This window comes from Clostridium sp. BL-8 (assembly GCF_002006495.1).
Lineage (GTDB): Bacteria > Bacillota > Clostridia > Clostridiales > Clostridiaceae > Clostridium.
Genome location: NZ_LZZL01000032.1, coordinates 1 through 57671 on the forward strand (window position 1 = coordinate 1; position 57671 = coordinate 57671).

Below are 57671 nucleotides of genomic sequence, written 5' to 3' on the forward strand. Positions count from 1 at the left end.
AAATTTCATAAGTCCTGTGGAATAAAAATGTATGTGATTTCGGTAAGTTACCACACAAGTCTAAAACAAAAGTTGTTTGTACATAATTTTAGATTTGTTCTAGAGATAATTTCGTACGTTGAAGATTTTACCATCTTTTATGTAAACTCGAGGTATTCTGTATTTAAGCATACAAAGTATCTCATAATTAATTGTTCCCATAATTTCTGCAAAATCGTCAGCGTTGAATTTTAAATTTTCTTGTTCACCAAGAATTATTACTTCATCTCCAACTTTCACATTTCCTCCAATATCAGTAATATCTATCATACATTGGTCCATGCAGATTCTGCCGACAATAGGAGCAAATTTTCTATTGATAATAACTTTGGCTTTTTTAGCTAATAATCTAGAATATCCATCTGCATAGCCTATAGGCAGGGTAGCTATTAAACTCTTTCTTTCAGTTCTAAATGTATTGCCGTAGCTTACATACATTCCTTCATCCATTTCTTGAACACGAGTTATTGTTGCTTTTAGTGTTAAAGCTGGCTTTAAAGAAAGATTTTCTTTTTTTACTTCATTAGAGGGATAATAGCCATAAAGGATAATTCCAGCTCTTACTGCATCTAAGTAAGTTTCAGGCATATCCATTATTGCACCGCTATTTGAGACATGTTTTAAAGGAATATCTATTCCAGCTTCTGCAAGCCTATTATTAAAATTTATGAATTTATTAAATTGCCCATGTGTATAGTCTTTATTTTCTTCATCAGAAGTGGAAAAATGCGTGAATATTCCAAGAACATCTAAACCTTCAAGGGAGCATATTTCCACAACTGCAGCTATTGCTTTTTCAGTTGGGAGAAATCCAATTCGTCCCATACCAGTGTCTAGAGCAATATGAATTTTAGCTTTTTTATTAAGATTCAAAGCTTTTTTAGATAATTCCTTTGCATAATCTAAATCGTAAACTGTCTGTTCTAAATCATATTTTATTAATTCTTCCCCTAAATATAATGGTGTATAACCAAGTATCATAATAGGAGCTTTAATATTATGATTTCTAAGTTCAATTCCCTCAGTTAATACGGCAACAGCAAGTCTAGAGGCTCCATTCTCGAGTAAGGTTGGAACTACATCTAAACATCCATGTCCATAACAGTCAGCTTTAACAACTGCAATTACATCTTTATTTTTAACTAAATTCTTTATATTTTTCATATTATGAGCAATTGCATCTAAATTTATTTCTGCATACACAGGTCTAAGTATTTTTTCCATTTATCTAACCTCTCAATTATTTGCTTAAATTTCTATTTAATTAATTTCATGTATCTAAAATACATTAATGATAATAAATTTTACAATATATACATTGTAATAAAGTTAGAATGAAAAAAAAAGAACCACTAATATTAGAATTTGCATATGTGGTGGTTTTTGCTTTATTTGCAATATTATTAAGGCACATGAAGTAAAGCATATTGGCAGATAGATTTGTTATTTATTTGACTGCACCTGAAGGGATAAAATGATAACACAGAAGTTTAAGGAAGTTACATTTTCATAAAATAGGTGTAATATATTTTGGTTTTTTATGTAATAAATGTTAAAAAGTAAAGGAGAAAATGATTTCATGTAGAATATTAAATAAATGTGGTTAAATTATAAAACATTATTGGAATTAAAGGACAAGCATATGAAAATACAAAATGAATAACGTTTTAGATGATATAGATAGACGAGAACTTTGATGGAAATCATGACTTGTTAGAGTCTTGATATAAAAAAGGGGTATATGCCTAATTTTTCAGTATAGGAAGGTGAAAAATAATGCTAAATCAAGATGAAAAGAAAAAATTGGATGATATTTTAATTTCTAATGATTTTAACAAAGCATCAATTATTACTATTATGCAGGAAGTTCAAAAGGAATATCGATATCTTCCAGAGGAGGTGCTATGCTATGTTGCAGAAAAGCTTAAAATTAGCGAAGCTAAAGTATATAGTGTAGCAACTTTTTATGAAAACTTTTCGTTAGAACCAAAGGGGAAATATGTAGTAAAAATTTGCAATGGAACAGCATGTCATGTAAGAAAGTCAGTACCAATATTAAATGAATTTAGAAGTGAACTAGGGCTTTCTGAAAGTAAGGTTACAACAGACGATATGAATTTTACAGTAGAAACTGTATCTTGTCTTGGAGCATGCGGACTAGCTCCAGTTTGCACAGTGAATGACGTAGTATATCCATCAATGACACCAGAGAAGGCAAAGGATATAATCAAGCAATTAAAGGAGGAGATAGCTAATGAAAATTAAAACAAGAGAAGAATTAAATGCTGTAACATCAAAGTTTAAATTATCATTAGACAGCCAGTATAAGCAGATATTAGTATGTGCAGGAACTGGGTGTGTGGCAGGTGGTTCATTAGATATTTACAAAAGATTGCATGAAATAATAGAAGAAAAGGGCCTCAAGGTTACTTTGGAGTTACAAGAAGAACCACATGGTGACATGATAGGGTTAAAGAAAAGCGGATGTCATGGATTTTGTGAAATGGGACCATTACTAAGAATTGAACCAATGGGATGGCTATATATAAAGGTAAAAATAGACGATTGTGAAGAAATTATTGAAAAAAGTATTATTTCAGATGAAGTAGTAGAGAGGTTAACCTATAAAGAAGGTGATAAATGCTATAGTAAACAGGAAGAAATTCCATTTTATGAAAAGCAGACTCGTGTAGCTTTAGAAAATTGCGGGCATATTAATGCAGAGTCAATTGAGGAATATTTAGCTGTTGGTGGATATGGTGCTACGGCTAAAGCTCTTTTTGACATGACTTCCGAGGAAATAGTGAAGGAAATATCAGAATCTTACCTCAGAGGAAGAGGTGGAGGCGGATTTCCTACAGGCAAGAAGTGGGAACAGGTATTAAAGCAGACTGAGAGTGAAAAATATATAGTGTGTAATGGTGATGAAGGTGATCCAGGCGCATTTATGGATAGAAGCATGATGGAAGGTAATCCGCATGGAGTGATTGAAGGAATGATAATAGCAGGTATTGCGACTAAGGCACATCATGGATACATTTATGTTCGTGCAGAATATCCACTTGCAGTTAAGAGGTTACGAATAGCTATAAATCAAGCTATTGAAAAAGGGCTTTTAGGTGAAAATATTTTAAATTCTGGATTTGATTTTGATTTGCATATAAATCAAGGCGCAGGAGCATTTGTATGTGGTGAGGGTAGTGCGTTAACTGCTTCAATTGAAGGAAGTCGTGGTATGCCAAGGGTAAAACCACCAAGAACTGTAGAACAAGGTCTGTTTGGAAAGCCAACAGTACTTAACAATGTTGAAACCTTTTGTAATGTTCCACAGATAATTAATAAAGGTGCACAGTGGTATAAGACTATGGGTACCGAAAATAACTATGGAACTAAAGCTTTTGCCCTTACTGGAAATGTTAATAATACAGGTCTTATAGAAGTACCAATGGGAACGACTTTAAGAAAGGTAATCTTTGATATTGGAGGAGGAGTTAAGGATGGAGAATTCAAGGCAGTACAAATTGGTGGACCATCTGGCGGATGTCTTTGCCTTCATGCACAGCATCTTGACTTACCTTTAGATTTTGATTCTTTAAAGAAAGTTGGTGCTATGATTGGCAGCGGCGGCTTAGTTGTTATGAACGATAAGAATTGCATGGTAGAGATGGCGCGTTTCTTTATGAAATTTACTCAAAATGAATCTTGCGGTAAATGTATACCATGTAGAGAGGGTACAAAGAGAATGTTGGAATTACTCAATGAAATAGTAGAAGGCAGAGGAACATTAGAACACATTGATATGCTAGAGGAATTATGCGAGACAATTTCTGATACTGCACTTTGTGGACTTGGAAAGAGCGCAGCATTCCCTGTCAGGAGTACTTTAAAGTACTTTAGGGATGAATATATTGCTCACGTTGTAGATAAGAAATGCCCTGGCGGAGTGTGTAAAGCATTAATGTCCTATGAAATTGACAAAGAGAAATGTAGAGGATGTTCAAAATGTGCTAGGATGTGCCCAGTACAAGCTATTTCTGGAGAGATAAAGAGCCCTTATACCATTGATAAAACAAAATGTATTAAGTGCGGCAGTTGTATAGAGGGGTGTGCTTTTAAAGCAATTAAAATAGTTTAAGCATATCTTCTTATATTAATTTCCTTCACGCTTTTGCATTAGAGAGAAATATATAATAACAGAAAGGATGATAATAACTATGTCAAAATATATGATAATTGATGGTGAAAGGGTAGAGTTTGATAATGAAAAAAATATTTTGGATTTAGTCAAGAAAGCTGGTATTGATCTACCAACACTTTGTTACTATTCGGATTTGTCAATTTATGGTGCTTGCAGAATGTGTGTTGTTGAAGATGAAAGAGGCAGCATTATAGCATCGTGCTCAACTCCTCCAAAGGACAAGATGATAATTAAAACTAATACACCTAAGCTTCATAAGCATAGAAAGATGATTTTGGAATTATTGCTTGCTGCTCACTGTAGAGATTGTACTGTGTGCGAGAAGAATGGTAAATGTAAACTTCAAAAATTGGCATTACGTTTCGGTATTACAAACATTCGTTTCAAGAGTAGTGAGGTAAAAGCAGAAATTGATATGTCGTCAAAAGCGATTGTCCGTGATCCAGGCAAGTGTATCTTATGCGGTGATTGCGTTAGAATGTGCAATGAAATACAAAATGTAGGCGCAATTGATTTTGCACATAGAGGTTCTGATATGGTTGTAAGTCCGGCCTTCGGAAAGAAATTAAGTGAAACAAATTGTGTAAACTGTGGACAATGTGCCACTGTGTGTCCTACGGGTGCAATTATTATTAAGAGTGATGTTAAGAATGTTTGGAAAGCTATATTTAATCCTAAACAGAGAGTAGTCGCACAGGTTGCACCAGCAGTAAGAGTAGCCTTAGGTGAAGAATTTGGAATGAAATTCGGCAAAAATGTAATGGGGAAAATCGTTGCAGCTATGAGAAGGGTGGGCTTTGATGATATTTATGACACTTCTTTAAGTGCAGATCTTACTGTTATTGAAGAATCTAAGGAATTTTTAGAAAAGTTAGAAATAGGTGATAATAAACTTCCTTTATTTACTTCTTGCTGTCCAGCGTGGGTTAGATATGCGGAAACAAAGCATCCGGAGTTATTACCATACGTATCCAGTTGTAAATCTCCGATGCAGATGTTTGGTTCTGTTATTAAAGAATACTTTAAGGAGAAAGATGTAGAGGAAGGTAAAGAAACTATATCTGTAGCAGTCATGCCTTGTACTGCTAAGAAAGCAGAAGCGGCCAGAGATGAATTCATAAGAAATGGAATTCAAGATGTCGATTACGTAATAACTACAACAGAATTAAGTGCCATGATTAAAGAAATTGGTATTAAGTTTGATGAAATGGAAGCAGAATCTCTGGATGTACCCTTTTCTCTATATTCAGGTGCTGGTGCGATATTCGGTGTTACTGGCGGAGTAACAGAGGCAGTTATTCGTAATGTTGTTAGTGATAAAACTTCTAACGCTTTAAGCGAAATAGAATTTATAGGAGTCCGCGGTATGGAAGGAATAAAAGTTTGTGAACTTTCTGTAGGGGATAAGAATCTACGTATCGGAATTGCAAGTGGACTTAATAATGTAGAAACTTTGATTGAAAAAGTAGAAAGTGGAGAAGAGAAGTTTGATTTTATAGAAGTTATGGCATGCCCAGGTGGATGCATATGCGGAGCAGGACAACCATTCATTCTAGGTGAAGATAAGATTCAAAGAGCAAGAGGATTATATAAAGTAGATAAGGTGGCTCAAATTAAGAGAAGTGAAGAAAATCCTATAGTTAAATCTTTATATAAAGGGCTATTAAGAGAACGATCAAAAGAGCTATTACATGTTCATTATATGAATGGTAGGTAGTAGGTAAGAAAAAATTCTATGCAAATTAAGGATATCTGATTTTCTAGAAATTAAAAATGGCTAATGTAGTAATTTATTGTTTCATAAAGAAAAGTTATGCTTCAGTTTAGTAGCTAAAGAAGTATAACTTTTTTTTATTCATCTTTAATCACGTGTAAGTATTTTATTTATTGCTTATAAAAATTTTTGAAATACAAGTATATTTTGTTATTTAAGCCGAAATGTCACAAAAATTGACAGTGAGTAAAAAAAGAACTATACTTGTAATTATATAGGTATTTATGTAAAAGAATGTATCTTTAGCGATTATACTTATATATATACTGTTACAATATTATTAATATTAAAGAGTTATTTAGGGTAAAGGGGAGTAAAAATTATGAAGAGGGTATTAATTGTTGATGATGCTGGATTTATGCGCCTAGCATTAAAAGACATGCTAAAGAAAAATGGGTATGATGTATTAGGGGAAGCCGAAAATGGAGCTAGAGCTATTGAATTATATAAAGAATTGAAGCCTGATATAGTCACAATGGATATAACGATGCCAGTAATGGATGGAATACAAGCTTTAGCCAAAATAAAAGAATTAGATTCTAAGGCAATTGTAATTATGGTAAGTGCTATGGGACAAGAAGAGAAAATTAAAGAAGCAATTTTTGCAGGTGCGAAAGGATTTATAATAAAGCCTTTTGAAGAAGAGTATCTTCTAAAAACATTAAGTGAATTTTAATCGCGAAATCTAATAATATTAATCGTATTTTAAACTTATCAATTTTAATGTTGATGAGTTTTTTATATTAAAATTATTAGCTATAAGGAATAATTAAATGAAAAAAATTGTAGTTAGGAATGTGAGGGGAATATGATTTTATTTTGTGTGATTATAGGAATAATAGTGCTAATAACTTTGTATTTAGATGTTGCCAAAAGGATGAAAATGAATATAGCAGTTTTAAGTCTATTTTTAGGAGGTACTCCACATTTAGTTTTAGTTATAGATTTTCTTATACAATATTTAACTAAAAAACAAATATCACAAATGTATCAAGGAATATTTTTGCTGGAACTTATAATATTAATAGGCTATATATGGATAAGGATTAATGTTGCTCCATTTTATCATAATAAACAAACTGTAAGAAACAGATTGAGAATATTAATGGGTGGAAGACAACTTATTTTATATGGATTATATGCAACATTTATTCAAAGTATAATCTATAGTTTTTTTTATGAAAATGTATTAAATAAATTAAAGCTTTTAAATTATGAATATATATGGGATAGTATTATTTCAATAATACTTATATTAATATTAATAGTTAATGGGATTCTACGTATTATATGTACATCGAAGCGACTTAACATTATAAAGAGAATGATAGTCATTGGAGCTATATGGATTCCAATCATAAATATTTTTATTCTGATTTACTTATGCAATATTGCTAAACTTGAATATGAGCATGAATGTTATAAAGTTGATCTTGATAAAACACGGATTGATTCAGAAATATGTAAAACTAAATATCCACTTGTGTTAATTCATGGGGTAGGATTCAGAGATTTTAAATACATCAATTATTGGGGAAGAATACCAAAAGCACTTATAAGACAAGGGGCTATTATTTATTATGGAAATCAAGAAGCTTTTGGAACAGTTGAATATAATGCTAATGATATTAGAAATAAGATTTTTCAAATTATAGATGAAACAGGTAGTAAAAAGGTCAATATTATAGCTCACTCAAAAGGCGGACTAGATGCACGATATATGGCTAGTAAATTGGGAATGGGAAAATATATTGCTTCAATTACAATGATATCATCACCACATAGAGGAGTAAGGTTTGTTGATATTGCTTGTCATATGCCTGATGGTATATATAGATTTATTGCACGAGTATTTAATAAATATTTTAAACTAATTGGAGATAAAAATCCTGATTTTTATACAGCAACTAGGCAGTTCTCAACTTATAATAGTAGAAAATTCAACGAAGAAGTTATTGATGTAGAAGGGATATATTATCAAAGTTATGCATCTGTAATGAAAAACATGTTTAGTGATTACATATTAACTATTCCATACATTCTTGTAAATCTGACAGAAGGTAGGAATGATGGATTAGTTTCTATTACGTCTGCAAAATGGGGGGATTTTAAAGGAGTGCTTTCCAATAAGTATTATAGGGGAATTTCTCATGGAGATATAATAGATTTAAGGAGAGATGATTATAAAGGATTTGATGTAGTAGAAAAATATGTAGAGATAATATCAGCGCTTAAGAATAAGGGATATTAAAAATACATTTACAATAGAAAAATATTATTATATACTTTTCATAAGTGAAAATATTACTAGGGGTGCCTTTAGGCACGAGTAAAAACAATAGATCGATATAAATTGCCTATTATTTTTATTCATGTGGCTAAATGCTGAGAGAGTATATTATATGCTCAACCCTTTGAACCTGATTTGGTTAGAACCAACGCAGGGAAGTGAGTTTAATTATGCTATTATTATGCGTAAAGAGTAAGCTTTCTTCTTTTGTTGGAGAAAGCTTTTTTGTTTAGAAAAATATTTTTAAAATGTCTTGTAAATTAAACAAGGAGATGATAATATGCTTGAATTTAGAGACGTTACCTTCAAATATCCAGATGATGACTATAGGATTATAGAAGATCTATCATTTTCTTTAGAAAATGGAGAGTTTATTTCGATTATAGGTACCAGCGGTAGTGGTAAAAGTACTATTTTCAGATTGATAAATGGGTTAGAGAAATTTGAAAGTGGAGAAATTTTAATAAATGGGATTTCAATAAAAAATATAAAGAATTATAGTGCTTATATGCCTCAAAAAGACTTGCTTTTCCCATGGAGGACAATAGGTGAAAATCTTAGTCTGCCAATGGAATTACAAAAAATCAATAAAAGAGATAGAGAAAAAAAGGTAATTGAAATTCTTGAGGAGATTGGACTTTCAGAGTATAAAGACAAATTTCCAAAAGATCTATCAGGTGGGATGAGGCAAAGAATATCATTTGCGAGAACAATATTAACTGGTTCTAATTTATTACTTTTAGATGAACCTTTTAGTGCATTGGATTCTTTAACTAAAATTTCAATGCAGGAATGGCTTTTAGAGGAATGGGAACGACTTAATAAAACAATAGTGTTTATAACTCACGATGTTGAGGAAGCAATTTTTCTATCAAAGTCAATATTTGTAGTTAATGATAAACCGATAACTCAGCTAGAGAAAATAGAAATTCCTCTGGAATATCCACGGAATAGAAGTATGCTTCAGAGGACTGAAATAGTTAATTTAAAAGAAAGCCTTATAAGTAGACTTAGACAGAAGGTGAAATTATGAAAAAAAATTTGCCTGCAATTATATTAACAACAATACTTTTAGTACTTTGGCAAGTTATAGCAATGATAATAAATGCTCATTACATATTACCATCACCAACGCAAATTTTGGTGAAGTTATGGGAACTTAAGGAACCGTTATTTTTAGTACATCTGCCAGCAACTATGGGAGTAACTATATTAGGACTAGCTATTTCAATTATTTTAGGATTAGCACTTGCTATATTTATGGATATGAGTGAAAAAGTGGAGAATGCTTTATATCCAGTTGTAATAGCCTCTCAAACTATACCAACTACAGCTATTGCACCGCTTTTCGTACTTTGGTTTGGGTATAGTATATGGAGTAAGGTCTTGGTGACAATACTAATAACTTTTTTCCCAATAGCAATAGCTGTTCATGATGGGTTTAAAGCCACAAAAAGAGAAATGGAAGAACTTTTAATAACTTATGGTGCAAGTAGAAAAGACATTTTTATAAAACTTAAAATTCCAACTGCACTTCCATATTTCTTTTCAGCAATTAAAATGGCGGTGCCACTTAGTATAATAGGTGCAGCAATAGCCGAATGGCTTGGAGCACAAAGTGGACTTGGGTACTTTAGTAAAAGAATGATGACCCAGTTAGACGGTGCAGGAGTGTTTGCGCCAATTGTATTGCTATCACTTATTGCAATTATTATAGTTGCGATTGTAAATATAATAGAGAAAAAGGTAATCAAATGGAGGAAGGAGATTTAATTAATGAACAAAAGAATTTTAGCATTTGTAATGTCATGTTTAATGATTTTTGCAATGGTCGGCTGTAATAAAGCAACCAATCAATCAGAAGGAAGTAAAGGTAAAGACCTTGAAGAGGTAAACGTTGTTTTGGATTGGTATCCAAATGCGGTTCATGGATTTATTTATGAAGCTATTGAGAAGGGGTATTATGAACAAGAGGGATTAAAGGTAAATATAGAGTTCCCTTCAAATACCAATGATGCTATATCACTTACAGCAGCAGGAAAGGCTGACTTAGGAATTTATTATCTTCAAGATGTGGCAATGGCAAGAGGAAATGAAGATATTCCTGTAAAATCTGTAGGGGCAATTGTTCAATCACCATTAAGCAGAGTAATTTCATTAAAAGATAAGAATATAAAGAGCCCTAAAGATCTTGTAGGAAAAAAAGTAGGGTATGGTGGAACAGAACTTTCTGAATCTATTATTTCAACAATGCTTGAAAATGTTGGGGAGAAAAAGGATTCAGCACAAACTGTTGATGTAGGTTTTGATATAATGAGTTCTATGACAACAGGAAATGTGGATGCAACCATAGGCGGCTTTATAAATCATGAGGTTCCAGCGCTAGAAGAACAAGGATATGATCTTAACTATTTCTCCCCAACTGATTATGGAGTTCCTAATTACTATGAACTTGTTTTTGTTGCAGGAGAAGATAATCTAAATAAGAATTCAGATAAAATAGCAAGATTCTTAAGAGCTTCTAAAAAAGGTTTTGAAGATATGAAAGCTAATCCAGATGAAGCATTAAATATATTAATGAAAAATCAAAATGCAGAAAACTTCCCACTTAGTGAAAATGTTGAGAAGAAGAGTTTTAGCACTTTAATTCCAGTCATGGAAACTAAAGATGCAGAGTTTCTATCACAAGATCCAAAGGTATGGCAGGATAATATCGATTGGCTTGCGAAGAAAGGATTGCTTAAGAAATCCTTTGATGCTTCTGAGATTGTTGAAAATTTAAAATATTAGAGCAAATAAATGAAACACTAGTCATATAAAGATTAGTGTTTTTTTGTGCAAAAAGTTTTTATATCATAAGAAGAATTAAAATATTGACATCTAATTCTACAGAGTGTAGAATTAATTCTACGAGGTGTAGAATTGAATAATATGAATAGAAAAGAGGTTAAGCTGTGAAATTGATGAAGATTTCTGAATCAGAAATGGAGATTATGAAGATTATTTGGGAAAAGGAGGAACCTGTTGCTACAGCTACTATTTTAGAAGAATTGCCAAAGGAAAATTCATGGAAGACAACTACAGTAATGACGCTTTTAAGCAGGCTTGTTGAAAAAGGAATTCTAAAAGTCAAAAAAATAGGGAAGTTAAATCATTATATTCCTAAAGTTACAGAAGATAAATATAAAGCAGTTCAAACTAATCTGTTTTTAGAAGACATGTATAATGGATCAATCAAAAATTTTATGGCGACATTATATAATAATAAAGATATTAGTGAGAAAGATATTTCAGATTTAAAGAAGTGGATTGATGAGGTATAAATATGGATAACATAGCTTTTATCTTAAAGATGTCATTAAGCGGTAGTATTTTATTTTTGATTATTTTATTATTTAGACCGTTTACTAAAAAAGTATTTAGTTCTAGTTGGAATTATTATATTTTAGTTATCGTACTTTTTAGTTTTATTGTACCTATGGGAAGCTTTGTTAAATTACCTAAAGAATTGGATTACAAGTTACCAATAGTACAGATGGAAGCTTTTAATAATCAGAGTAGGGAATTAAATATGACAGAGCTAGACAGGAAGGATGTTGATGAGGGAAATAATGGTTCAAGCCTTCAAAGTAATAATAAATTAGAAATTACAAATCAAAGTAATATAAAAGAAAAACCAAAAGAAATTTATGAAATACTTCATAAAAATATAATGCTTTATATATGGCTCATAGGTGTATGTGCATTTTTAATAAAGGAAATTTTTATTTATAGATCGTTTTATAAAAAGCTAAAAAATTTAAGTATTGATATTACAAAAGAAAAGATGGGCGATGTATTAAGGAAGTGCAAGGCAGAATTAAAAGTAAATAAAAAAATAATAATAAAGAAATGTGATTATATAAAGAGCCCAATGATTACAGGAATAATTAATCCAGTTATTACCCTTCCTAAAATGGACAATAATGAGGAGAAGGTTGAAATAGTTTTAAAGCACGAATTAATTCATTATAAGCGTAAGGATTTATGGATAAAGATCATTGCACTTATTGTAAATATGTTAAATTGGTTTAATCCTCTAGCATATATGCTTAGAAGCAGTGTTAATATTGAGTGTGAGCTATCCTTAGATGAATGTTTAGTAAAAAATATGGATAAATCAAAAAGGAAATATTATGGACAAATAATATTAGAATTAATAGAAGAATCTGAAAGGAGATCATTAATTATGGGAACAGCCTTATTTAAAAGTAGAAAAGAAATTGAAAATCGTTTAAAAAAGATCATGTATTTTAAAAAATCTAAAAAGTCAATTGTATACCTTTCTCTTATTTCTGCGATAATTTTTACTTTTACTAGTGCATTCACTTCAACAGTGGTTTTTGCCTCAAATGGCTCAAAAGTAACGACTAGTTTGGTGTCAACTGAATTTGCAGTATTTGTTTCAGAAGATGGACTTTATATGTCCGACTTAAAAGAAAATAATCCTATTATTCTTGATAAAGGAGATAAAATTGCAGAGCCTTTGATATCAAGAGATGGAGAAAGTGTTGCATATATCAAAGATGGTTCTCTATATATCTGCAACGTTAATACAAAAGAAACTCGAGAGGTAGCTAAAGACATAGAATCATATGATTTTGATAGTGAAAATAATTTGATATATTCTACAAAAGAACCTGGAATTTCAATATATGAGACTGGAGCAAAAAAATCATCAAGTCTTATTAGTGATGAATATAAATATTATAATATTAAATGTGATAGTAAAAATAAAGTTTATGCAAGTAAAAGATATGATTATACAGAAGGAGGATACTTAAATTCAAAACATCTTGGAATAATAAGCTATGATTTAAGTAATAAAACAGAAAAAGTTATTTTAGAAGGTAAACCGCTAATTAATACTGAGATTGGAGAAAATCCTACAAATGCTCAAATACTTGAATCACTTGGATCAACTCCGAATATTGCAAAAATATCAACAGATGATAAATATCTTTATATCTGGAACAGTCCTAATTCTGGATCAGCCGCATCAGATATTAATCAATTTATTGTATATGATGTTATAAATAATAAGGTTATGAATTTTACCGAACATAATAATGGTGGAAATAGTGATGGAATATATGGACTACATTATGAGGATAATATTTCACAAAATCCATTAGATAGTGATATTGTTGCTATTAATGAAGGTGTTGATAGAGATATGTTTGAAAATAAAAATCTAGGTGTAGCAGATATTAAATCTAATAATTTTGTTAAGCTAATTCCAGAAGATAAGGTATCTATGACACCATGTTATTCAAGTGATGGCAAAAATATATTATATTCAGCAAGTAACAAGTTAGATAGTAATTCTACATCTTCAGTTTATAAAGATTGGGAAAATCAGCCCCATAATATTTATGAAATAAATACAGAATCTCAAAAGATAACACAAGTTACAAATGGAAAGTATTTTGATTTCATGCCTAAATACTTATTAAATAATGAGATATTATTTGTAAGAGATGATGGAGGTTCGTTTAGTTTATGGAAGATAAAGGATGGGGATGAAACTAAACTTGCCGCTTCTTTAAATTTTAAAGGTAAGTATATAAATAGCTGGTATTATGGACATTATGACACAGAAAAAGTTATAGATGTGTTTGTTAAAATGTCATCAATTTAGAGCAAACGAAATTAAGAATATATATGTATAGTTTATTTTACTCTTATTAGCAATGGAAAGTAATGAAAACAATTATAATTGGTGTAGGATGAGTATTAAGGTAAAATAAATTTAATTTATTAAAAATATATAATGTGGGAAAAGTTTGTAATGATATGATTTAATATTTACATTTGATGCAACTTTAAGTTGGTATGGGTATGATAAATTTGGATTATATGAATTTCTTAAAATTATAAAGGATGTTACAGAAGAAAAAAAGATTTTATTTGGTTATAGTATACTTTTTTGGAATATATTATGTCTATTAATTGGTACAATAAGAACTGATACAAAAGCCATAAGGTATTGATACCCTATGGCTTTGCGTCTCTGTCCTTAGATAGTTTTGTAATTTCATTTTTGAAAACTTTTATTTGCTGTAAGCCTCTCGCTCAAATCCCAGAGCTTTCTCCTAAACTCTATGTCATAAGTCTGACTTTCTGCACGGGATTCTTTCTTTTGATCAAAATACTTTCCGGTGACTCCTTCCAGTTCTGGGGAGAAGGCAAGATATTCAATTGCATCCGAGCCTGACTGAACACTGCCTAAGGGAGTTATCCCACTTTCGCACACCATCTTGGTATTGAGGTAAGAGCCAGGATGCAGACAGTTAAAAGTTGTACCTGTATTTCCATATCTTTCTGACAACTCGAAGGTAAAAGCAACTAGAGCTAATTTACTTTGCATATAAGCACGAGTTGGCGAATAATCCTTTTCAAGCATAATATTAGATAAATCAAAGGAACTCTGTCCAATGGAAGCCACATTAACTACTCTGGAGTGTTTTCTCATTAAAAGAGGGAGCAGTTTGCAGGTTAATAGAAATGGAGCCAGATAATTGACGGCCAGACGCAGTTCAAAACCATCCTCGCTTAATGCACGGGTTTTATCATTTAAATCTCCAAAACCAATTCCTGCATTATTAATGAGAACATCAAGTGCTGTGTAGTCTGCCAGTATTTCATCAGCTAGACACCTTACCTGCTCTAAGGAGGAAAAGTCCCCTAGATAAAACTGAATTTTATTATTTCCAGTTGAAGCAATGATTTCATCTTTTGTGGTCATGCATTTTTCCTTACTTCTTCCATGAATGAGCACTGTGGCTCCCAATTTTGCGATATCCATCGCTGCCAGCTTTCCCATACCGTCTGTTGCCCCTGTGATAAGAAAAACCTGTTCTTTAATATTCATTGTGCGCCCTCCATATGCTACGGCTGTAAAATTGTGTACTCAAGTCCTCTGCTTAATGGAGCATCGGCAATCGCTTCATTAACTTGATTCAAAGGGTATACTTTAGGATGAAACGCTTTTAAGTTCAACGCTCCCGATTGAATTAGTTTTATCACCTCTGCCGGCGCGGAATTAGGATACATAAATGACCCCTTAATATTCAGCTCCTTTATAAGTGTTGTCAAGTACGATAGATGAACATCGGTTGTGACCCCTCCGACAAATACGGCTGTTCCATGCTGACGAAGAATTGAGATACCAGCTTCACCAAGAGAAGCATTGTCCATTGCGCCTACTGTATCAATCAATATATCTGCCGCTCCGATTTCTGATGAATATACAGCTTTATAATCTTCTGCATTTTCTGGAAGCTGGATAGCACAGACGCGATGAGGATCTAATTGAGATAACGAATTTAATACAGACGTGTTTCTTCCTGTAGCAAATACTTTTGTTGCGCCCATAGCCAAAGCAATCAGTACGGAAGCGGCACCGAGATTTCCAGTTGCTCCATTGATAACAACGGATTGTCCTGGTTTAAATTCCCCGCGTAAAAACGCCCCATAAGAGATGCATAAATAATACAGGCAAGCCAAATGTGCATCATCATAATCACATGATAATTCAATTGGAGTGATGCATTCCACAGGGTAAACTGTTTGATGGGCAAAGGCTCCATCCTTCCATTGAGATAATAAATCCTGACAATTCTCAGTTATTCCAAACCATCCCTTTAATATACGTTCCGGTACCTGTGAATTATTACGTGCAGAGATTAATGGACTGCAAAATACTTTCTGCCCGATCTTTATGCCGGAGATATCATCGGATATTGCTTCTACAATCCCTATTGCACATAAACCTGGGATGTAAGGCGTCGGTATTGGAAAAAATTGTCCGCTAACAACCTGTTGAGTAAAAGACAACACATGGGTAGCTAAAACACGTACACGCACACTGGAAGCCTGTAATTTGGGAAGTACCACTTCTTTTACCTCTAAGGGTGTTCCGGCCTGATGTAAAACTGCTGCTTGCATAGTTATTATCCTCCTTGCAAAATTTAATCAATTTGGCCTCAAAAAAGCTCCAATTTTTTGAGCTATTCTGAAGTTACCTTTACTATAAATGTTATAGTGTACTATAAGTCAAGAGAAAATATTAAAAAAATATGCTAAACTATTTGCTTAGAGTAAACTATAAGTGTTACAATGATGGCATCCCTACATATAGCAGGGTATTACACATTTCACGGGAGGAAAATATCATGAGATATTCTATCAAAGAGGTCTCTGAACGTTTTAATTTATCCACATATACTTTACGTTATTATGAAAGTGAAGGGCTATTGCCTTCTATACAGCGTCTTGAAAATGGCATCCGCGTTTATAATGATATTGATCTTGAATGGCTTGAACTTATCCGTTGCATGAGAGCTACAGGCATGTCCATAGCACATATCAAAGATTTTGTTAAACTCTGCAATCTTGGCAAAAACACAGTACCTGAAAGACGGAGGGTGATACTAAAACAGAAGGATATTATAGAGCAGCAAATTCATGAGTATAAAGGATACTTAAAGGTAATTAATAAAAAACTAAAAATCCTTGATAGTCTTGAGGATTCAACTGATCAAATAATGAATCCGTCTAAAAAGTAACAATGCCCATGCTATGAAACCGAAATAGGTGTTTTTTTAGTATAATATGAGAGAGACCTTCAGTTGTTTGAAGGTCTTTTTTAGTTATTATAACTTAAGTTTAGCAATAACGGATTAGACACTAAAAAATGTGTATAATGAAAAGACATATATTTGGTGGGTATTTGCTACTTATAATATACTAGGTTATTAAAGATAAGCGGTGGTCTTTTATTATGGAATTAATAATATATTTAATTATGACTATTTATGTTTCAAAGGAGCTGAAGTTACTTGGCTACAGAAACTGATTTTATACAGCCAGATAACCCAACGGATGAAGAGAGATACGAAATGTTAAGAATGACCTTGCAAAAAGTAAAGCGAATGGAGGATTTCTACAATATAGTAGAATTACTTAGTCCACCAAAAGACATTACAACAATTGTTGAACCTGGAAGTTGTAAAGGAATTAAAGTTGGAATAATAGGTGGAGGAGTTGCAGGACTTGCATCAGCCTTTGAACTTAGAAAGGCAGGTTTTGATATTACAATTTTTGAAGCTGAAGAGAAACGTATTGGAGGAAGAATTTATACACATTATTTTGATGAAGATAAGAGACTTTATGGAGAGCTTGGAGCTATGCGCATACCTGTAGATCATGAAAGTACATGGCATTATATAAATACATTTAAATTGAAGACCAGGCCATTTATTCAAGATAATAAAAATGCATTTATTTATATAAGAAATAAACGGGCCAGAAATGATCCGGAAGGAAAAAGTGTAATGGAAAATATTTATCCGGAATTTAATTTGACCCCAAGAGAAAGAAATACACCATGGCAAAAACTTATTTCAGATGCATTAGCAAGCAATTTATATAAGATAAATCCAAGTATAAGAAAAGAATTGTTACAGGTGAAAAAAGAATATTCTTTAACTATTCAATATTTAGGCGATTTTAGAATACGAAAAGTCCTAGAAAAAATGGGATTAAGCGAAGGTGCTATAGAGTTAATTTCAGGATTAGCTCCTTTCCTTGGAGGTTTTTATTATAATAGTTATTCTGAAAACCTAATTGAAGAATATACTGTAGATTATGCTTATAGATATGAAATAGTTGGGGGAACGCTTAATTTACCACTTTCTTTTTATAACTCGTTAATGTCTAAATCACCCAAGGAATACAGTAGTATCCAGGAAAATGATTTGGGAACAGTGAATTGGAAGAATGGAAAAACAGTACTTGGTATTTATAAGAAAAATCCTAATCAAGTTATTCTGGAATTTAAGGATGAAAAGTCATCAGAAATATTAAGTGAAACTTTTGATTTTGTTATTTGTGCAATTCCATTTTCAAGTCTTAGAAACGTAGAAATATATCCTATGTTTAGTACAGGAAAAATGCAAGCAATAAAGGAAGTTTTTTATACATCATCACAAAAGACTATATTCTTATGTAACGAACGGTTTTGGGAAAAAGGTGATGAAAGAGAAAGAATAATTGGAGGAGGATCTAACACGGATTTGCCTATTGAAACTATATGGTATCCTAGCAATAATAATAATGGATATGAGCAGAAAGTTTCAACTGGAAGAAAATATGATTTTAGTAATGAACCTGGAGTTTTGTTAGCATCTTATAATTTGACTCAAGATGCTATACGAGTTGGAAATTTAGGTGAAAAAGCTCGCTTTGAGGAAATAAAGAGGCAAGTTGAAGCTGTACATGGCTTACCAAGAGGATACTTGGATTCAGTAGTAGAGGATTTTAAAACAGTTGATTGGAATAGAGAAAAAGGTTTTTATGGTGGATTTTGTTATTTTATGCCAGAGCAGCAAAGACTTTTTTCATATGCTATGGCTCAGCCAGAATATGACAATAAGGTCTATTTTGCAGGAGAGCATATTTCATTAACACATGGCTGGATAGAAGGATCTTTAAGCACAGGAATGCAGGCAGCCAATGATATAGCGGAGTATTGTAAAAGTAAGTGAAAAGGAGCTGCCTAAAAGTAGAAACATGATTTCTATTTCTGGTGGCTTTTTTTAGAAAAATTATATGTTATTAAATGAAGTTTTCTAGTATAATAGTACGGGAAGGGAGTAAGTACGATGAGAAAAAAAAGGCAAAATAAACGTAATAAACTCGTATCTGGAGTTATGATTTCTCTTTGTTGTTTAGCTGCTATGTATTTGGGAGTAGCACTTTATTCAGTTAATCACTTTAATTTAGGAACCAAAATTAATGGTGTTAATGTAGGGGGAAAAAGTGTTGATGAAGCCCAGAAAGAACTATCTTCTCAGATGCAGAGCTATAAACTCGAATTAGATGAACGAGGAGATACAAAAGAAGAAGTCAAAGGTACAGATATTGGGCTTAAATATGATCTAGATAAGATTAAGGACATAAAAAAAGATCAAAATCCTTTCACATGGATTTCTACGATTTTTAAGAAAAATGATTCTGCGACACCTGAAATAATTTCATATGATGAAGATTTATTAAATAAATCAATTAATAATTTATCTTGTGTTAATACTAAAAAGGTGACTAATCCTCAAAATGCAAGTTTTGAATATAAAGATGGAAGCTTTGAAATTGTAGATGAGGTTTTGGGGAATAAAATAAATAAAGATTCGTTACACGATAATATAGCAGATGCTGTACTTAGTGGAAAGACGTCCATAAATTTAGATACAGATAATAGTTACGAGAATCCTAAATATACTTCAAAATCGCAGAAAACTTTAGATACTAAAGATCTTCTTAATAAATATGCAGGATTAACTATTACTTATGATTCTAATGATAAGAAAGAGGTCGTAGATGGTTCTACAATACATAATTGGCTTAGCGTTAATGATGATTTAGATGTTACGTTTGACGAAAATAAGGTTAGGAGTTATGTAGACAAATTAGCTGGAATTTACAATACCTTTGGAAATACAAGAAATTTTGTGACATCTACACAAAAAACAGTACAGGTAAGTGGTGGAAATTATGGATGGATTGTAGATAAATCTAAAGAAGTTAAGGATTTAATAGAAGCCATAAAAGGCGGACAAGATGTAACAAAGGAACCAGCCTATGCACAAAAAGCATTTGTTAAAGGCAGTAATGATGTTGGAAATACATATGTAGAAGTAAATCTAACAAAGCAGCATGAATGGTTTTATAAAAATGGAGCTTTAGTTGTAGAAGGGGATGTTGTTACAGGTAATGTAAGCAATAATACAGGAACACCAGCAGGTACTTATGTTTTGAATTACAAAGAGAAAAATGCAACTTTAAAAGGTGAGGATTACGTCTCACCAGTAGATTATTGGATGCCTTTTAATGGAAATATTGGAATTCATGATGCAAGCTGGAGATCTACATTTGGTGGGAATATTTATATGTCAAGCGGTTCCCATGGTTGCGTAAATTCAATACCGAGTGTAGCTAAAACAATATTTGAAAATATTGAGCCAGGAACTCCAATTATAGTATATAATGAGTAAGGAATTATTTAATTTATATTTTATTAATAAAATTTTAATACTATTAAATGGTATAGATATGTAAAGTTATGTTAATATAAAAGCAGGTTTAGATGGAAAGTCTTAACCTGCTTTTATTATATAGTAAATTTAATATTGATTAATTATTAGAATTAATATAGGAGGTGCATTATGGATATAAGAATTCTTATAGCAGAAGATGATAGCATATTTCGAGAACTTGTATGTGATATAGTTAAAAAAGAAGGATATTTTCCAGTAGAAGCATGTGACGGAAAAGAAGCGATCGATATTTTTTTTGGTCCTAATGATATTGATTTAGTAATATTAGATGTAATGATGCCTATATATGATGGTTGGGAAGTTCTTAAAGAAATACGAACGCATTCTGATGTACCAGTAATTATGCTGACAGCATTAGGAGATGAAAGACATGAAGTAATGGGGTTAAAGAAAGGTGCAGATGATTATATTTCAAAACCATTTAGCTATGAAATTTTTATTGCCCGTCTTAATAATATTATAAAGAAATTAAAAAAAGAATATTCAAATAAAATAAAGGCAGGTGGAATAACCATAGACCCAGGAATTCATAAAGTTATAATAGATGATTTGGAAGTTAAATTGAATCATAAAGAATATAGTCTTCTTACTTATCTTATTAAAAATGCTAATACTATTTTAACAAGAGAACAGATATTAAATAAAGTGTGGGGATATGATTTTAATGGAGATGCGAGAACTATAGATACTCATATTAAAACCTTACGAGCAAAACTATTAAAGGAAGGAAATTGTATAAAAACAGTGAGAGGAAGCGGGTATATGTTCGAGGTAGAAGAATATGAAAACAATTAAAACAAAAATGTCTATAATTTTTTTGATACTTATGGTTTCTTTAATTTTAAGTGGTATACTTTTAAATTCGGTATTCTTACAATCATATTATATTTATAAAAATAGAGGAAATTTAGTATCAATAAGCCAAAAAATCAAAGAAGAATATGCTAGCAGTAAAGGTAATAACTATGAATATGCTGATAGTGTACAAAATGTAGATAATATAAATACCATAATTATTGATAAAAATTATAATATGAAATATAATTCGCTTTACTCAAAATCAGCTGATGAAGAAAAAGGATTAACTAAAGAAATAAAAAAAAGCATTTCAGATTATGAGAAAAAGATTTCAAAAAAGAAGTATGTTTATTATATTGATGAAAAGGATAATGAGCAAAGAACAAAATTGGTTTTTATTTCTCAAATAAATGATAATGACTTTATTATTTTAAAAAAATCTTTTAAAAGTATACATGAAAGTGTGGTAATAGCAAATGAGTTTTATATAATAGCAGGCTTTATAGTGATATTTATTGGTACGATATTTATACTTATTTTCTCTAATAAAATTACAAAACCAATTATAGAGATGAGTAAAGTTGCAGAAAATATATCTAATCTTAAGTTTGATAAGGTTGTAAAAGTAAATTCAGAAGATGAAATTGGAAGGTTAGGGGATAGTATAAATAAAATTTCTGAAAAGTTGAATAAAAGCATAGATGAGTTAAAGAAAGATGTGCAAAGGAAAAAAGAACTTATAAGAAATATGTCTCATGAATTAAAAACACCAATAGGAATAATTAAAGGATATTCAGAAGGCTTAAAATATGGAGTGGTTAATGATAAAGAAAAAATGGATAAATACTGTATAATATTAGCAGAAGAATGTGATAGAATGGATGCGCTAATTAAAGAACTTTTAGACTATTCTATGATTGAAGGTGGAATGACTGAGTTAAATCTAACGACTTTCGATATTTATGAATTTTTAACTAAAATTGAGGAACGCTTTAGAACGATATTTGATGAAAAAGATATTAATTTCAACTTAGATTGTATGAAAAATTACAAAGTTTGTGCAGACGAAGATATGCTTGAAAAAGCTATAAATAACTTTATTACAAATGCAATTAATCATGTATCAGGAAAAAGATTAATAAATGTAACTTGTGGAAAAAAAGAAGATAAAATAAGAATAAGTGTTTTTAATACGGGAGATAATATACCGGAAAAAGAGATGTGCAAAATCTGGGATGTGTGTTATAAGGTAGATAAAGCAAGGTCAAGAAAATATGGAGGACATGGAATTGGTTTATCATTAGTAAAATTAATAGTGCAGTTACATAGTGGAATGGTCTGGGTGGAAAATGTAACTGAAGGTGTCATTTTTTATATTGAATTACCTGTTTCTGATTTTTAATTATATTTCACATGAATTTCACAAAAGAACTTTATTATATATTTGTAATCAGCTAAGGCTGATTTATAAATATATAATAAAGTTAAAGGAGAGAATGAATATGAAAAAGAAAAAAATATTAGGGATAGCTGTTGCAGCAATAATTGGAATATCAAGTATTATTCCAGCATTTGCAGATACTATTACTTCTCAAAATCAAACAGCTAATGTAGCACAAAGCCAAACAAATCAAGTAAGTAAACAAGAAAAACTTGCAAAAAAAGCAGCAAAATTAGGAATAGATATTACAGGGATGACAAATGAGCAGGCAAGAGAAAAAATAAGAGAAGCAGAGGCAGCAAAGCTGGGGGTAGACATTTCAGGTTTATCAAAAGAAGATGCTAACGCAAAAATAAAAGCAGCTAAAGAAGCTAAAAAACAAGCAGTGACTGAAAAATTAACACAAAGAGCTGCTAAACTTGGTATAGATATTACAGGCTTAACAGGTGAGCAGGCAAGGGATAAAATAAGGGAAGCAGAAGCAGCAAAGTTAGGCGTAGATATTACTGGCTTATCAAAGGAAGATGCAATGGCAAAGATAAAAGCCGCTAGAGAAACTAAAAAACAAAGTGTAACTGATAAGCTTAAAGAAAAGGCAGAAAAGATTGGTATAGATGTTAATGGTCTAACTAACAAACAAATAAGAGAAAAAATTAAAGCGAGTAAGCAAATACCAAACACAACTAATGTAGCTGAGTAACTTAATAAAGAAATAATTAGTAAAATCATGTAGTTAAATGTATGGCTGCATGATTTTTTTATTGTTTTCATTAAAAAATATAATTAGACTTTATAATGATATCGTAAACATAATTTTTTGTAAATGTTATCAGAAGAAAGTAAATAAATTTGTATAAAAAAGTGGAACAATATGCTTGAATATAAAAACAAATCATTGTATAATACATACTGTTAGTACACGAACAATATGTACGGAAATAATTTACAAATGGAGGGGTAATATGAAAAAGACTATGTTAGTTTGTTTAGTTGCGGCAATGATACTTAGTGGATGCGGTCCGGCTGCAAGCACAGCAGGTACAAAAACTAGCTCACAAATTACTGCGCAAACAACAACAGATGCGCAAGTTAAGGTTAAATATATTATGGCTGGTAAAATTGACTCAAATGATCAAGTAAATATAGCTTCAAAAATTTCAGCAAGGGTTTCAGAGGTATTAGTTGATGTTGGTTCAAATGTAAATGCAGGAGATGTAATTGTTAAATTAGATACAACGGATTTACAAGCCCAAGTAGATCAAGCACAGGCAGCAGTAAATACTGCAAATGCAAGTTTGGCAAATGCAATGAATAGTACAAGACCAGAACAAATTGAACAAGCACAGGCAGCACTAGATAGTGCAAATAAAAGTTACGATGTTGCAAAAAAGAACTATGATCGTACGAAATCTTTAGTAGATGCAGGAGCAGCCACACAGCAGCAGCTTGAAACTGCTGATCAACAGCTTTCAGCGGCAGAAGCTCAACAAAAATCGTCTCAAGATCAATTGAAGATGCTGCAAGATGGTGCAACAGAAACTAGTATTGATGTTTTTAAAGCACAAGTAGAACAAGCACAAGCAGCTTTAAAAACTGCACAAACGGCTTTAGATAATGCAACTATCACATCACCAATTTCAGGGAAGGTTACTGCTAAAAGTATTAATGTAGGTGAGATGGCATCGCCAGGGGTAGCTCTTGCTTCAATATCTGATCCCAATGCACTAGTAGTAAATGCATATGTACCTTTAGAGATTTCAAATCAATTAAAAGAGGGAAGCGATGTGACTGTTAGAGTATCGGAAGTAGGAGATACTGAATTTGAAGGGAAAATAGCAGTTATAAATTCAAAATTAAATTCCCAAAGTAATAATGTTTTAGTCAAGGTAAGTTTATCAGATCCAAATTCATTATTAAAACCTGGTATGTTTGCAGAAATTGGATTAAAGGAATAAGGAAAGAGGTGACTTTGATATGAATGGAAAACGTAAAATGTTAATTATTGGAATTTTAATAGTAATTGTAGTAGCATTAGGTAGTATAGGTTTTTATTATTGGTATGAAAATACATATTATGTTTCTACAGAAGACGCAAAAATTGATGCAGATTTCGTAAGTGTAATTCCACAAATTTCAGGCAAGTTATTAGAACTTAACGTTGATGAAGGAGATGTAGTTACAAAAAATGAAATACTGGCTCGTCAAGACATGAATGGTCTTCCAGATACAAGTGTAGAACAGTCTTTAGTTAGAGCTCCTATTGATGGTATAGTAGTAAAAAAACAAGGCGAGGTAGGAGAAATTTTTTCAAATAGTCAAACGTTATTTACTCTAGTAGATCCTAAAGATATATATATAACTGCTAATATAGAAGAAACAAAACTTTCAGGAGTAAAAGTTGGACAACCAGTTGATATAAGTATAGACCAATTTGGATCAGAAAAGTTTAAAGGAAAAGTTAAAACTATAGGCGAAATATCCAATTCAGCTATATCGCTGTTACCATCATCAACAAGTGGTACCTTTACTAAGGTAGTACAAAAAGTACCAGTAAAAGTCTCGATTGATGATTCTGGTGAAAAGATTCTTCCAGGAACTAATGCAGTTATTAAAATTCATATTAAATAATGAGGTGATCTGTAATGGGAGAGAGTAATAATGAGTCATTAGCAAGTAGTTGGTTAGCATTAGGTGTAGTTATAATAGGTACTTTTATGTCTATACTTGATAGTAGTATAGTAAATATTGCTCTTCCTAAAATGATGGCTGTTTTTGGAGTATCTTTAGATGATATAAAGTGGGTATTGACGGCTTATACTTTAGCACTCGGTGCTATTATACCTCTTACAGGATATTTACAGGAAATTTTAGGAGCTAAGAGAATATATGTATTCGCTTTGGCTATGTTTACAGTTGGTTCTATGCTTTGTGGTATCTCTTGGAGCAATACTAGTATGATAGTATTTCGTATAATCCAAGCCATTGGTGGAGGAATGATAATGCCAGTAGGAATGTCCATAATATATCAAATATTCCCTAGAGAAAAAATAGGATTAGCTCTTGGATTCTGGGGGATAGCAGCTATGGCAGCTCCTGCTATAGGACCAACATTAGGTGGATATATTATTGAGAAGATGGACTGGAGACTTATTTTTAATGTTAATGTTCCAGTTGGAATAGTTGGAGTAATATTAGCTACGATTTTATTAAAAGGTTCAGAAAGGAAGCCGTTTAAGGCTTTTGATATAATTGGATTCTTATCGTCAACTATAGGTCTAGTAAGTGTATTATATGTTCTTGGTGAAGGATCATCAATTGACTGGTCAAAACTTGAGAATCCAATCTTGATGACTCTTGGATGTCTAAGTTTAGTACTATTTGTTGCAAATGAATTAACTCATCCAAGTCCACTTTTAGATTTAAGAGTATTTAAGCTGTTTGAATTCTCAATAAGTCAGATTATAACAAGTGTCTTAACATTGGCGATGATGGGAGGAGTCTATGTATTACCTCTATTCTTGCAAAATGTAAGAGGGTATACAGCTATGCAGTCTGGATTAATCATGTTACCTGGAGCTTTAGTAATGGGAGTAATGATGCCGGTAAGCGGTAATCTTATGAATAAAGTTGGAGTAAAGGCTCTGGTTGTACCTGGACTTATAATACTTGCTGGAGCTTCATATGAGCTTGCACTTGCTATAAATATGAATTCTAGTAAAGAAAGCATAGTTATCCTTAATTGTATAAGATCTGTTGGAATTGGATTAAGTATGATGCCAATAAGTACTAGTGGAATGAATGTAGTACCAAGTCATTTAATCAGCAGAGCATCAGCTCTTTCTAATACAATAAGGCAGATAGCAAGTTCAGTTAGTGTTACATTAATGTCTACTATTATACAAGGAAGAAATGATTATAATTATGCAAAACTAGCGGAACAAATTAATGTATATAATAAAACATCTAATGATACAATAAATACATTCGCAAGAGCATTTATGGGCACAGGAATGGATCCAAATACTGCTAAAGCGTCTGCATTATCATATATAGGAAAGATGATTCAAGGGCAGGCATATACAGATGCTATGGCTTATTCGGTTATGGTAACTGTTGTTATAATATTTTTAGCTATATTTTTAGCTTTATTTATGGGTTCAAAGAAAACACCTAAGAAGGAAAATAAGGAAGGTGAAAAAAATGAATCAACAGGAGGAGTACTCGTCTCCGAATAATGAGTTAGTCCAAAAACAAGCAGATGAGATAATGGATATATTTAAAGATATAAAGAAATCCATGGGGTGTAAATTTGAAAAGTGTGCAAAGCAATATGGATTTACAGTTCCGCAAATGGGAGTAATATTTCATTTATATGATGTACCTTCAATAACGCTTAATGAGTTAAGTGAGCATATGGGACTTACAAAAAGCACAGTTTCGGGCATAATAGATCGTTTGGCTAAGCAGGGTGTTGTTACGAGAGAGATACCTAAGGATAATCGCAGAACTGTGAAGTTATATATTTCAGAAGAATTTAAAAAAAATACTGATATATGCGCAATGAGGAAGAAGTTTATGGAAGATTTTATATCTGATGCTATAAGAAAAACCAATCCGGAAGAAGTAGAAAAGATGATATATGGATTAAAACAATTTTGTATATTATTACAGGATAAGGATTGCAAAAAATAAAGATATATAATTAATGCACAGATTTTTAATTCATTTATATTATAGATAGATTTAATTATTACCGCACTGGAAAATCCAGTGCGTTTTTTTATTCTTTAAGAATTTATAATAAATTTAAATTTGTGGATAATTATTATAAATGGCCATTTTACTATAGTTAAATGGTTCAAAAGGAATAAAAAATAATCATATCCGCCTGCCAGATTTTCCTCATATACGCTTAAAAGGCAGATGCGTAAAAAGATTCCGACTCATACTCACTTGTGATTTTTTCCTATACATATTTACTAATGCTTAAAATTTATATATAATCTTATATTATAACGTAAATATATTGATATATATTACGTTAATAAAATTAATTTATAACGTAATATATAATCTTTCATATATCTTTAGGAGGTGTATTTTTGAAAATGGATAAAGTAAAAATTTCAGATATAGCTAAGGAACTTGGTACATCTACCATCTCTGTAAGCAGAGCACTTTCAGGACAGGCGGGAGTTGGCGAGGAATTAAGAAATAAAATCTTAAATAAAGCAAAGGAGATGGGATATTTTAAGGCTAAAAATAATGAGGATATTAAAATTTTAGTACTTCATCAAAAACCATTTGTGCACGATACAAGTAACTATAGTCTTAAGGTTCAGGGAATCGAAAAAGCAATACAAAAAATAGGTTGTGAATATGACCTAGAATTTGTAGATAAAGATCATCAAGAGGAACTTTATATGCCATATAAAATTCAAAAAGGAAGTAATTTTGATGGAATCATTTTTATTGGAAGATTTAATAGTGAATATGTAAATTTTATTTCAAGCAAGATAAAGAACCAAGTTTTTTATACTGGTTATTCACCTTCTTTTGATTGTGATAGTGTTTGGTATAACTTTAATAATGGCGGCTATAAGCAATGCGAATACTTAATTAGAAAGGGACATACAAGAATTGGATTTTTAGGAAATAGCAGCGTGTATAAAAATAAGGAAAAGGTACTTGGAATAACATCGGCATTAGAGGATTATGAACTACCAATAAGAAATGAATTTTTTATTTATGAAGAGAATTTTGAAGAAAAGATTCTGAGCTTGCTTAATAGTAAAGATGCGCCAACAGCAATGATTTGTCAGTGGGATTATACAGCAATAAAATTGATAAAATTCTTATATGAGAATGGTATAAAAATACCAGATGATATCTCGATTGTTGGCAGTGGCAATACGGAAATGTCGTCATTATCTATACCTGCACTATCGACTTTGGAGCTTAATATTGATTATGCATGTGAAATTGCAGTATCCCTACTATTAAAGAGAATTGCAAATACTGAGAAGCCTTATGAAAATATCACAATAAATAGTGTTTTGATAGAGAGAGAATCGGTAAAGAATATATAAATTACTAATGCTAATTTGGATAGGAGATGTTATATGGGGAAAAAGATATTAATTAATTTTATATGGAAGCATAAAATATCATATCTTGTTGGAGTGATATTCATGCTGCTTACATCTTATATTCAAACTCTTTTTCCTAGAGTTCTTGGGAATACAATAGATGTTTTGAAAACAAATAATTTCAATGTGGATGATATATATATAAATATTTTCTATATGATGATTATTGCATTTGGAACCTTTATAACTACATATATATGGAGAAACTTTATTATAGCAAATGCTAGAAATATGGAATGTCATCTGAGAGAAAAGCTTTTTGAGCATTTTCAAAAATTATCACCTGAATTTTATAATAGAAGGAAAACTGGGGATTTAATCGCTTATGCTATAAATGATATAAATGCTGTAAGAATGACATTTGGTCCTGCTATAGCGAGATCGGTTAACGGAATAGTTATATGCGTTATTTCAATTTATTCAATGACAAAAGCTATAAACTGGAAGGTAACAATGCTCTCTTTAATACCTGTTCCTTTAATAATTCTAATTATGATTAATGTGGGTAAAATTGTTAGAAAGCGTTTTAGAAAAGTTCAAGAAAATTTTGCGTCAATTTCAGACAGGGTTCAGGAAAATATAAATGGTATAAGGGTTATAAAGGCTTATGTTCAAGAGGATGAAGAAGTTGAAAAATTCGAAGAACTTAATAGGGAAATGGCAAAATCAAATTTAGATATGGTTCGCATATCATCTTATTTAGCACCATCAATTGAAATTTGTTTTACTATTAGCTTTGTCTTGAACCTCATAGTTGGTGGAAATATGGTTTTAAGTGGGGAAATTTCTTTAGGTGACTTCATTGCATTTAATGGATATCTTACAATGATAATGGGGCCTGTAATTTCAATCGGCAGTATTATTTCAGTTTTTCAAAGAGGTATGGCTTCACTAAACAGATTGAATGAAATATTTAATTCTGACATCAATATAAAAGAAAATGAAAGCTGTGTAAAAAATAAGGCCGATGGTGATATAGAAATAAAAAATCTCACTTTTTCATATCCGGGATCAAAAGAAGAGGTGTTAAGAAACATAAATATGGTCATTCCTAAGGGACATACTATAGGAATAATAGGCAAAACAGGTAGTGGAAAGAGCACTTTAGTTAATTTGCTGCTTAGAATGTATAATGTCCCTGGAGGAAAAATAATGGTTAATGAAATAGATATAAATGATTATGAATTGAAATCTCTCAGAGATAGTTTTGGATTTGTTCCACAGGATAATTTCTTGTTTGATGCTTCTATATCTGATAATATAAAATTTTTTAAAGAAATATATCAGAATGAGGAAGTTATAGAGGCTGCTAAAAACAGTTGTATATTTGAAAGTGTTATGGATTTTCCACAAAAATTTTCGACAATTATTGGAGAAAGAGGTGTAAGTATTTCAGGTGGACAGAAACAAAGAATTTCGATTTCAAGGGCATTAGTTAAAGATCCAGAAATACTTATATTAGATGATGCGTTATCAGCTGTAGATACTATTACAGAAACGCAGATACTTAAGAATCTGAAAAAGTTAAGAATGAATAAAACATCTATAATAATTGCCCATAGAATATCTGCAGTTATAGAAGCTGATGAAATTATAGTGCTCGATAATGGTAAAATACTTGAAAAAGGCACACATTCAGAATTAATGGCAAAAGGAGGAGTGTATTATGATATCTACAGATCTCAATTCCATGAAGAAGACAATGAATTTGGAAATGAAGCCTCCTAAAAAAACTAAAACTATAAGGCGATTAATAAAATTAATGCTGCCCTACAAAAAAGGAATGGTCTTTGCGTTTACATGTGCGATTCTAGTAAATATAGCAACATTAATAAAACCATACATTTTAAAATTAGTAATTGATGATTTTCTGACAAAGCATATAGCACAAAGAGGATTTTATTCAATAACTACAATGGGAATAATATATTTTTTAGTTGTAGCATTAAGTGGCTTTTTATCGGTATCTCAAGCTTTTTTGATAAATAAAGTAGGACAAGACGTAATGAAAACACTGAGAAGCAGAGTTTTTAAAACTATTCAATTACTACCTCTTTCATATTTAGATAAAACATCTTCTGGAAGATTGATAACAAGAGCAACCAATGATGTAGAAGCGTTAAGTGAAATGTATACAGATGTTATAATTAGCCTTTTTAAAGATGTAATTTTGATAATTGGAATAGTGTATACAATGGTTATAATTAATGTAAGGCTTGCTTTAATATCGTTTTGCGTAGTTCCATTAATGTTTGGAGTAGTATTTGCTTTGAAGACGAGAATAAAAAGAAACTTTGCTAAAATGAAGAGTTTAATTGGAAAAATAAATGGGTTCATGGCGGAAAATATATCAGGAATGAAAATAATACAAATTTTTGATGGTGAGAAAGAGAAAGAAGAAGCTTTTTCTAATTTAAATAATGAATATTTTAAAGCTACATTATTTCAAGTGTGGATGAATAGTTTTTTAAAACCAGCAGCAGATGTTTTTCAAAGTTTAGCTGTAGCTATTTTAATATGGTATGGCATGGGAAAAATTTCTGATAATACTTTAAGTATAGGTGTACTTTATGCATTCACAAATTATATAAAACAATTTTTTGATCCTATTTCTGATATGGCTGATAATTATACAACTATTCAATCAGCTCTGGTTTCTGCTGATAGAATATTTGAATTGTTAGATCAAGAAGAATATTTAGAGGATTTAGATCTTGGAGTTGAGGCTAATAATTTTCGAGGAGATATAGAATTTAAAAATATCTGGTTTTCTTATAATGACAAAGATTGGGTTTTAAAAGATGTTAGCTTTAAAATATCTAAAGGGCAGACAGCAGCATTTGTTGGGCAAACAGGTTCTGGAAAGACAACAATAATTAGTCTTTTGAGTGGATTCTATGAAGTGCAGAAAGGCGAAATTTTAATTGATGGAATAAATATAAATGAAATAAAAAAGAGAGATTTAAGAAAAAATATATCAGTTGTGCTTCAGGACGTTTTTCTATTTTCAGGTACAATTGAAAATAATATTACATTAAATGATATTATTGATCAAAGTGAAATAGAAAGAGCTTTAGAAATTTCTCGAGGGAAAGATGTTATTGAGAACTTTGAGAATGGAATTAAGGAACCAGTAATGGAGAGAGGAAGTACTCTTTCAGCAGGCCAGAGACAATTAATATCTTTTGCAAGGGCAATTGCTCATAATCCTTCAATATTTGTTCTAGATGAAGCTACAGCTAATATTGATACAGCGACTGAAATGTTGATTCAAAAAGCTATAGATAATATTACAAAGGAAAAAACTACAATAATAATAGCACATAGGCTTTCAACCATTAGGAATGCAGATGTAATAGTAGTTCTGAAAAATGGCCAAGTCTTAGAAGCTGGTAATCATGATTCGCTTATGAAAGCTGGTGGGTATTATAAAGAGCTGATAATAAAGAAATAAGCTGTATATTTAAGTTTGAAGTAAAATGAAATGACTTTTTAAGTAAAAAATTATATGTATGCTGTTTAGAAAACAATAAGTATGGAAGAGAGAAAATATATGAATATCACAAATGATATAAAAAAAACATTTAACAATCCTTTTACTGCATTGAAGCATAAAAATTTTAGATATTACTGGATAGGTATGTGTGTATCTTTAATAGGTACTTGGATGCAAAATATAGCACAGCCATGGCTGGCATATACATTAACAAATTCACCTTTTTTGCTTAGTTTAATAGGAATAGTTCAATTTACACCCATGTTAATATTTTCATTATTTGCAGGAGTTATTATTGATAAGTTCTCAAAGAAGAAGATCCTAATATTTACTCAATCTGCTTCGCTTGTTATCACTTTGATACTAGCGATTTTAGTGTGGACAGGAAAAGTGCAATATTGGCACATATTGATTATGGCTACAGCTCTTGGCATAGTTAATACTGTTGATATGCCATCGCGTCAATCTGTAATCATAGAACTTGTAGGGAAAGAAGATTTGATGAATGCAATTGCTTTAAATTCTATGGTTTTTAATCTAGCGAGAATTATAGGACCAGCAGTTGCGGGAATGGTAATGGGGTATGCCGGAATTGCAGCTTGCTTCTTTATAAATGCAATTAGTTTTAGCGCAGTATTAATTAGTTTGTTCTTCATTAAGTTAAATCCAGTAACCAAAAAAATTAAAGAAAATAAGAAAGTTTTAAATGAAATTAAAGATGGGCTTAAATACATTTATAAAAAGAAGACTTTACTCTATACTATTCTAATATTGGCTGTAGTAGGTACATTCGCTCCGAATTTTAATGTACTTGTACCTGTTTTTGCAAAGGAAGTATTGAATCAAAATGAGGCAGGATTTGGAATATTAATGTCTTTCATGGGGTTAGGATCTTTTCTTGGAGCTATGTTTATTGCAACTTTAAGCAAATCTGGGCCTAAAAGGTTTATAATTAATGTTGTCCCCTTAATTGTAGGTGCTGCATTAATTATTACTGGATATACCAATATCTATTTATTAACGGGGATATCTTTAGCGATTACTGGTTTCTTTTTTATATCATTTACTTCAAATGCAAATTCAACTCTACAGCTTAATTCAAGCAATGAATATAGGGGGAGAGTGATGAGCATATATACTTTGGTATTTTCCGGCTCTACTCCATTTGGAAATCTTTATGCAGGATTATTCGCGGAGCATTTTAGTGCCAGAGTTGGATTTGCTGCTTGTGGTGGTATAATAATACTTCTTATGATATTTTTGCTTTTATGGAAAGAAAGATTGAAAATAAGTTAGAAGTAGATATAAATGAAGATAATATATTTTTGATATGAGTATTTAGTGATATAATCATAACTAGAAACTACTTTTAGTAAATTTATCGTATTGCTAAGTTTATAATTTGGTAGAGCAGGATAATTATTTAGTGAGTAAGAAAAGATAAATGAGCCTTTAGGAGGAAATATGGCAGATAATAAGGAAATTGACAACAATATAATTAATTCATCAAAACCATTAGGGGAACAGACATCAGAAAGAATTATTCAATTAATAATAGAAAATGATTGGAAGAGTGGAGATAAGTTACCTAATGAATATGAACTTGCTGATATGCTTAATGTTGGAAGAAGTACAATTAGAGAGGCTATAAAAGCTTTAGTTTCTCGAAATATATTAGAGATAAGAAGAGGCGCTGGGACTTTCATATCTCAAAAGGGTGGAATTGCTGATGATCCATTAGGATTAACATTTGTAAAAGATAAATTTAAATTAGCACTGGATTTATTGGAAGTTAGATTTATGATAGAACCATCAATAGCGTCGATAGCTGCAGTAAAAGCCACAGAAGATGAAATACAACAAATGTCAGTTTTATGCGATGAAATAGAAAAACTTATTTTAAATAATGAGCCTTATTTAGATAAGGATATAGAGTTCCATACCGCTATAGCTAAAAGCAGTAAAAATTTAGTTATGGTGAATTTGATTCCTATAATAAACAGTTCGATTACAATATTTATTGATATTACAAACCAAAAATTAAGGAATGAAACAATAGAAACTCATAGAGAAATTTTAAATTCAATCAAGTCACATGACTCAAATGCTGCACACGATGCAATGCTTTTACATTTGGTATATAATCGTAGAAATATTAGAAATGTTATAGATAAGGGGAAAGAAATATATAAAAATTCTTAAAAATATCTGTTTGATTTTCAACAGATATTTTTTTTGACTTTAAAATACATCAGATGTATTTTAAAACTAAATTATGTATTATAATAATGTATCAGATGTATAAGCGATAAAACAAGCAAAAACAAAAGAGAATAAAGTTTATGATGAAAAATGTTGACAAATACATCCGATGTGATATGATAAATACATCGGATGTATTTAAACGGTATCAAATGTTGATAAAGGAGATATGTATTATGATTAGTCAAGAAATAAGAAAAATTGCTCCAGAAATGGATCCACTCCGCAGAGGAATGGGATGGACTACAGAAGATTTAGCAAAACCTCAAATTATAATAGAAAGTACATTTGGAGATAGTCATCCAGGAAGTGCTCATCTTTTTGATTTTGTAAATAAAGCTGTAGAAGGAGTTAATCAATTAGGAGGGAAGGCAGCAAGATATTTTGCAACGGATATTTGCGACGGAATGGCACAAGGACATGATGGAATAAATTATTCTTTAGCATCTAGAGATACACTTACATCATTAATTGAAATACATGCCAATGCAACACCATTTGATGCAGGGGTATTTATCTCAAGTTGTGATAAAGCAGTTCCATCACATCTTATGTCAATTGGAAGATTAAATATACCTTCTATTATTGTAACAGGAGGGGTAATGGAAGCTGGACCAGATTTATTGACTTTAGAGCAAATCGGTGCTTATAGTGCAATGTGCCAGCGTGGAGAAATAACAGAAGAAAAATTAACTTATTATAAGGAACATGCATGTCCATCTTGCGGAGCATGCTCATTCATGGGAACAGCTGCTACAATGCAGGTTATGGCAGAAGCTTTAGGATTAATGCTTCCAGGAAGTTCATTAATGCCAGCTACTTGTGAAGATTTAAAAGAGGTTGCTGTAAAAGCTGGTAGACAAGCTGTTGAATTAGCTAAAATGAACCTTCGTCCAAAAGATATGGTAACAATTAAATCTTTTGAAAACGCTATATTAGTCCATGCAGCTATATCTGGATCTACTAATTCATTATTACATTTACCAGCAATAGCACATGAATTTGGATTATATATAGATGAAGAAACCTTCGATAGATTACACAGAAACGCACATTATTTATTAAATATACGTCCTGCTGGAAAATGGCCAGCTCAATATTTCTATTATGCTGGTGGTGTACCTGCAATAATGGAAGAAATTAAAGATCAGCTTCATTTAGATGTAATGACAGTAACAGGCAAGACTTTAGGTGAGAATTTAGAAGAATTAAAAACAAATGGATATTATGAGAAGTGCAATAGCTATCTTGAAAAAGTTGGAGTTAAAAAAGAAGATATTATTCGTCCTTTTAATGATGCTATTAGTACTAATGGTTCTGTTTCAATATTAAAAGGAAATATCGCTCCAGAAGGTGCAGTAGTAAAACATTCTGCAGTTCCAAAAGAAATGCATGAAGCTATATTAAAAGCAAAACCTTTTGATAGTGAAGAAGAAGCTATTGATGCTGTATTAAAGAAAGTAATTCGTCCAGGAGATGCAGTATTTATAAGATATGAAGGACCAAAGGGAAGCGGAATGCCTGAAATGTTTTATACAACAGAAGCAATTTCTTCTGATGAGGAATTAGCTGCAAGTATAGCATTGATAACTGATGGTAGATTCTCTGGTGCATCTAAAGGTCCTGCAATTGGACATGTATCACCAGAAGCAGCAGTAGGTGGACCAATCGCGCTAGTTGAAGAAGATGATTTGATTGAAATTAGTATTCCAAAGAGAAGTTTACAGATTGTTGGTGTAAAAGGTAAGAAATGTAGTGAAGAAGAAGTTGAAAAAATACTTGAGGAACGTAAGAAAAATTGGAAACCAAGAAAATCAAAATATGAATCTGGTATTTTAAAGATTTTTTCAGATCATGCAGTATCTCCAATGAAGGGTGGATACATGAAATAATTAATTCGGTGTGTGGACTTGTGGGTGTATTAATTATAAATGCTTTGATTTAAATACATAAAATAAGGTTCAAATATTTCAGTAAAGTGATGTCTTAAAGTAATTAATGATTATTTTAAGACATCTTTTTATTAAAAAAGAAAATTCTATGGAAAATTATTAACATATTCGCATATATCTAGCAATTCAATTAAATGAAACCTAAATATTTGTGTAAACATATACAAATGTGGAAAAATAATATAATATTTTAATATAAATATTATATTATCATAAGATTGGAGAAAAATTATGTCAGAAAAAAGAGATAGAAAAATTCTTTGGTATACCTTAGCATTTATGGCTTTTTCTACTGTTTGGGGATTCGGAAATGTAATCAATGGTTTTTCTGAATACAATGGTCTTAAGTCAATTGTATCATGGATTTTAATTTTTGCTGTTTATTTTGCACCTTATGCATTAATGGTAGGGGAATTAGGGTCTGCATTTAAAGATTTTGGTGGAGGAGTTAGTTCATGGATTAATGAAACTATAGGTCCTAAAATAGCATATTATGCGGGATGGACATATTGGGTTGTTCATATGCCATATATTTCTCAGAAGCCATCAAATTTTATGATTGCAACAAGCTGGGCTGTTTTTCAGGATAAAAGAATTAGTAGCATGGATACAAGATTATTACAATTAAGTTGTCTGGTAATTTTTTTAATTGGACTTTATATTGCATCTAAGGGATTAAATCCATTGAAAAAATTAGCGACACTTGCAGGAACATCAATGTTTATAATGTCTATTTTATTTATTATTTTAATGGTGGCAGCGCCTGCAATTACAGATGCTAAATTAAACTCTATTGACTGGTCTTTGAAAACGTTTATGCCAACCTTTGATATTAAATTTTTTACAAGTTTATCAATTTTAGTTTTTGCAGTAGGTGGTTGTGAAAAAATATCGCCTTATGTTAATGAAATGAAGGATCCGGAAAAGGGATTTTCAAAAGGAATGATAGCGCTAGCAATTATGGTTGCTGTATGTGCTATTTTGGGAACTGTTGCACTTGGAATGATGTTCGATTCTAATAATATTCCTAAGGATTTAATGACAAATGGTGCTTATTATGCATTCCAAAAACTTGGAGAGTATTACCGTTTGGGTGATTTATTTGTAATTATTTATGCGGTTACAAATATGATTGGGCAGTTTGCAGTATTAATTATATCAATTGATGCACCTTTACGTATGTTGCTTGATAGTGCAGATAAAAATTTTATTCCTGAAAAGATGTTGAAAAAAAATAAGTATGGAGCATATATAAATGGTCATAAACTTATATTAATCATTGTTTCAATCTTAATAATTGTGCCAGCTTTTGGTATTGGAAATGTGGACGAGTTGGTGAAATGGTTAGTAAAATTAAATTCAGTATGTATGCCTCTTCGTTACCTATGGGTATTTGCAGCGTATATTGCTCTTAAAAAATCAGGAGAAAAATTTAAAGCAGAATATCATTTTGTAAAAAACAAGACTTTAGGAATAATATTTGGAGCATGGTGTTTTGCATTTACTGCTTTTGCATGTATTGGTGGAATGTATTCACAAGATACATTTCAATTGGTGCTTAACATTATAACTCCATTTGTATTACTTGGATTAGGTTTGATTCTGCCTTATTTTGCAAGAAGAGAGAAGCGTATTTAGTTAGAATGTAAATTTATTTGCTGAAAACTATTATAAAGTCAACGAGTTAATTAGATCAGTATACTTAATTATAAAACTGTGTCAACTAAGTTTGGCACGGTTTTAATTTTTCATGAATCAAGGTTTATTTAAAAGAATAAATATAGATATGGATAAGAAATGAGAAAGTGGTGCATAATTCAATAAAAGACATAGTAACTAGGGAATTAGATATGGTATAATTTTGAATAAGGAATAGGATAGAAAATTATATTTTTTGTAATTAAGAGGGGGATTATGGATAAAAAGTTATATTTATCGGCAACTGATAAAAAAATAGCAGGAGTATGCGGTGGATTTGCTGAATATTTTGGATTAGATTCTACGCTTATTAGAATTGGGTATTTGGCAATGATTTTATTAGCAGGTACAGGAATACTTTTCTATATTATCTGTGCTTTGGTTATACCTAAAAAACCAGTTGAATAAAAAATTAATCTTAATTTAATAAGTATGTCTATTCACAAAGGAGGAATTAGAAATGGAACAGATAAATAATATCTTGGATAAAGCTCCAATTCATTTAACTACAAATACAATAGTTCTTGCAGCAGTGGCTATCATTGCAGTATACATTTTAATAAAAGCTATAAGTGGTATTATTAAAATAGTTGCCATTATAGGAATATGCTACTTTGTATTAATGTCTCTTCAAAGTACAAATCTTGTTAATATACCAGGTGTAAGAGATGCCTATACAACAATAGAAAAATATATTCCTTCAAAAGAAGTATGGACAAATGCTGTTGATAAGGCTGAGAAAATAAATAAAGTGGTTAATGATTTGAATTAGTAGCTTAAGGAGGAAAAATATGAAAACTTCAACTCATAGAATAGCAATTCCTTCGATCCTTGAAGTAGGAAAAGGGAATATTAACAGTATAGGTACACTTATTAAGAAAGGAATGTTTAAAAAGGTTTCGATATATTTTGGGGAAGGTATAGAAGAGTTATTTGGTGATGCCATATGTAGTTCGTTAAAGGAAGCTGATATTCAAATTTCTCAAACTGGAACCATATCAGATATAAAATTTGAGGAGGTTAGTATAAAGGCTTTTGAAATATCAAATGATGTTGAAGCGTTAATCGGAGTAGGTGGAGGGAAAGCCATTGATGCAGTGAAATATATGAGCTTTTTAAAAAAAATACCATTCATCAGTATTCCAACATCAACTTCTAATGATGGATTTTCAAGTGCTGGTGCATCACTACTGGTTAATGGTAGGCGTATGTCTCTTCCGGCTAAAACTCCGTATGGAATAATTGTAGATATTGATGTCATTAAAGGCGCACCTGAAAAATTTATATTTTCAGGAATAGGAGATTTGATATCTAATATTACTGCTTTATATGATTGGAAATTTGAAGAAGAGAATGGGAGGGTAATTATTGATGATTTTGCAACTATGATTTCTAAAAAAGCAGTAAATAGTTTTGTGAGAACTGAATTTAAAGGTATTAAGGATGATCTGTTTTTAAAAGAATTAGTTGATTCTCTAACACTAAATGGAATCTCTATGGAGATTGCAGGAGATAGTTCTCCAGCTTCAGGGGCTGAACATTTGATTTCACATGCCTTAGATAAGTTTCTTGAATATCCTGAGCTCCACGGGATTCAAGTTGGTATTGCGAGCTATATTATGGCAAAGGTACAAAATCATAGATATGAAAGAATAACTAAAGTATTAAGCGAAACAGGTTTTTTTGAGTATGTTAAAACTTTAAAATTAAAGAAAGAGGATTTCAAAAGAGCTATAGATGAGGCTCCGCTTATAAAGCCTAATAGATATACATATATTCATGTTGAGGAAAATAGAATACTTGCCAAAAAGATAGTTGATGAAGATGAAATCTTAAACTATGTATTATTCTAAATCATATTAATAATAGCATAACAAAGTAAAATCTACATAAGACTTGTGGTTAAGAAGAAGAGTGTAAATATAAATTATTTATTAACGATAATAGAAGTAGAAATAAATGAAAGGATGTGAAATTATGGATTTAGTGAATATGGCAGTAAATATGCAGCAAGGTTTAATTCAAGACCAAGTTTCGGTATCGGTATTGAAATTAACAATGGATGGCAACAAAGAAGTGGCGAAAAATACAATAGACATGATGGAAAAAACAGCTGTAGATCCGAAACTAGGAAATAATATAGATGCGCTAGTTTAAATTTAATATAAAGGGAAAATATATTAAACTACAGATAGAATAAAATAGTAATTGAAAAATGGAAAAGAAAAATAGCCTACGTATATAAATAAAAAATATGTAAGTTATTTTTCTTTTCTAATTTTTGCTATAATATATTTTATTAATGAGATTTGGAATATTATTAAATTTGATTTTAAATCAAGATAATTGAATAAATATTTAGATGAAGGCAAAACTAATCGTGTATTTATTAATAATTAGAGGAGGCAGGTTTATGAAAAAATTGGAAAAAGGTGAACATGAGAAAGCTATGGAGAAAGCTAAAGAAATGCTTAATAAAGGGTGCGGAATGAGTGAAATAGTAAAAGAAACTAATTTAAGCGAGGAAAATGTGCTGAAAGCAAAAAGAAAATGGGAAGAGTTATCATAAAAATTGTTAATAAACAGTTATAATTTATTATGTATAAGTTGAATAACAAAACGTACTTTATATAACTATCAATATGTCGCAAATGTTTAATAGCGATAATGTTGATAGTTTTTTTATTTAAAAAAATATAATTACTTATGAATAAATATGCATTAATAATGAATATAGTGTATAATGTAATTATATTATTAGAAATAGAGGGGACTATTATGAATAACATTATATATCAGTATATAGATTATACAAATGAAAAATTTAAGGATGTGATAGATTTAAGATTTAATATTTTATTTAAACCATATAGCAAAATTAGTAAATATGATTACGATGAATTTGATCATATAAGTTTTCATTTAGTGGCATTAAGGGAAGATAAAGTTATAGGATACTCAAGAATGACTAAAATCAATGATAAGGGCAAAATCACTAATGTAGTTGTTAATCCGGAATACATAAAAAAGGGAATTGGATTTGAAATGATGAAAAGGCATATTTTCAAGGCTGAAGAAAATAATATTGGTCATTTATACTTAAATGCAAGGGCAGACACCATCAATTTTTATAAAAAAATCGGATTTGAGTGTAAAGAAGACATGTTTTTATCTGAGAAAAGCGGATTGATGCTGCAGAAAATGTGCTATGAAGTGAATTTAGTAAGATAGTATTAGAGAAAGGATAAATTTGATATAGATTATAAGGTGTTTTTAAATTATTACATGCATATGGTAAATATTTAAGTCTAGATTGAATATAACGGAACAGAAGGAATTATTGTAGAAATATGCAACTAATATTGAAAAATGTAAGAAAATGGAGTAGTATATAGTGTATATATTGATAATAGTACACTTATTGAAAGGTAAGGTCACAAAGCCATGGGTCTAAGGAATGTTATGTCTATGATTGCCAGGCTACTAAGAGGAAGTTGTTAAGAATAAATGTTTATGCTTTTATTAGGTGTCTATTATTAATTAATAGGCACTTTTTCTATGTATAGGAACTATCTGAAGGGGAAGGATTAATAAAAGTTTGTTTTTTATAAATTAATGGAAAATAGTTTTTTGAAATTAGTGATGTCAATGCTTATTGGAGTATTAATTGGATAAAAGGTCACAAAAAAGAGAGTAGCACATGCATTTTTTATTTGTATTAATTAAAAATGTATATTTATAAAAAGTAATGTAAAGTGAGGGGAAAGTTATGGGAGTAAGATTAAGCTGTATTGATGTCTGTCATGGTTCTAAAGTTGTTTCAAATGATTTTTACATAAAGCATTTCGAACAACAAGATAAGGATGTGAGACATTTGTTAGAAGATGTAATGGGAAGAGATAAGAGATATATGTTTGATGAAGGCGAGAATTCTCTATCCTTATCCATAAAAGCTGCGAAATCTGTGTTAGATAAAGCAGGTTTGCAGGGGAGTGATATAGATGTATTAGTTTATTCGTCGATATTATCGGAATATGTATCACCTCCAACATCGATTTTGTTACACAAAGAATTAAATCTAAAGGAAAATGTAATGTGTTTTGATATGAATGCAAATTGTGCAGGCATGGGAGTTGCTTTAGAGAATATATCAAATTATTTAATGTCTTCTAAACATGCAAAGATGGCTCTAATAGTTGGATGCGATGATGATAATTCCTTATGTGATACTAATAATGAAATATGCTATGGAAATTATGGACATGCTGCATGTGCAATAATCTTAGAAAAAGTAGATGAGGATTGTGGGGTGATTGATACTGAATATTATATAAATACAGAAGTTAGTGATAAAGTTTTGTATCCAAGTAATGGTTTTTCAAGTTTTTTTGAATCCAGAAATGTTGATGAACTTTGGTTAAAATGGACACCATTTGATACAGGAGTATTTATGTATCCTGCTACAGAAATAATGACGAAAGTCATAAAAAATGCAGAATTAACTAAAGATGATATCAGTATGTTTTGTTTATCACAACTTGCATTTACTAATACGAAGAAAATAAGAGAACTTATGGAATTGGAGGAGGATAAGACAATATATATAGGGAATGAGTATGGATATACAGGTACTACTAGTCCGTTTATAGCATTATATGAATCAATAGAACGAGGCAAAATCAAGAGAGGAGATTATATTGTATTTTGGACATTCGGAGCAGGCTCTCAGAGTATAGTAATGCTATATAAATATTGAAATATAAATAATTAATGTAATACATAGGGGGTAAAAATGGGTAAAAAGGAAAATTTTAAAATAAGGTTCAATAAGAAGACGCTTAAATTTGTGTTGATAATATATATGATATGTTGCGTCCTGTCATTTATATTCTATTGCGGTTTGAAATTATTTGGCTTTAATGATGATATAAGTGTAAATTCTTTAATATTACTAGGAGCATTTGTTACTATTTACGCTATAGTGCTACATAAGTGTTATAAACTTACACTTGCCCAAAATGGCTTTAATATCAAAGCTTTTAATGTAACAAAGGGGATACTTTTATTTATAACTTATTTTCAATATTTATATTTAAATTTGACAATGCACTTAAATTCTTTGTGGCTAGTAATTTTTTTCTTTATTATTCTTGGAGCATTATTTTTTGACGTAAAAATGATTAGTGCATCGATAATTTTGAGTATTGTATGTCAAGTTATAGTTTTTATAAACAATCCTTCAATTTTTTTAGCTAAGAAATTTACAGTGGCAGAAGCATCTATGACAATTATTACAATTCTGATAACTTTAACATTAGTTTTTGTTGTTGTATATTTTGCATCAAGTTTATTAGAATCAATTGGTGAAAAAGAAAGTCAAGTAGAGGAAGAGAAGGAAAAAATATTAAATTTGTTCCAAAGTATAACTCAAATTTCAAATACCGTTTTAGCATCAAGTGAAAATTTAAGTGTTGCTATTGAAGAACAAACGAGCTCTCTTTTAGAAGTATCAGGAACAAGTCAATCTATGTCAAAAGACTCAGGGGAAATGTTAAACAAATCAAATAAGAATAAGGAAATATTAAATACATTACTAAGTGCTAATGAAGTAGTTACTAATAAAACAAAAGATAATGAAACTAAAGTAAAAGAGTTTATTGAAATTACTGATAAAAATCAAGAGGCTTTAAATAATACACTGTCAATTATTAATGATATAAAGAATAATATACAAAATACTTTTAAGTCTACAAATGATTTGGAACAAAAATCAAGAGAGGTAGATGAAATATTAAAGCTTATTGGAGATATATCAGAGCAGACAAATCTTCTTGCATTAAATGCATCAATTGAGGCAGCAAGAGCTGGAGAATATGGTAAGGGATTTGCAGTTGTAGCAGATGAAATAAGAAAATTAGCAGAAGGAACAAAGGAATCACTTAATCAGGTAAGTGCAATAGTGGAGGAATTGAAAAACAATATAAATTTAGTTCAAAGACAAATGACTGATAATAATGAAAAGTCTCAAGTAGGGAATAATATTATTAATGAAACTGTAAAAGGAATAAATAATATGACTTCAAATTTAAAATTATTCAGTAATAATATTATGGAAATAAATAAGGCATCTAATACATTATTTTCAGAGACTAAAAATGTAGTAAATTTTAACGAAGAAGTAGCTAATTTAATTAAGGATACAATTTCAAAATTTGAAACGGTGACAGAATCTATAGCTCAAGGAGCTGCTACTAGTGAAGAAATAGAAGCGAGTATTAATGAATTGAAGAATATTGCTGAGGATATGAACAAGCTTATTAAATAAATATTATATCAAAGTTTGTGGAAATATACCCTTGAGACTTAATGGTATACCAAGAGCATATTACTACATTAAATAGCAGAAGAAAAAAAAATTTGATTGCTTTTTGTGTCAATATATCCAGTTAATATAAATGATGTTAATAAAATTTAAAAATGTTTTGTAAGTTATTGAGTTCATTTCCTTAATGTGCTATAATCTAAAGAAAATAAATTATAACATAATTTTCTAATTATTATATAGTGATGCACCGTGGTGGAGAATTGTTAGATATACATCATCAGGTTGCGCACAATTCGCTAGACCGACAATACTTAGTTCTTTTTGAGTTTTGATTATGTTGTAGTATTGGGCCTGGGATGAAATGTCACAACCAAATACCTGAAAATTATTAAGAAATATTTTAGGATTATCTCCAATTCTATATAGATGGGAATAATCCTTTTTATTAAGAATAAAATATGTGTTTTAATAAAAACATGCAGGAGGGTTATAATACCATGTGGGGAAAATTTATAATAGAGTATTTAAAATCACCTAGAACAGTAGGAGCTGTAGCACCTAGTTCTAAAAAACTTGCTGAAAAGATGGCTTGTGATATTGACTATGAAAATGCAAAGTGTATTGTTGAGTATGGACCAGGCACTGGGGTATTTACTGAAAGATTAGTGAGAAAAATAAAAAAGCAGACTTTATTAATGCTTATCGAATATAATGAGGAATTTTGCAGGCAGCTAAAAGAAAGATATAGTAATTATAGTAATATTATAGTTGTAAATGATTCGGCAGAAAATATAGACAAGTATCTAAAAAAATATAATATTAAAGAAGTAGATTATGTAGTTTCTGGATTACCATTTGCAAGTCTACCAAAAAGTATGTCAAATATGATATTAAAAAAGACAAGAGATATCTTAAAGAAAAATGGTTTGTTTATAACTTTTCAGTATACATTACTTAAGAAAGGTTACATAGGAAGTTATTTTAAGGATATAAGCTTAGAGAGAGTTATATTCAATTTACCACCAGCTTATGTTTTAAAATGCCAAAATACATAAAAATATTTTTGTGTTTTGAAATATAATTAAATGTCAAAAGCGGGATTTTAAAAAATTGAATAAGATTAATTAATAGTTAGTGTGAAATCCATGACAATATCTTTTATAGATATTATCATGGGATTTTTTTATTTAAGAATTTATTTGAAAATAGAATTAGAATGAGAGTTAATTCTATTTTCATTTTTATCTATTTTAAATTCATCAATTTTGCTGCCTTTTGAACTTATAGCTGAAACATTAATGTAATTTGTTTCAACATCTACAACTAAAAAGTGATATACAGCAATTGGAGGGATTACAACTCCTTTTTTACTTGTATATTTGTCTCTGAGTTTTTCACCGCCGCCACCTGTAATTACCTGTGTAATACTGTTTTCGTAACAAAAATTTTCATTACTGAAAGAAGCATCAATTACTTTTCTTGAATAATTGTGTTCATGACCTGAAAAAACTATATCTATATTGTATTTATCAACAATTTTCCAAAATTCATCTCTACATTCTGGATATAAATCAAGGCAATGACCTAAATGAGCTCCAGTTGGAAAAGCTGGTGAATGAACAAAAACAAACTTATTTCTTTTAAACTCTGAAGCTTTTTCTTCGAACCAGGCAATCTGATCTTTACCAATTCTATGAGTTAAACCGGGATGAAAAGCATTTAGAATTATAAATCTCATATCGGCAATGTCTATATAATACACTGTTTTATTATAAGCATAAAGGTATTCATTGGGAGTTAAATCATTATAAACCTGACTAAAAATTTTTTCGAATCTGTCATTTAAGGGCTCTATATTAACTTCATGATTCCCTATTACAGGAAATAACGGTTTGTTTGGATGATATTGTTCTATTATTCTCCTTAGTTTAGTCAATTGAAAATTTAATATTTCTTCTTTAGAACTACCTGCAACAGTATCTCCACACATTACAATAAATTCTGGAGCTGGTCTTAATTCGCATGATTCATGCATTAGTGTTTTAAGTACTTTTTCATTTATGCCATTTTTTTTACCCTTTGAATCACTGAAAACTATAAACCTCATTTTTTCTCCTCTCAAAAATATGACTTTATAATATTTTATTTGAAGTATTGCAGCCATTTAGCATAGAGTTCTGGTTTGTTTATTTTTACAAAGCTCAGGAATTGCTCTTTATATCCTGATTTTTTTAGGCTATCAATAATTAGATAAGGATATATGGTTCTTTTTTTCATGACTCTGGCTGTATCAATAAGCTTGATATCATTTGATGGTGTAAGGAAAATGTGAAATGGAGCGGCATCTAAGCGAGTGTAACCTACTAAATCCATAGCTACGTAAAGCTCAATAATTTTGTTTGAAACATCTTGAGTAAGAGGATGTAATTTTAAATATTTATCCAATTCAATACCCTGTATATATTCTCTGATAATATAATTTGTATCAAAGGCATAAAGTTTTGGAAAGTGAGCATCTTGTTGTGCCATAACTAATGATTCTATTTCATCAGCGCATATCTGTTTGCTTTTAAAAATTTTAATACATTTCTGAAAATCAATTTTGTATACTTTTCCTTGTGTTCCTGCACCTAAAAATTGTAAATCTTTTAAGTTTAAGCCTGCATAGAGTTTTATAAAAATCACCTAAAAATAGTAGTATATATTAGGATATGATAATACATAGCTTTTTGATTTAAATAAATGTATCTATAAGTTAAATATGGGTTTATTATTATTAACTTCCAATTAACTTAGTTTAACTTATATACAATATTTACTTAATATTTAAATATTATAGTTATAGAGTCAAATAAAAACTATATAAGTGGGATAAACCAATTTTAGAAAGGGGCAGATAAATGGCAAAAGTTATCCTAAAGTCTTTGAATAAGTTATATGATAATGGTTATAAGGCCGCTAATGATATTAATTTGAACATTGAAGATGGGGAATTTGTAGTTCTAGTTGGTCCATCTGGTTGTGGTAAATCAACAACTTTAAGGATGATTGCAGGACTTGAAGAAATATCCTCTGGAGAATTGTATATAGAAGATCGATTAGTTAATAAAGTTGAACCAGTGGATAGGGATATAGCTATGGTATTTCAAAACTATGCATTATACCCTCATTTTTCGGTCTATGAAAATATGGCATTTGCCTTAAAAATTAAAAAGATGAATAAAAAGGAAATAGATAAAAAAATACATGAAACGGCTAAGATATTAGAACTTGAAGAGTTATTAAATAGAAAACCAAAAGAACTTTCAGGTGGGCAAAGACAAAGAGTTGCACTTGGACGTGCAATTGTTAGGGAGCCTAAGGTGTTTTTAATGGATGAACCACTTTCTAATTTAGATGCAAAACTAAGAGTATCTATGAGAAGTGAAATAATAAAATTACATCAAAGACTTAAAACTACTTTCATTTATGTAACTCATGACCAAACTGAAGCTATGACTATGGGAAATAAAATTGTTGTAATGAATAAAGGAGAAATACAACAAATTGCAGACCCAGTAACAATATATGAAGAACCAAGTAATAAATTTGTAGCTAGTTTTATAGGCTCTCCGCAAATGAATTTTATGAGAGTAAAGGTTATGGAAGCTGACGATAATATATACATTGAAAATGCTTATATAAAACATAATATTAAGGATAGAAATCTTATAAGAATCTTTAAAGAAAAGTATTGTGGAAGTGAAGTTGTAGTTGGAGTGAGAGCGGAAGACATTGAAGTGTCAGAAAATAATAATGGAGAATCTGCTGAAGATTTTAGTATAGAAGATAGCGGAAATCAAAATAGCGATTCGATAAATGTAAAAACAGATATAGCAGTTGGAGAGATAGAGCTTGTTGAAATTTTGGGAAGTGAGACTTATATACATTTTAAAATGAGTGATAGTAGTATGACTTGTAAGGTTAATGGAATATTTAAGAGAGATGAAGGACAGACTATAAGAGTGAAGTTTGACTTTCAAAGAGCACACTTTTTTGATGAAGCTAGTGAAAAAAGAATAGATGGGGAGGAATTATAATGAAAAGTCTATTTAAGAAAATAGAGCCGTATCTTTATTTAATTCCTTGCTTTATAGGATTTTTAATATTTACCTTTTATCCTTTTATAAAAACTATATTTTTAAGTTTTAATGTAACCAATACAAATGGAGAAGCAGCTGGTTTTGTTGGAATGGATAATTATATAGAATTGTTCTCCTCTTCAGATTTTATAGATAGTATCTTGACTACCTTCAAATTTGTTGTAATAACAGCCATACCAGCAATAATTATTGGACTTGCACTTGCAATTCTTGCAAATAAAAAGCTTAAAGGAAGTAAAGTATATGAGGTTATGTTTGCAATGCCAATGGCAGTATCTTCAGCAGCAGCAGCAATAATATGGATGTTACTATATCATCCGTCTATAGGAATATTAAATTATATTTTAAAAGCACAAATTGGGTGGCTTACAGATGAGAAAATAGCGTTGTTTTCAGTTGCATTAGTCACAGTATGGCTTAATATTGGTTTGAATTTTATATTTATTTTAACAGGTCTTAATAATATTCCAGATGAATTAAATGAAAGTGCACAAATCGATGGAGCTAAATGGGGAAGAAAATTCTTTAGACTGACAATTCCATTAATTTCACCTACATTGTTTTTTGTTGTATTCATAAATATGGTTAATTCTTTTCAAGCTTTTGGGCAAGTAAAGCTGTTAACTCTTGGAGGACCAGCTAATGCTACTAATGTACTAGTCTATGAGATATATAGAGAAGCGTTTTTAAATAATAGATTTGAAACTGCCTGTGCAGAATCAATAATACTATTTTTCATAATACTTATAATAACACTTATTCAATTAAAATTCGAAAAGAAGGGAGTTTATTATTCGTAATGGAGAGCAAGAAAAAAAGATGTTTGTTATATTTATTTAATATAATAGTTGGGCTTATTATGATATCGCCAATACTTTATGCGCTTAATATAAGTTTAATGACTCCTGATGAGATACTTTCTTATCCTCCTAAATTCTTTCCCACACGTATTACTTTAGATAATTTTAAACTGGTAATAGAAACTGTTCCAATTTTTCAATTCATATTCAATAGTTTTTTTGTTTCAGCGGTTGTTACAATAGGACAAATAATAACATCATGTTTAGCTGCGTATGCTTTTTCCTATTTTGATTTTAAAGGAAAGAACCTATTGTTTATCTTATGTTTGTCTACTTTAATGATTCCAAGTGAATCAACAATAATAGCTAACTATCTGACAATAGCTCAATTAGGGTGGACGGATACTTATACAGGACTCATAGTACCGTTTTTAGTATCGGCCATGGGGATATTTTTAATAAGACAGTTTTATTTGACAGTACCAAAAGAATTAAAAGAAGCTTCTAAACTTGATGGGTGTAGTAATCTTAAGTTCTTTGTTAAGGTATTGCTTCCTATATCTAAACCTGTGATAGCATCTCTTGGAGTATATACCTTCTTAAATACATGGAACTTATATATGTGGCCATTACTTGTAACAAATTCTCCAGAAAACAGGACTGTTCAAATAGGTGTAAGTATGCTTCAATCTTCAGATAATGAGAATTTGGGATTAGTATTTGCAGGAGTTATTATGATCATTTTGCCTTCAATAATAATTTTTATTATTGGGCAGAAGCAGCTTATAAAAGGAATTACTTCAGGAGCTGTAAAAGGATAGGGAGAATTTACTAGAATGTCTGACTATCATTCTTATCTAAATTAAATACAGATAAATATTTATAAATAAAAGAGAGTGAGGTTTATTATGAAAAAAAGAATTTTATCAATTATGTTAACGGCATGTATGTGCACAGCAGTTTTAGGCGGTTGTGGAAAGGCTGCATCAACTAGTGCAAGTAGCAATAATGGGGGCCAGACAGAAATTGTTTTTTGGCATTCAATGGGTGGTACTAACGGTGATGCATTAAATGAGATGGTAGATAAATTTAATAAAGAAAATAAGGATAATATTCATGTTACAGCACAATACCAAGGAGAATATGATGATGCCATTAATAAAGTGAAAAGTACAAAGGATAAAAAAGCATATCCAGATGTAATGCAAGTCTATGATATCGGAACTAGATGGATGATAGACTCTAAAATAGCAACTCCAATGCAAAAGTTTATTGACGATGATAAATATGATACGTCATCATTAGAACCAAATCTTTTAGCATATTACACTGTTGATAATAAATTATATTCAATGCCATTCAATTCATCAACACCAATTCTTTATTATAATAAGACTGCATTCAAAGCAGCGGGATTAGATCCAGAAAAGGCCCCTGAGGATTTTGATGAAATAAAACAATATTCAGAGAAATTAACTAAAAAGGATGGAAATAATGTTTCAGAATATGGATTTTCAATGGCTATTTATGCATGGCTTTTTGAAGAGTTTATGGCTAAACAATTAAAACCATATGCAAACAATGGAAATGGAAGAGAGTCTGCTGCTACAAGTGTGGATTTTAAAAATAATGGTGGGGGATTAAGCATATTAAATGCATGGAAGAGTCTTTATGATCAAGGGCTACTTGGTAATTTTGGAAGAAAAACTCAAGATACACAAGATGCATTTGTATCAGGAAAAACAGACATGTATATTGATTCAACAGCGACACTTACTTCAGTACTAAAAGGAGTTAATGGAAAATTTGAAGTTGGAACAGCTGCTTTACCTAAAATAAATAAAGATGATAAAGGTGGAGTTTCAATTGGTGGAGCATCATTATGGATGTTAGACAAGGGCGATGAAGCAAAGCAAAAAGCAACATTTGAATTTATTAAATTTATGATATCACCAGAAGAACAAGTTTTCTGGAATGAGAAAACAGGATATTTTCCTGTAACTACAAAGGCTTATGATTTGCAAGAAATGAAAGATCATTTACAAAAAACACCACAATTTAAAACAGCAATTGATCAATTACATTCATCACCAGCTGAATCTAAAGGAGCGTTACTTGGAGTATTTACAGAAGCAAGACAAACTGTTGAAACAAATATAGAAGCTATGCTTCAAGGTAAACAATCTCCAGAGGCTGCTATAGATGCTAGCGAAAAATCAATAAATGAAGCGATAGATAAATATAATAAAGCAAATAAATAGGGTATAATGAAAATAATAGACAAAGAAATTTGTCTATTATTTTCTTAACTTATTTAAGGCAAATATAAGAGCTTATAATTAATTATGAATGATAAATAAAGGAAGTGTTTGGCTTGAAAATTTTAAATATAGCTCATAGAGGGTATAGTGGCAAATTTGAAGAAAATACAATGATTGCTTTTGAAAAGGCGATAGAGTATAAAGCTGATGGAATTGAGACGGATGTTCAATTATCAAAGGATAATATACCAGTCTTAATTCATGATGAAACCTTAGAGAGGACAACAGATGGGAAAGGATATGTTAAAAATTATACTTTAGCTGAATTAAAAAGGTTTAGAACTAAAAGTGGCAAAGAAATACCAACTTTGAAAGAGTTTTTTGAGCTTGTTGCTGATTCAAATTTAAAGATATTAAATCTAGAATTGAAAAACAGCATATTCCCATATGATGGATTAGAGGAAAAGGTTTTGGAAATGATTTATGAATATGATATACAGGAGAGAATTATAATTTCAACTTTTAATCATTTAAGTTTAGTTAAAGTGAGAGAATTAGATAAGGAAATAAAGCTAGGAGCTTTGACTAGTTCAACCCTTGCAAATGTTCCGAAGTATTTAAAGGATATAGCAGTAGAATGTTATCATCCATGTTTTCCAAGCATATTGAATGAGGAATATGTGAAGGAAATACAAGAAGCAGGAATAGAAATAAATCCATATACAGTAAATGAAGAAGTGCATATGAAGATGGTTATAAAGTTTAACACTGACAGTATAATTACAAATGAAGTTGAAAGACTGCATAATTTACTTAATTGCTATGAAAATAAACAATGAGTAAATATTTGATTGGTTCTTATTTTTAAGAAAAAAGGCGAACGATTAACCCTGAAATTATAAAAAAATACATAAAATTTTAAAATAGTATTGATTTATAATTAAAAATATTGTAGGATTAAATATGTAAAAAAGAGCTATATATTGCACGCTTAATATATCGTGTTTGGCTATCACATTATTTTCGTAGTTAAAATAATGTGAAAAGTAAAATTCGGTAAATTAGTAGGTTATATATAAATGATGAAATTTTTACCCGTATATGCTTGGAAATAAGGTCTAAGTGTCTCTACCAGACTACCGTAAATTGTCTGACTATGGGTGTTTATAGGTATTTTACTTGCTTATAAACCCCTTTGTTATTGCAAAGGGGTTTTGCGTTTTTTTAGGGAAATAGCTATAAATTCTTGTTATTATTCTTTTATATTTTATTTAATTAGTGTAAATACTAATTAAAATATTGTTTTAGAGTGGCAATGTATTTTGTGTAGCTCAAAAATAGGAGGAATTAAAATTGGACAATGTATCAAACAATGCGGTAAACAAGACAGAGAGTGGAATATTAGAAAAAATATTTCATTTACAAAAAAACAAAACAACAGTTAAGACTGAACTATTAGCGGGATTAACTACATTTTTAACAATGGCATATATTTTAGTTGTAAATCCAAGTATCTTAAGTCAAACAGGCATGGATAAATCAGCTGTATTTACAGCTACAGCATTAGCGTCCCTTGTAGGAACTATAATTATGGCGTTAGTAGCAAATTATCCATTTGGTATGGCTCCAGGTATGGGATTAAATGCACTTTTCACATTTACAATTTGTTTAGGTATGAAGTTCTCATGGCAAACAGCTTTAGCAGCTTCATTAATTGAAGGAATTATATTTTTATTACTTAATGTATTTAAAGTTAGACAAGTAATTATTGATAGTGTACCTCAGACATTAAAATATGCAATTAGTATTGGTATTGGTTTCTTTATAACATTCATAGGGTTTCAAGATGCTAAAGTAATTGTTGGTAGTGAATCGACATTAACTACTATCGGAAACTTAAAGGATCCATCTGTTCTTTTGGCATGCTTAGGTGTAGTTATTATTGGAATATTATATTATAAGAATATTAGAGGTTCATTTATCATTGGAATGCTTGTTATATATGCACTTGGTGTAGTATTTGGTGTTGCTCAATTGCCTAATGGAATAGTTTCTATGCCTCCATCAGTTGCACCAATCTTCATGCAATTTGATTTCAAGAGTGCAATGGTAATTGGAATTATTCCTGCTATTCTTTCAATGTTATTTATAGATGTATTTGATAGTATAGGAACATTAATTGGATTAGCTTCAAAGGCTGGATATTTAGATGAAAAAGGTAATGTTTTAAACGCAGATAAAGTTTTAACAGCTGACGCAGTTGGATCAGTAATTGGAGCATGTTTAGGAACTTCTACACCAGTAGCATTTATTGAATCAGCATCAGGGATTGCTGAAGGTGGAAGAACTGGACTTGCAGGAATAACAGTAGCTGGATTATTCTTCTTATCATTATTCTTCTCACCAGTATTAACTGCTATACCTGGATTTGCTACAGGACCTGTTTTAATAGTTCTAGGAGCAGTAATGATGGAACCAATAACAAAAGTTGATTTTTCAGATTTTACTGAAGGATTACCTGTTTTCTTAACATTGGTATTGACACTCTTAACATATTCAATTACAGATGGTTTAGCATTTGGATTTGTAGCGTATGTACTAATAAAATTATTTACAGGTAAATCAAAAGATATTCCTAAACCAATGTACTTTATTGCAATAGCATTTGTAGTATTGTTTGCATTATAATAATATTAAAGAGTAAACTTCATCACGGAAAAGAATTATCCAGTGATGAAGTTTTTTTGTTGGAATTTTAATTTTAACTAAGTTTGTTTATCTTTTAACTTTTGTACCGAATTGTTGATCCCACATATTTAATGCTTCCATAAAGTTATTTGTATCCAATTGTGTTGTGGTTGGAAGAGTTTTAATGGCATCGTCATATGATTGCCTCATGGCTGGTTTTATTTTATCCTGACTGTCTTTGGGTGCTGCATCGAGTGGAACATCTTTAACAGAAGGCCCAGGGTAGAAGTAACCACTGTCATATGTTATAGCTTGCATTTTTGGAGTCATAAGCCATTCCATCAATTTTAAAGTGACATCCCTTTGCTCATCAGTAAGTCCTTTTGGCATAGCCATATATTGAGCATCTGCTACTAATGTAGTATTATTGAGCATAAAACCTTGGAAGCTACTAGGGATTCCTCCTGTAATTCTTTGGTTTATATCCCAACCCAACTGGCTTGTAACAATTGCTCTTTTACCTGAATTCAATTCTGTAAATGTAGTTCCGGTTTTACCTGGATAATAATCTATGTATTGATCAAGTTCTTTGAGATAAGCCCATGTCTTGTCCCAAGTCTTGGGATCCTTTGGATTTTTATCTCCTAATATGTATGGTAATCCAAGAAGAAAAGTTCTTCCAGGTCCTGAATTAGCTGGCCTTGCATAAGTAAATTTGCCAGGATTAGCTTTAGCAAAAGCTAAAAGATCATCAGGTGTCTTAGGCACATTTGGAACAGCATCAGGATTATAACTAAAAAGTGGACCGCTAGGAGAGTACACATATGTTATGCCATAACCTTTCACTAAGTCATATGTAGCTTTTGCTCCGGAACTGTAATTTTCCTCTAAGTTAGGAAAGCTGTCACTGTATTTCGGCATAATGTTTTCAATAACATCTCTATTAATACATGTCGAAAGTCCATCAATTCCAGTGAAAACTAAATCAGTTTGTACATTTTCTGATAGAATTTGTGCCTTCAATAAAGATGGAACTTCTAACGCAGTTGAATTTGTAACTACTATATCACCTACTAAATCAGGATTTGCAGCTTTAAATTGATCAATTGCATCTCCGACTAGTTTCATGCTTCCAGATACATCAATTATATTTAAGGTGATAGGTTTTGCAGCTTTAGTGTTATTTTTTGAACTACAGCCTGTAAATATACTGCCCATAAGGACTACTACAAGTGCAATGTTTAAAATTTTCAACTTTTTCATAATTATCCTCCATTTTAACTCAAGATGATATTTTGTGATTAACTATATAAATTTCAGTATCTTATTGCTAATTTAGATTATAGATCTTTAGTTGTCTATTTAAATGTAATAGCAATTTATCATTGAAATTTGTATAGAATGCTATAACCTAAATTTATTTACTTCATTCATCATAGAGCTTGTTAAGTTTGATAGAGTTTGAGCTGAAGTAGCTACCTCATTAAATGATAGATTAATTTGTTGGACGGAAGCTGCTATTTCTTCAGCAGAAGCTGCGTTTTCTTCTGAAACTCCGGAAATATCTAATGTTTTAGATATTATAAGATCTTTTTCAGTATTTATAAGTTCAATTGATTTATTTACATTATCGACTCTAGGTAATATAGTTTCAATAGCATTAAATATCAACGTGAAAGATTTTATAGAATCTTCAATAAGCTCGGATTGATTGTTTAAGCTATCTTTACCCAAATCGGTGGTTTTTACTGCAACTTGCGCTTCTTTATTAATGCTTGAAATAAGGTTGCTTATATCACTAGCTGATAATTTAGACTGCTCTGCAAGTTTTCTGATTTCCTCTGCAACGACTGCAAAGCCTTTACCAACTTCCCCTGCCCTAGCTGATTCGATAGCAGCGTTTAAAGCTAACAAATCAGTCTGTTCAGCAATAGAGTTTATAATGTTTGTTATATCATTTACTTTTTCAACATGGTTGTCTAATGAAACAACTTTATTTCTCACGGTATCAAAAGATTCATTTACATTCTTTATTGAATCGGATAAGAATTTCAATTTTGAATTACCGTTTTCTGCCATTGAATTGATATTATGAAGATTAGAATTTACATCGTTAATTGCCGTTGTTATCTGATTTAATGAATCAGCGAAAGCATCTAAAGATATTTTTACATTTATTAAGTCATTTGATTGTTCGTTAGCAGCACTTGCTACTTCTTGAACAGCTGCGTTAATTTGCTGTGTAGAAGATGACATTTCATCAGAAGCACCTAATAAATTAGTTGTTTGTTCATTTACGATATTTGTCGAATTTCTTACTGATTCAACCATTAAAGATATATTTGAAATTGTTTTTTTTAGGGATTCCCTCATTACTCCAAATTCATTTTTTGAATAAGAATCTATTCTTACACTAAAATCCCCATTGGAAATCATTTTTAAATCAGAAGTTATTTCGTTCATGGATTTCTTAATTACAACAACTATAGTATATGAGACTAATAACATAAGAACGAATCCTATAGCAAATGTAGTAAAGAAAATTGTAGTACTTCTAACATATAAGTTAGTATTATCGTTATGAAGAGTATTGGCCATATTTGAGCTATAATTTGCTAAATTATCAAGAAAAAGCTGCATTTCAGCTCCAACTTGATTAAAGTTTTCAAGATCAATTCCGTAGAGTTTGCTTCCTTTTTCAAGTTCCTTTATTTGTGAATAATATTTTTCAGAATCGCTTTTAAATTCAGCTATGTTATTTTTTTCTAAGGTGCTTAAAGATAAACTTTCATAGTCGTCCAACATTTTATTCATATTTGTATAACTGTTATCTATGGAAGTTACATCATCGGAGTTGAAATCGCCGGAAGATATTCGACTAACAGTTAATCTGACATTTGAGAATGTTTGTCGAATTTCCTCAGTTTTCATAATTCTTACTAAAGCGTTTTCATACATTGCTGAAGAATTATTATTAACTGATTTCATATTGCTGTATCCGACGATAGCGATAGCTAATGATACAATAGTAGATAGAATTACCATCATAATAATACTATTAATAATTTTAATGTTTTTCAGCATAGTTTTATCCCCTTTCAATTTTTGGTATTTATATAGATATTATATCTAAAAGTTGAATACTTAAAATTCCAAAATTGACCGTATGTGCTAAATAAATTGATTAAACGTGAAATTTC

General features: G+C 30.6%; 49 protein-coding genes and 3 riboswitches. Of the genes, 42 read left to right on the top strand and 7 right to left on the bottom strand.

All coding sequences use genetic code 11. The annotated features are described in order from the left end of the window. Positions 1–99: 99 nt before the first annotated feature. The gene (gene alr / locus CLOBL_RS12340) at positions 100–1263 is read right to left on the bottom strand and encodes an alanine racemase (RefSeq protein WP_077859314.1); all 1164 of its coding nucleotides are present in this window, start codon (positions 1261–1263) and stop codon (positions 100–102) included. Between the two features lie 552 nt (positions 1264–1815). Between alr and CLOBL_RS12345 the strand changes: the two genes are divergently transcribed. The 10 genes from CLOBL_RS12345 to CLOBL_RS12390 all read left to right on the top strand — a co-directional run bounded on the left by CLOBL_RS12345 (position 1816) and on the right by CLOBL_RS12390 (position 13981). Then, on the top strand, positions 1816–2304 hold the full coding sequence (locus tag CLOBL_RS12345) for an NAD(P)H-dependent oxidoreductase subunit E (RefSeq protein WP_009171974.1): 489 nt from the start codon (positions 1816–1818) through the stop codon (positions 2302–2304). Next, the gene (locus tag CLOBL_RS12350; protein ID WP_077859315.1) at positions 2294–4174 is read left to right on the top strand and encodes an NADH-quinone oxidoreductase subunit NuoF; all 1881 of its coding nucleotides are present in this window, start codon (positions 2294–2296) and stop codon (positions 4172–4174) included. The genes CLOBL_RS12345 and CLOBL_RS12350 overlap by 11 nt, the downstream gene beginning before the upstream one ends. A 79-nt stretch (positions 4175–4253) precedes the next feature. After that, on the top strand, positions 4254–5954 hold the full coding sequence (locus tag CLOBL_RS12355) for a [FeFe] hydrogenase, group A (protein ID WP_077859316.1): 1701 nt from the start codon (positions 4254–4256) through the stop codon (positions 5952–5954). A 379-nt stretch (positions 5955–6333) separates the two neighbouring features. Beyond that, positions 6334–6687, top strand: a complete 354-nt coding sequence (locus CLOBL_RS12360) for a response regulator (RefSeq protein WP_077859317.1) — start codon at positions 6334–6336, stop codon at positions 6685–6687. Positions 6688–6819: 132 nt separating this feature from the next. After that, positions 6820–8262 (top strand): alpha/beta hydrolase, encoded by a 1443-nt coding sequence (locus CLOBL_RS12365; protein ID WP_077859318.1) that lies wholly within the window; start codon positions 6820–6822, stop codon positions 8260–8262. Between the two features lie 48 nt (positions 8263–8310). Continuing rightward, positions 8311–8475, top strand: a riboswitch (TPP riboswitch). Between the two features lie 106 nt (positions 8476–8581). Beyond that, positions 8582–9334 carry an ABC transporter ATP-binding protein gene (locus CLOBL_RS12370; RefSeq protein WP_077859319.1) on the top strand — a complete coding sequence of 251 codons (753 nt, stop codon included), beginning with the start codon at positions 8582–8584 and terminating at the stop codon, positions 9332–9334. Continuing rightward, positions 9331–10074 (top strand): ABC transporter permease, encoded by a 744-nt coding sequence (locus CLOBL_RS12375; protein WP_077859320.1) that lies wholly within the window; start codon positions 9331–9333, stop codon positions 10072–10074. Before CLOBL_RS12370 ends, CLOBL_RS12375 begins: the two co-directional genes overlap by 4 nt. A 3-nt stretch (positions 10075–10077) precedes the next feature. After that, a complete protein-coding gene (locus CLOBL_RS12380) occupies positions 10078–11091 on the top strand; it encodes an ABC transporter substrate-binding protein (protein WP_077859321.1) in 1014 nt (337 codons plus the stop codon). A 173-nt stretch (positions 11092–11264) separates the two neighbouring features. Then, positions 11265–11624, top strand: coding sequence for a BlaI/MecI/CopY family transcriptional regulator (locus CLOBL_RS12385; protein ID WP_242953832.1), 360 nt, complete (start codon positions 11265–11267; stop codon positions 11622–11624). A 2-nt stretch (positions 11625–11626) separates the two neighbouring features. Beyond that, positions 11627–13981 carry a M56 family metallopeptidase gene (locus CLOBL_RS12390; RefSeq protein ID WP_077859322.1) on the top strand — a complete coding sequence of 785 codons (2355 nt, stop codon included), beginning with the start codon at positions 11627–11629 and terminating at the stop codon, positions 13979–13981. Between the two features lie 396 nt (positions 13982–14377). Here the strand turns inward: CLOBL_RS12390 and CLOBL_RS12395 are convergent, their stop codons facing one another. Together CLOBL_RS12395 and CLOBL_RS12400 are read right to left on the bottom strand one after the other, a co-directional pair. Next, a complete protein-coding gene (locus CLOBL_RS12395) occupies positions 14378–15214 on the bottom strand; it encodes an SDR family NAD(P)-dependent oxidoreductase (RefSeq protein ID WP_077859323.1) in 837 nt (278 codons plus the stop codon). Between the two features lie 17 nt (positions 15215–15231). Continuing rightward, positions 15232–16290, bottom strand: coding sequence for a zinc-binding dehydrogenase (locus CLOBL_RS12400; RefSeq protein ID WP_077859324.1), 1059 nt, complete (start codon positions 16288–16290; stop codon positions 15232–15234). Positions 16291–16517: 227 nt separating this feature from the next. Here CLOBL_RS12400 and CLOBL_RS12405 point away from each other — a divergent pair, with 227 nt between their 5' ends. The 26 genes from CLOBL_RS12405 to CLOBL_RS12525 all read left to right on the top strand — a co-directional run bounded on the left by CLOBL_RS12405 (position 16518) and on the right by CLOBL_RS12525 (position 45635). Further along, entirely contained in the window at positions 16518–16910 is a 393-nt protein-coding gene (locus tag CLOBL_RS12405; RefSeq protein WP_077859325.1) for a MerR family transcriptional regulator, read from the top strand. A gap of 273 nt (positions 16911–17183) precedes the next feature. Then, the gene (locus CLOBL_RS12410; protein ID WP_077859326.1) at positions 17184–18890 is read left to right on the top strand and encodes an NAD(P)/FAD-dependent oxidoreductase; all 1707 of its coding nucleotides are present in this window, start codon (positions 17184–17186) and stop codon (positions 18888–18890) included. A 117-nt stretch (positions 18891–19007) separates the two neighbouring features. After that, positions 19008–20396, top strand: coding sequence for a peptidoglycan binding domain-containing protein (locus tag CLOBL_RS12415; RefSeq protein WP_077859327.1), 1389 nt, complete (start codon positions 19008–19010; stop codon positions 20394–20396). 171 nt (positions 20397–20567) lie between these two features. Further along, the gene (locus CLOBL_RS12420) at positions 20568–21254 is read left to right on the top strand and encodes a response regulator transcription factor (protein ID WP_077859328.1); all 687 of its coding nucleotides are present in this window, start codon (positions 20568–20570) and stop codon (positions 21252–21254) included. Next, entirely contained in the window at positions 21241–22659 is a 1419-nt protein-coding gene (locus tag CLOBL_RS12425; RefSeq protein WP_077859329.1) for a HAMP domain-containing sensor histidine kinase, read from the top strand. The genes CLOBL_RS12420 and CLOBL_RS12425 overlap by 14 nt, the downstream gene beginning before the upstream one ends. A 100-nt stretch (positions 22660–22759) precedes the next feature. Further along, positions 22760–23398, top strand: a complete 639-nt coding sequence (locus tag CLOBL_RS12430; protein WP_077859330.1) for a hypothetical protein — start codon at positions 22760–22762, stop codon at positions 23396–23398. Positions 23399–23660: 262 nt separating this feature from the next. Next, positions 23661–24653 carry an efflux RND transporter periplasmic adaptor subunit gene (locus CLOBL_RS12435; RefSeq protein ID WP_077859331.1) on the top strand — a complete coding sequence of 331 codons (993 nt, stop codon included), beginning with the start codon at positions 23661–23663 and terminating at the stop codon, positions 24651–24653. Between the two features lie 19 nt (positions 24654–24672). Continuing rightward, positions 24673–25326, top strand: coding sequence for an HlyD family efflux transporter periplasmic adaptor subunit (locus tag CLOBL_RS12440; protein ID WP_077859332.1), 654 nt, complete (start codon positions 24673–24675; stop codon positions 25324–25326). A 14-nt stretch (positions 25327–25340) separates the two neighbouring features. Continuing rightward, complete coding sequence (locus tag CLOBL_RS12445; protein WP_009171958.1) at positions 25341–26933, top strand: DHA2 family efflux MFS transporter permease subunit; 1593 nt, start codon at positions 25341–25343, stop codon at positions 26931–26933. After that, positions 26899–27390 (top strand): MarR family winged helix-turn-helix transcriptional regulator, encoded by a 492-nt coding sequence (locus CLOBL_RS12450; RefSeq protein WP_077859333.1) that lies wholly within the window; start codon positions 26899–26901, stop codon positions 27388–27390. Before CLOBL_RS12445 ends, CLOBL_RS12450 begins: the two co-directional genes overlap by 35 nt. A gap of 416 nt (positions 27391–27806) precedes the next feature. Then, entirely contained in the window at positions 27807–28787 is a 981-nt protein-coding gene (locus CLOBL_RS12455) for a LacI family DNA-binding transcriptional regulator (protein ID WP_077859355.1), read from the top strand. Between the two features lie 33 nt (positions 28788–28820). Next, the gene (locus CLOBL_RS12460; RefSeq protein WP_077859334.1) at positions 28821–30575 is read left to right on the top strand and encodes an ABC transporter ATP-binding protein; all 1755 of its coding nucleotides are present in this window, start codon (positions 28821–28823) and stop codon (positions 30573–30575) included. Beyond that, a complete protein-coding gene (locus CLOBL_RS12465; RefSeq protein WP_143323864.1) occupies positions 30514–32301 on the top strand; it encodes an ABC transporter ATP-binding protein in 1788 nt (595 codons plus the stop codon). Before CLOBL_RS12460 ends, CLOBL_RS12465 begins: the two co-directional genes overlap by 62 nt. A gap of 99 nt (positions 32302–32400) precedes the next feature. After that, the gene (locus CLOBL_RS12470) at positions 32401–33639 is read left to right on the top strand and encodes an MFS transporter (RefSeq protein ID WP_077859335.1); all 1239 of its coding nucleotides are present in this window, start codon (positions 32401–32403) and stop codon (positions 33637–33639) included. A gap of 168 nt (positions 33640–33807) precedes the next feature. Then, positions 33808–34545 carry a FadR/GntR family transcriptional regulator gene (locus CLOBL_RS12475; RefSeq protein ID WP_077859336.1) on the top strand — a complete coding sequence of 246 codons (738 nt, stop codon included), beginning with the start codon at positions 33808–33810 and terminating at the stop codon, positions 34543–34545. 236 nt (positions 34546–34781) lie between these two features. Then, on the top strand, positions 34782–36497 hold the full coding sequence (gene ilvD / locus CLOBL_RS12480; protein WP_077859337.1) for a dihydroxy-acid dehydratase: 1716 nt from the start codon (positions 34782–34784) through the stop codon (positions 36495–36497). 291 nt (positions 36498–36788) lie between these two features. Continuing rightward, positions 36789–38195: an amino acid permease gene (locus CLOBL_RS12485; RefSeq protein WP_077859338.1), complete on the top strand. Its 1407-nt coding sequence runs from the start codon at positions 36789–36791 to the stop codon at positions 38193–38195. 276 nt (positions 38196–38471) lie between these two features. Beyond that, positions 38472–38663 (top strand): PspC domain-containing protein, encoded by a 192-nt coding sequence (locus CLOBL_RS12490; RefSeq protein ID WP_009171950.1) that lies wholly within the window; start codon positions 38472–38474, stop codon positions 38661–38663. Between the two features lie 52 nt (positions 38664–38715). Next, a complete protein-coding gene (locus CLOBL_RS12495; protein WP_077859339.1) occupies positions 38716–39027 on the top strand; it encodes a hypothetical protein in 312 nt (103 codons plus the stop codon). Between the two features lie 19 nt (positions 39028–39046). After that, positions 39047–40108, top strand: coding sequence for an iron-containing alcohol dehydrogenase family protein (locus tag CLOBL_RS12500; protein WP_077859340.1), 1062 nt, complete (start codon positions 39047–39049; stop codon positions 40106–40108). A gap of 124 nt (positions 40109–40232) precedes the next feature. Next, positions 40233–40412 (top strand): YjfB family protein, encoded by a 180-nt coding sequence (locus CLOBL_RS12505; RefSeq protein ID WP_179117742.1) that lies wholly within the window; start codon positions 40233–40235, stop codon positions 40410–40412. Between the two features lie 256 nt (positions 40413–40668). Continuing rightward, complete coding sequence (locus CLOBL_RS27995; RefSeq protein WP_179117743.1) at positions 40669–40824, top strand: hypothetical protein; 156 nt, start codon at positions 40669–40671, stop codon at positions 40822–40824. Positions 40825–41033: 209 nt separating this feature from the next. Then, positions 41034–41486, top strand: coding sequence for a GNAT family N-acetyltransferase (locus CLOBL_RS12510; RefSeq protein ID WP_077859342.1), 453 nt, complete (start codon positions 41034–41036; stop codon positions 41484–41486). Positions 41487–41656: 170 nt separating this feature from the next. Further along, positions 41657–41743: riboswitch (cyclic di-GMP riboswitch) on the top strand. 281 nt (positions 41744–42024) lie between these two features. Further along, positions 42025–43011, top strand: coding sequence for a 3-oxoacyl-[acyl-carrier-protein] synthase III C-terminal domain-containing protein (locus tag CLOBL_RS12515; RefSeq protein WP_077859343.1), 987 nt, complete (start codon positions 42025–42027; stop codon positions 43009–43011). Positions 43012–43047: 36 nt separating this feature from the next. Then, entirely contained in the window at positions 43048–44580 is a 1533-nt protein-coding gene (locus tag CLOBL_RS12520; RefSeq protein WP_077859344.1) for a methyl-accepting chemotaxis protein, read from the top strand. Between the two features lie 497 nt (positions 44581–45077). Beyond that, positions 45078–45635: an rRNA adenine N-6-methyltransferase family protein gene (locus tag CLOBL_RS12525; RefSeq protein WP_077859345.1), complete on the top strand. Its 558-nt coding sequence runs from the start codon at positions 45078–45080 to the stop codon at positions 45633–45635. A gap of 140 nt (positions 45636–45775) precedes the next feature. On the opposite strand, the gene CLOBL_RS12530 is transcribed toward CLOBL_RS12525, so the two are convergent. Both CLOBL_RS12530 and CLOBL_RS12535 read right to left on the bottom strand, forming a co-directional pair. Further along, positions 45776–46687 carry a metallophosphoesterase gene (locus CLOBL_RS12530; RefSeq protein WP_077859346.1) on the bottom strand — a complete coding sequence of 304 codons (912 nt, stop codon included), beginning with the start codon at positions 46685–46687 and terminating at the stop codon, positions 45776–45778. A 35-nt stretch (positions 46688–46722) separates the two neighbouring features. Next, a complete protein-coding gene (locus CLOBL_RS12535) occupies positions 46723–47265 on the bottom strand; it encodes a hypothetical protein (protein WP_179117744.1) in 543 nt (180 codons plus the stop codon). A gap of 215 nt (positions 47266–47480) precedes the next feature. Between CLOBL_RS12535 and ugpC the strand changes: the two genes are divergently transcribed. The 6 genes from ugpC (at position 47481) to CLOBL_RS12565 (ending at position 54471) form a co-directional block, all read left to right on the top strand. After that, positions 47481–48659, top strand: a complete 1179-nt coding sequence (ugpC, locus tag CLOBL_RS12540; protein ID WP_077859347.1) for a sn-glycerol-3-phosphate ABC transporter ATP-binding protein UgpC — start codon at positions 47481–47483, stop codon at positions 48657–48659. After that, positions 48659–49522, top strand: coding sequence for a sugar ABC transporter permease (locus CLOBL_RS12545; RefSeq protein ID WP_009171939.1), 864 nt, complete (start codon positions 48659–48661; stop codon positions 49520–49522). Before ugpC ends, CLOBL_RS12545 begins: the two co-directional genes overlap by 1 nt. Continuing rightward, the gene (locus CLOBL_RS12550; protein ID WP_077859348.1) at positions 49522–50343 is read left to right on the top strand and encodes a carbohydrate ABC transporter permease; all 822 of its coding nucleotides are present in this window, start codon (positions 49522–49524) and stop codon (positions 50341–50343) included. The genes CLOBL_RS12545 and CLOBL_RS12550 overlap by 1 nt, the downstream gene beginning before the upstream one ends. Positions 50344–50430: 87 nt before the next feature. Beyond that, on the top strand, positions 50431–51783 hold the full coding sequence (locus tag CLOBL_RS12555) for an ABC transporter substrate-binding protein (RefSeq protein WP_077859349.1): 1353 nt from the start codon (positions 50431–50433) through the stop codon (positions 51781–51783). 113 nt (positions 51784–51896) lie between these two features. Then, positions 51897–52622: a glycerophosphodiester phosphodiesterase gene (locus CLOBL_RS12560; RefSeq protein ID WP_077859350.1), complete on the top strand. Its 726-nt coding sequence runs from the start codon at positions 51897–51899 to the stop codon at positions 52620–52622. A 236-nt stretch (positions 52623–52858) separates the two neighbouring features. Next, a riboswitch (purine riboswitch) is annotated at positions 52859–52960 on the top strand. Between the two features lie 176 nt (positions 52961–53136). After that, on the top strand, positions 53137–54471 hold the full coding sequence (locus CLOBL_RS12565; RefSeq protein WP_077859351.1) for an NCS2 family permease: 1335 nt from the start codon (positions 53137–53139) through the stop codon (positions 54469–54471). A gap of 87 nt (positions 54472–54558) precedes the next feature. Here CLOBL_RS12565 and CLOBL_RS12570 read toward each other — a convergent pair whose 3' ends face one another. Then, positions 54559–55734 (bottom strand): extracellular solute-binding protein, encoded by a 1176-nt coding sequence (locus CLOBL_RS12570; RefSeq protein WP_077859352.1) that lies wholly within the window; start codon positions 55732–55734, stop codon positions 54559–54561. 141 nt (positions 55735–55875) lie between these two features. Continuing rightward, positions 55876–57555: a methyl-accepting chemotaxis protein gene (locus CLOBL_RS12575; RefSeq protein ID WP_077859353.1), complete on the bottom strand. Its 1680-nt coding sequence runs from the start codon at positions 57553–57555 to the stop codon at positions 55876–55878. Positions 57556–57671 lie beyond the last annotated feature (116 nt).

What these genes read in the sequence shown, in the direction of transcription:
- CLOBL_RS12485 (WP_077859338.1), top strand. Translation starts at nt 36,789, where the DNA reads ATGTCAGAAAAAAGAGATAGAAAAATTCTTTGGTATACCTTAGCATTT.
- CLOBL_RS12525 (WP_077859345.1), top strand. Translation starts at nt 45,078, where the DNA reads ATGTGGGGAAAATTTATAATAGAGTATTTAAAATCACCTAGAACAGTA.
- CLOBL_RS12445 (WP_009171958.1), top strand. Translation starts at nt 25,341, where the DNA reads ATGGGAGAGAGTAATAATGAGTCATTAGCAAGTAGTTGGTTAGCATTA.
- alr (WP_077859314.1), bottom strand. Translation starts at nt 1,263, where the DNA reads ATGGAAAAAATACTTAGACCTGTGTATGCAGAAATAAATTTAGATGCA.
- CLOBL_RS12440 (WP_077859332.1), top strand. Translation starts at nt 24,673, where the DNA reads ATGAATGGAAAACGTAAAATGTTAATTATTGGAATTTTAATAGTAATT.
- CLOBL_RS27995 (WP_179117743.1), top strand. Translation starts at nt 40,669, where the DNA reads ATGAAAAAATTGGAAAAAGGTGAACATGAGAAAGCTATGGAGAAAGCT.
- CLOBL_RS12355 (WP_077859316.1), top strand. Translation starts at nt 4,254, where the DNA reads ATGTCAAAATATATGATAATTGATGGTGAAAGGGTAGAGTTTGATAAT.
- CLOBL_RS12430 (WP_077859330.1), top strand. Translation starts at nt 22,760, where the DNA reads ATGAAAAAGAAAAAAATATTAGGGATAGCTGTTGCAGCAATAATTGGA.
- CLOBL_RS12570 (WP_077859352.1), bottom strand. Translation starts at nt 55,734, where the DNA reads ATGAAAAAGTTGAAAATTTTAAACATTGCACTTGTAGTAGTCCTTATG.
- CLOBL_RS12510 (WP_077859342.1), top strand. Translation starts at nt 41,034, where the DNA reads ATGAATAACATTATATATCAGTATATAGATTATACAAATGAAAAATTT.
- CLOBL_RS12375 (WP_077859320.1), top strand. Translation starts at nt 9,331, where the DNA reads ATGAAAAAAAATTTGCCTGCAATTATATTAACAACAATACTTTTAGTA.
- CLOBL_RS12425 (WP_077859329.1), top strand. Translation starts at nt 21,241, where the DNA reads ATGAAAACAATTAAAACAAAAATGTCTATAATTTTTTTGATACTTATG.
- CLOBL_RS12435 (WP_077859331.1), top strand. Translation starts at nt 23,661, where the DNA reads ATGAAAAAGACTATGTTAGTTTGTTTAGTTGCGGCAATGATACTTAGT.
- CLOBL_RS12360 (WP_077859317.1), top strand. Translation starts at nt 6,334, where the DNA reads ATGAAGAGGGTATTAATTGTTGATGATGCTGGATTTATGCGCCTAGCA.
- CLOBL_RS12415 (WP_077859327.1), top strand. Translation starts at nt 19,008, where the DNA reads ATGAGAAAAAAAAGGCAAAATAAACGTAATAAACTCGTATCTGGAGTT.
- CLOBL_RS12385 (WP_242953832.1), top strand. Translation starts at nt 11,265, where the DNA reads ATGAAGATTTCTGAATCAGAAATGGAGATTATGAAGATTATTTGGGAA.
- ilvD (WP_077859337.1), top strand. Translation starts at nt 34,782, where the DNA reads ATGATTAGTCAAGAAATAAGAAAAATTGCTCCAGAAATGGATCCACTC.
- CLOBL_RS12545 (WP_009171939.1), top strand. Translation starts at nt 48,659, where the DNA reads ATGAAAAGTCTATTTAAGAAAATAGAGCCGTATCTTTATTTAATTCCT.
- CLOBL_RS12465 (WP_143323864.1), top strand. Translation starts at nt 30,514, where the DNA reads ATGATATCTACAGATCTCAATTCCATGAAGAAGACAATGAATTTGGAA.
- CLOBL_RS12575 (WP_077859353.1), bottom strand. Translation starts at nt 57,555, where the DNA reads ATGCTGAAAAACATTAAAATTATTAATAGTATTATTATGATGGTAATT.
- CLOBL_RS12475 (WP_077859336.1), top strand. Translation starts at nt 33,808, where the DNA reads ATGGCAGATAATAAGGAAATTGACAACAATATAATTAATTCATCAAAA.
- CLOBL_RS12500 (WP_077859340.1), top strand. Translation starts at nt 39,047, where the DNA reads ATGAAAACTTCAACTCATAGAATAGCAATTCCTTCGATCCTTGAAGTA.
- CLOBL_RS12460 (WP_077859334.1), top strand. Translation starts at nt 28,821, where the DNA reads ATGGGGAAAAAGATATTAATTAATTTTATATGGAAGCATAAAATATCA.
- CLOBL_RS12520 (WP_077859344.1), top strand. Translation starts at nt 43,048, where the DNA reads ATGGGTAAAAAGGAAAATTTTAAAATAAGGTTCAATAAGAAGACGCTT.
- CLOBL_RS12365 (WP_077859318.1), top strand. Translation starts at nt 6,820, where the DNA reads ATGATTTTATTTTGTGTGATTATAGGAATAATAGTGCTAATAACTTTG.
- CLOBL_RS12490 (WP_009171950.1), top strand. Translation starts at nt 38,472, where the DNA reads ATGGATAAAAAGTTATATTTATCGGCAACTGATAAAAAAATAGCAGGA.
- CLOBL_RS12380 (WP_077859321.1), top strand. Translation starts at nt 10,078, where the DNA reads ATGAACAAAAGAATTTTAGCATTTGTAATGTCATGTTTAATGATTTTT.
- CLOBL_RS12405 (WP_077859325.1), top strand. Translation starts at nt 16,518, where the DNA reads ATGAGATATTCTATCAAAGAGGTCTCTGAACGTTTTAATTTATCCACA.
- CLOBL_RS12395 (WP_077859323.1), bottom strand. Translation starts at nt 15,214, where the DNA reads ATGAATATTAAAGAACAGGTTTTTCTTATCACAGGGGCAACAGACGGT.
- CLOBL_RS12400 (WP_077859324.1), bottom strand. Translation starts at nt 16,290, where the DNA reads ATGCAAGCAGCAGTTTTACATCAGGCCGGAACACCCTTAGAGGTAAAA.
- CLOBL_RS12370 (WP_077859319.1), top strand. Translation starts at nt 8,582, where the DNA reads ATGCTTGAATTTAGAGACGTTACCTTCAAATATCCAGATGATGACTAT.
- CLOBL_RS12515 (WP_077859343.1), top strand. Translation starts at nt 42,025, where the DNA reads ATGGGAGTAAGATTAAGCTGTATTGATGTCTGTCATGGTTCTAAAGTT.
- CLOBL_RS12555 (WP_077859349.1), top strand. Translation starts at nt 50,431, where the DNA reads ATGAAAAAAAGAATTTTATCAATTATGTTAACGGCATGTATGTGCACA.
- ugpC (WP_077859347.1), top strand. Translation starts at nt 47,481, where the DNA reads ATGGCAAAAGTTATCCTAAAGTCTTTGAATAAGTTATATGATAATGGT.
- CLOBL_RS12505 (WP_179117742.1), top strand. Translation starts at nt 40,233, where the DNA reads ATGGATTTAGTGAATATGGCAGTAAATATGCAGCAAGGTTTAATTCAA.
- CLOBL_RS12550 (WP_077859348.1), top strand. Translation starts at nt 49,522, where the DNA reads ATGGAGAGCAAGAAAAAAAGATGTTTGTTATATTTATTTAATATAATA.
- CLOBL_RS12470 (WP_077859335.1), top strand. Translation starts at nt 32,401, where the DNA reads ATGAATATCACAAATGATATAAAAAAAACATTTAACAATCCTTTTACT.
- CLOBL_RS12350 (WP_077859315.1), top strand. Translation starts at nt 2,294, where the DNA reads ATGAAAATTAAAACAAGAGAAGAATTAAATGCTGTAACATCAAAGTTT.
- CLOBL_RS12530 (WP_077859346.1), bottom strand. Translation starts at nt 46,687, where the DNA reads ATGAGGTTTATAGTTTTCAGTGATTCAAAGGGTAAAAAAAATGGCATA.
- CLOBL_RS12450 (WP_077859333.1), top strand. Translation starts at nt 26,899, where the DNA reads ATGAATCAACAGGAGGAGTACTCGTCTCCGAATAATGAGTTAGTCCAA.
- CLOBL_RS12455 (WP_077859355.1), top strand. Translation starts at nt 27,807, where the DNA reads ATGGATAAAGTAAAAATTTCAGATATAGCTAAGGAACTTGGTACATCT.
- CLOBL_RS12420 (WP_077859328.1), top strand. Translation starts at nt 20,568, where the DNA reads ATGGATATAAGAATTCTTATAGCAGAAGATGATAGCATATTTCGAGAA.
- CLOBL_RS12345 (WP_009171974.1), top strand. Translation starts at nt 1,816, where the DNA reads ATGCTAAATCAAGATGAAAAGAAAAAATTGGATGATATTTTAATTTCT.
- CLOBL_RS12495 (WP_077859339.1), top strand. Translation starts at nt 38,716, where the DNA reads ATGGAACAGATAAATAATATCTTGGATAAAGCTCCAATTCATTTAACT.
- CLOBL_RS12390 (WP_077859322.1), top strand. Translation starts at nt 11,627, where the DNA reads ATGGATAACATAGCTTTTATCTTAAAGATGTCATTAAGCGGTAGTATT.